The sequence below is a fragment of the Desulfobacterales bacterium genome (assembly GCA_034003325.1).
Classification (GTDB): Bacteria; Desulfobacterota; Desulfobacteria; order Desulfobacterales; family JAFDDL01; genus JAVEYW01.
Genome location: JAVEYW010000010.1, coordinates 115343 through 173013, shown reverse-complemented (window position 1 = coordinate 173013; position 57671 = coordinate 115343). Strand labels below are relative to the sequence as shown.

The 57671-nt window shown below is 52.3% G+C and carries 50 protein-coding genes (2 of these 50 running past the window's edge); 33 read left to right on the top strand and 17 right to left on the bottom strand.

Annotation, left to right across the window (positions count from 1 at the left end):
* The 5 genes from RBT11_12445 to RBT11_12425 all read left to right on the top strand — a co-directional run.
* Positions 1-735: the 3' portion of an enoyl-CoA hydratase-related protein gene (locus RBT11_12445; GenBank protein MDX9787585.1), read on the top strand. The gene continues 57 nt to the left of window position 1, outside the view; only the last 735 of its 792 coding nucleotides appear in the window; its start codon lies beyond the left edge, outside the window; it ends in the stop codon at positions 733-735.
* 217 nt (positions 736-952) lie between these two features.
* Entirely contained in the window at positions 953-1183 is a 231-nt protein-coding gene (locus RBT11_12440) for a hypothetical protein (GenBank protein MDX9787584.1), read from the top strand.
* A 47-nt stretch (positions 1184-1230) separates the two neighbouring features.
* On the top strand, positions 1231-3540 hold the full coding sequence (locus RBT11_12435; GenBank protein ID MDX9787583.1) for a GspE/PulE family protein: 2310 nt from the start codon (positions 1231-1233) through the stop codon (positions 3538-3540).
* 141 nt (positions 3541-3681) lie between these two features.
* On the top strand, positions 3682-5925 hold the full coding sequence (gene pilB, locus RBT11_12430) for a type IV-A pilus assembly ATPase PilB (protein MDX9787582.1): 2244 nt from the start codon (positions 3682-3684) through the stop codon (positions 5923-5925).
* Between the two features lie 78 nt (positions 5926-6003).
* The gene (locus RBT11_12425; GenBank protein ID MDX9787581.1) at positions 6004-7119 is read left to right on the top strand and encodes a hypothetical protein; all 1116 of its coding nucleotides are present in this window, start codon (positions 6004-6006) and stop codon (positions 7117-7119) included.
* Positions 7120-7135: 16 nt separating this feature from the next.
* Here the strand turns inward: RBT11_12425 and RBT11_12420 are convergent, their stop codons facing one another.
* The 4 genes from RBT11_12420 to RBT11_12405 are packed head-to-tail and all read right to left on the bottom strand — an operon-like array spanning position 7136 to position 10854.
* A complete protein-coding gene (locus tag RBT11_12420; GenBank protein ID MDX9787580.1) occupies positions 7136-8971 on the bottom strand; it encodes a M48 family metalloprotease in 1836 nt (611 codons plus the stop codon).
* A 30-nt stretch (positions 8972-9001) separates the two neighbouring features.
* Positions 9002-9535 carry an epoxyqueuosine reductase QueH gene (locus tag RBT11_12415; protein ID MDX9787579.1) on the bottom strand — a complete coding sequence of 178 codons (534 nt, stop codon included), beginning with the start codon at positions 9533-9535 and terminating at the stop codon, positions 9002-9004.
* A complete protein-coding gene (locus RBT11_12410) occupies positions 9532-10215 on the bottom strand; it encodes a YggS family pyridoxal phosphate-dependent enzyme (GenBank protein MDX9787578.1) in 684 nt (227 codons plus the stop codon). Before RBT11_12410 ends, RBT11_12415 begins: the two co-directional genes overlap by 4 nt.
* Positions 10216-10236: 21 nt before the next feature.
* Positions 10237-10854 (bottom strand): Maf family protein, encoded by a 618-nt coding sequence (locus RBT11_12405; GenBank protein ID MDX9787577.1) that lies wholly within the window; start codon positions 10852-10854, stop codon positions 10237-10239.
* Between the two features lie 154 nt (positions 10855-11008).
* Here RBT11_12405 and RBT11_12400 point away from each other — a divergent pair, with 154 nt between their 5' ends.
* From RBT11_12400 to RBT11_12385, 4 genes are all read left to right on the top strand, one after another.
* The gene (locus RBT11_12400) at positions 11009-11782 is read left to right on the top strand and encodes a GntR family transcriptional regulator (GenBank protein MDX9787576.1); all 774 of its coding nucleotides are present in this window, start codon (positions 11009-11011) and stop codon (positions 11780-11782) included.
* Positions 11760-12986: a tryptophan synthase subunit beta gene (gene trpB, locus RBT11_12395; GenBank protein ID MDX9787575.1), complete on the top strand. Its 1227-nt coding sequence runs from the start codon at positions 11760-11762 to the stop codon at positions 12984-12986. The genes RBT11_12400 and trpB overlap by 23 nt, the downstream gene beginning before the upstream one ends.
* Positions 12979-13740, top strand: a complete 762-nt coding sequence (gene trpA, locus RBT11_12390) for a tryptophan synthase subunit alpha (protein MDX9787574.1) — start codon at positions 12979-12981, stop codon at positions 13738-13740. Before trpB ends, trpA begins: the two co-directional genes overlap by 8 nt.
* Before the next feature lie 277 nt (positions 13741-14017).
* Entirely contained in the window at positions 14018-14686 is a 669-nt protein-coding gene (locus RBT11_12385; protein ID MDX9787573.1) for a response regulator transcription factor, read from the top strand.
* Between the two features lie 44 nt (positions 14687-14730).
* Here the strand turns inward: RBT11_12385 and RBT11_12380 are convergent, their stop codons facing one another.
* The 5 genes from RBT11_12380 to RBT11_12360 are packed head-to-tail and all read right to left on the bottom strand — an operon-like array spanning position 14731 to position 19399.
* Positions 14731-15417, bottom strand: coding sequence for a phosphoribosylanthranilate isomerase (locus RBT11_12380; protein ID MDX9787572.1), 687 nt, complete (start codon positions 15415-15417; stop codon positions 14731-14733).
* The gene (gene trpC / locus RBT11_12375; protein ID MDX9787571.1) at positions 15414-16235 is read right to left on the bottom strand and encodes an indole-3-glycerol phosphate synthase TrpC; all 822 of its coding nucleotides are present in this window, start codon (positions 16233-16235) and stop codon (positions 15414-15416) included. Before trpC ends, RBT11_12380 begins: the two co-directional genes overlap by 4 nt.
* A gap of 27 nt (positions 16236-16262) precedes the next feature.
* On the bottom strand, positions 16263-17279 hold the full coding sequence (gene trpD / locus RBT11_12370) for an anthranilate phosphoribosyltransferase (GenBank protein ID MDX9787570.1): 1017 nt from the start codon (positions 17277-17279) through the stop codon (positions 16263-16265).
* The gene (locus RBT11_12365; GenBank protein ID MDX9787569.1) at positions 17269-17898 is read right to left on the bottom strand and encodes an aminodeoxychorismate/anthranilate synthase component II; all 630 of its coding nucleotides are present in this window, start codon (positions 17896-17898) and stop codon (positions 17269-17271) included. The genes trpD and RBT11_12365 overlap by 11 nt, the downstream gene beginning before the upstream one ends.
* A 10-nt stretch (positions 17899-17908) precedes the next feature.
* Positions 17909-19399 (bottom strand): chorismate-binding protein, encoded by a 1491-nt coding sequence (locus RBT11_12360; protein MDX9787568.1) that lies wholly within the window; start codon positions 19397-19399, stop codon positions 17909-17911.
* A gap of 491 nt (positions 19400-19890) precedes the next feature.
* On the opposite strand from RBT11_12360, the gene RBT11_12355 reads away from it, so the two are divergent.
* Positions 19891-21147, top strand: a complete 1257-nt coding sequence (locus RBT11_12355; GenBank protein MDX9787567.1) for a CinA family nicotinamide mononucleotide deamidase-related protein — start codon at positions 19891-19893, stop codon at positions 21145-21147.
* Between the two features lie 38 nt (positions 21148-21185).
* On the top strand, positions 21186-22355 hold the full coding sequence (locus tag RBT11_12350; GenBank protein MDX9787566.1) for an amidohydrolase family protein: 1170 nt from the start codon (positions 21186-21188) through the stop codon (positions 22353-22355).
* Between the two features lie 29 nt (positions 22356-22384).
* Here the strand turns inward: RBT11_12350 and RBT11_12345 are convergent, their stop codons facing one another.
* Positions 22385-23080 (bottom strand): alpha/beta hydrolase, encoded by a 696-nt coding sequence (locus RBT11_12345; GenBank protein MDX9787565.1) that lies wholly within the window; start codon positions 23078-23080, stop codon positions 22385-22387.
* 138 nt (positions 23081-23218) lie between these two features.
* On the opposite strand from RBT11_12345, the gene rlmD reads away from it, so the two are divergent.
* Together rlmD and RBT11_12335 are read left to right on the top strand one after the other, a co-directional pair.
* The gene (gene rlmD / locus RBT11_12340) at positions 23219-24610 is read left to right on the top strand and encodes a 23S rRNA (uracil(1939)-C(5))-methyltransferase RlmD (protein MDX9787564.1); all 1392 of its coding nucleotides are present in this window, start codon (positions 23219-23221) and stop codon (positions 24608-24610) included.
* Positions 24611-24621: 11 nt separating this feature from the next.
* Positions 24622-25488: a DMT family transporter gene (locus RBT11_12335; GenBank protein MDX9787563.1), complete on the top strand. Its 867-nt coding sequence runs from the start codon at positions 24622-24624 to the stop codon at positions 25486-25488.
* A gap of 43 nt (positions 25489-25531) precedes the next feature.
* On the opposite strand, the gene RBT11_12330 is transcribed toward RBT11_12335, so the two are convergent.
* Positions 25532-26122: a serine/threonine-protein kinase gene (locus tag RBT11_12330; protein ID MDX9787562.1), complete on the bottom strand. Its 591-nt coding sequence runs from the start codon at positions 26120-26122 to the stop codon at positions 25532-25534.
* Positions 26123-26305: 183 nt separating this feature from the next.
* A complete protein-coding gene (locus tag RBT11_12325; GenBank protein MDX9787561.1) occupies positions 26306-26680 on the bottom strand; it encodes a hypothetical protein in 375 nt (124 codons plus the stop codon).
* Between the two features lie 357 nt (positions 26681-27037).
* Between RBT11_12325 and RBT11_12320 the strand changes: the two genes are divergently transcribed.
* The gene (locus RBT11_12320; GenBank protein MDX9787560.1) at positions 27038-27436 is read left to right on the top strand and encodes a hypothetical protein; all 399 of its coding nucleotides are present in this window, start codon (positions 27038-27040) and stop codon (positions 27434-27436) included.
* Positions 27437-27450: 14 nt separating this feature from the next.
* On the opposite strand, the gene RBT11_12315 is transcribed toward RBT11_12320, so the two are convergent.
* Positions 27451-29142: an AarF/UbiB family protein gene (locus tag RBT11_12315; GenBank protein ID MDX9787559.1), complete on the bottom strand. Its 1692-nt coding sequence runs from the start codon at positions 29140-29142 to the stop codon at positions 27451-27453.
* A 442-nt stretch (positions 29143-29584) separates the two neighbouring features.
* On the opposite strand from RBT11_12315, the gene hisA reads away from it, so the two are divergent.
* The 12 genes from hisA to RBT11_12255 all read left to right on the top strand — a co-directional run bounded on the left by hisA (position 29585) and on the right by RBT11_12255 (position 44819).
* Positions 29585-30349: a phosphoribosylformimino-5-aminoimidazole carboxamide ribotide isomerase gene (hisA, locus tag RBT11_12310; protein ID MDX9787558.1), complete on the top strand. Its 765-nt coding sequence runs from the start codon at positions 29585-29587 to the stop codon at positions 30347-30349.
* Positions 30350-30398: 49 nt separating this feature from the next.
* Positions 30399-31805 (top strand): CDP-archaeol synthase, encoded by a 1407-nt coding sequence (locus RBT11_12305; protein ID MDX9787557.1) that lies wholly within the window; start codon positions 30399-30401, stop codon positions 31803-31805.
* Positions 31806-31865: 60 nt separating this feature from the next.
* Positions 31866-33905: a urocanate hydratase gene (locus RBT11_12300; GenBank protein MDX9787556.1), complete on the top strand. Its 2040-nt coding sequence runs from the start codon at positions 31866-31868 to the stop codon at positions 33903-33905.
* A gap of 3 nt (positions 33906-33908) precedes the next feature.
* Positions 33909-34805 (top strand): glutamate formimidoyltransferase, encoded by an 897-nt coding sequence (gene ftcD, locus RBT11_12295; protein MDX9787555.1) that lies wholly within the window; start codon positions 33909-33911, stop codon positions 34803-34805.
* A gap of 365 nt (positions 34806-35170) precedes the next feature.
* Positions 35171-36367 carry an imidazolonepropionase gene (gene hutI / locus RBT11_12290; GenBank protein MDX9787554.1) on the top strand — a complete coding sequence of 399 codons (1197 nt, stop codon included), beginning with the start codon at positions 35171-35173 and terminating at the stop codon, positions 36365-36367.
* Positions 36361-36978, top strand: a complete 618-nt coding sequence (locus RBT11_12285) for a cyclodeaminase/cyclohydrolase family protein (protein MDX9787553.1) — start codon at positions 36361-36363, stop codon at positions 36976-36978. Before hutI ends, RBT11_12285 begins: the two co-directional genes overlap by 7 nt.
* 433 nt (positions 36979-37411) lie before the next feature.
* Positions 37412-38941: a histidine ammonia-lyase gene (hutH, locus tag RBT11_12280; GenBank protein ID MDX9787552.1), complete on the top strand. Its 1530-nt coding sequence runs from the start codon at positions 37412-37414 to the stop codon at positions 38939-38941.
* A 77-nt stretch (positions 38942-39018) separates the two neighbouring features.
* Positions 39019-40176 (top strand): efflux RND transporter periplasmic adaptor subunit, encoded by a 1158-nt coding sequence (locus tag RBT11_12275; GenBank protein ID MDX9787551.1) that lies wholly within the window; start codon positions 39019-39021, stop codon positions 40174-40176.
* Complete coding sequence (locus RBT11_12270) at positions 40173-40871, top strand: ABC transporter ATP-binding protein (protein ID MDX9787550.1); 699 nt, start codon at positions 40173-40175, stop codon at positions 40869-40871. The genes RBT11_12275 and RBT11_12270 overlap by 4 nt, the downstream gene beginning before the upstream one ends.
* Entirely contained in the window at positions 40868-42073 is a 1206-nt protein-coding gene (locus RBT11_12265) for an ABC transporter permease (GenBank protein ID MDX9787549.1), read from the top strand. The genes RBT11_12270 and RBT11_12265 overlap by 4 nt, the downstream gene beginning before the upstream one ends.
* Before the next feature lie 13 nt (positions 42074-42086).
* Entirely contained in the window at positions 42087-43286 is a 1200-nt protein-coding gene (locus RBT11_12260) for an ABC transporter permease (protein MDX9787548.1), read from the top strand.
* A 417-nt stretch (positions 43287-43703) separates the two neighbouring features.
* Positions 43704-44819, top strand: coding sequence for an OmpA family protein (locus RBT11_12255; protein ID MDX9787547.1), 1116 nt, complete (start codon positions 43704-43706; stop codon positions 44817-44819).
* Between the two features lie 328 nt (positions 44820-45147).
* On the opposite strand, the gene RBT11_12250 is transcribed toward RBT11_12255, so the two are convergent.
* Positions 45148-48951: a response regulator gene (locus tag RBT11_12250; protein MDX9787546.1), complete on the bottom strand. Its 3804-nt coding sequence runs from the start codon at positions 48949-48951 to the stop codon at positions 45148-45150.
* 102 nt (positions 48952-49053) lie between these two features.
* On the bottom strand, positions 49054-50196 hold the full coding sequence (locus RBT11_12245; protein ID MDX9787545.1) for a SpoIIE family protein phosphatase: 1143 nt from the start codon (positions 50194-50196) through the stop codon (positions 49054-49056).
* A 555-nt stretch (positions 50197-50751) separates the two neighbouring features.
* Here RBT11_12245 and RBT11_12240 point away from each other — a divergent pair.
* The 5 genes from RBT11_12240 to RBT11_12220 all read left to right on the top strand — a co-directional run bounded on the left by RBT11_12240 (position 50752) and on the right by RBT11_12220 (position 54110).
* Positions 50752-50970, top strand: coding sequence for a hypothetical protein (locus RBT11_12240; GenBank protein MDX9787544.1), 219 nt, complete (start codon positions 50752-50754; stop codon positions 50968-50970).
* A 396-nt stretch (positions 50971-51366) separates the two neighbouring features.
* Positions 51367-52497 carry an LbtU family siderophore porin gene (locus RBT11_12235; GenBank protein MDX9787543.1) on the top strand — a complete coding sequence of 377 codons (1131 nt, stop codon included), beginning with the start codon at positions 51367-51369 and terminating at the stop codon, positions 52495-52497.
* A 63-nt stretch (positions 52498-52560) separates the two neighbouring features.
* Complete coding sequence (locus RBT11_12230) at positions 52561-53370, top strand: DUF4198 domain-containing protein (protein MDX9787542.1); 810 nt, start codon at positions 52561-52563, stop codon at positions 53368-53370.
* A gap of 102 nt (positions 53371-53472) precedes the next feature.
* Positions 53473-53805 carry a carboxypeptidase regulatory-like domain-containing protein gene (locus RBT11_12225; GenBank protein ID MDX9787541.1) on the top strand — a complete coding sequence of 111 codons (333 nt, stop codon included), beginning with the start codon at positions 53473-53475 and terminating at the stop codon, positions 53803-53805.
* Positions 53802-54110, top strand: a complete 309-nt coding sequence (locus tag RBT11_12220; protein ID MDX9787540.1) for a hypothetical protein — start codon at positions 53802-53804, stop codon at positions 54108-54110. Before RBT11_12225 ends, RBT11_12220 begins: the two co-directional genes overlap by 4 nt.
* 59 nt (positions 54111-54169) lie before the next feature.
* On the opposite strand, the gene RBT11_12215 is transcribed toward RBT11_12220, so the two are convergent.
* Together RBT11_12215 and RBT11_12210 are read right to left on the bottom strand one after the other, a co-directional pair.
* Positions 54170-55633 carry a DegQ family serine endoprotease gene (locus RBT11_12215; GenBank protein ID MDX9787539.1) on the bottom strand — a complete coding sequence of 488 codons (1464 nt, stop codon included), beginning with the start codon at positions 55631-55633 and terminating at the stop codon, positions 54170-54172.
* A gap of 56 nt (positions 55634-55689) precedes the next feature.
* Positions 55690-56235: a periplasmic heavy metal sensor gene (locus RBT11_12210; GenBank protein MDX9787538.1), complete on the bottom strand. Its 546-nt coding sequence runs from the start codon at positions 56233-56235 to the stop codon at positions 55690-55692.
* A gap of 455 nt (positions 56236-56690) precedes the next feature.
* On the opposite strand from RBT11_12210, the gene RBT11_12205 reads away from it, so the two are divergent.
* Complete coding sequence (locus tag RBT11_12205) at positions 56691-57164, top strand: Lrp/AsnC family transcriptional regulator (GenBank protein ID MDX9787537.1); 474 nt, start codon at positions 56691-56693, stop codon at positions 57162-57164.
* A gap of 88 nt (positions 57165-57252) precedes the next feature.
* Positions 57253-57671, top strand: the start of a protein-coding gene (locus tag RBT11_12200) for an LL-diaminopimelate aminotransferase (GenBank protein ID MDX9787536.1). The gene runs 811 nt beyond the window's last position; 419 of the gene's 1230 nt are visible here — the first part of the coding sequence; the start codon lies at positions 57253-57255; the stop codon falls past the right edge of the window.

Below are 57671 nucleotides of genomic sequence, written 5' to 3'. Positions count from 1 at the left end.
AATCGACCCAAAGCGTTAAATGCCTTGAATGATGCCTTATTAAAGGAGTTTTCCAAAGCGCTTGACGGGATTGCTGCAAACCCTGATGTGCGTGTGCTGGTGCTGACGGGTGCCGGAGAAAAAGCCTTTGTTGCAGGGGCCGATATTACGGAATTGGCCAAACTGAGCCCGCTGCAGTCCAAGCTGCTGTCTGAACGCGGCCATGCCATTTTGTTTAAGCTGGAAAATCTTCCGCAACCCGTGATCGCAGCCGTGAACGGGTTTGCCCTTGGTGGAGGAAGCGAGATTGCCTTGGCGTGCGATTTTATCTATGCTTCCGAGAAGGCGCAATTCGGGCTGCCTGAAATCAATCTCGGCATCATTCCGGGCTACGGTGGGACGCAGCGGCTGGCACGCTTGGTCGGAAAGAACATGGCCAAGGAGATGATTCTGACCGGTAAGATGATTTCCGCTGCCGAGGCAAAGGAGATCGGGATGGTCAACCGGGTTTGCGCGCCCGAGGCACTGATGGCTGAAGTGATGAAGACCGCCCAAACGATCGCTGCCAAGGGGGTGGTGTCCGTCAGGGCCGCCAAACAAGCGATCAACAACGGGTTTGATGCCGATCTGCAAACCGGTTGTCGCATTGAAATGAATCATTTCGCCCTGGCGACTGTCAGCAGTGACGCCAAGGAAGGCTTTGGTGCATTCCTTGAAAAAAGAAAGGCGGCATTTAACGGAAAGCTGGATGACTGAAGCCGAACCGATGATTGAATCGGCGTTTTAACCAAATGGGTAGATGCATCAAAACTGATTTTTCACGCGAAGCCGCCAAGAACGCGGAGAAAAAACCGCCTGTGGTTTAGCGGGTTACCTTGCGATCTTTGCGTCTTTGCGTGAGTTTCAGGCTTTTTGGTAGAGGGTTAAGTTTCAAAACCGTACATTCGGATTGCCTGCAGGCGGAGCCGAAACAATGGAAAAACAAAAGATCCTTTTGCATATTTCATGGGGTGTTCTCCTGACGATCACCGGCATTGCCGTGTTTTTCCGAATCCCCCAAGTGATGCCGAGGATAGCGCAAATCGAGCAATTTGCTTCAGTACTCTTCTTTATCCGTTTCTGCCTTTATTTGCTCGGCGTCTTGCTGATTGGCGGGGGGGTCAAGAAAATAATCGAAAATTACCGGCAGTTGAAAAAAAAATAGCTTCTCGTTCGGGTTGATTCTCATTTCAAGCGGAGCAGGTGCGGCATATGCACAACACATCGAAGGCCTTATCCCTGAAGCCGGCGGACGTCCGCGGTTTAAAAGATGAGGTGGAATATCGGGAAAAACTTCATACCATTTGCAACATGATTCATGCCGCCAAGGATATTGATGATATCCTGATTCGAAAGGAAAAGGAGATAACCGCCCTTTTTCAGGCGGAGCGGCTAACGGTTTACACCATAGACGGAATCACCGACCGGCTCGTATCCCGTTTTAAATCAGGGGATGAAATAAAGGCGATCGACCTGCCGGTATCCACGGCCAGTATCGCCGGTCACGCCGCTTTCAAGCACAAACTCATCAATGTTTATGATGTCCGGGACAAGGATGAATTAACAAAGATTCATCCCCAGCTTCAATTCGATCCCCGATGGGACGCTCAAAGCGGATACACCACCAAGCAAGTCCTGGCCCATCCTATTGTGTTTAAAAAATATCTGCTTGGTGCCCTGCAGGTTATCAACCGGAAGAATAATTCACGATTTGATCCATTGGATGAAAGCGCGATTCGGCAATTGGCGGATACCTTCGGCATCGCCCTGTATAACCAGAAGCGGATGCGAAAATTTCAATCCCACCGGTATCAATACCTGATTGACACGCAGCAAATTACCGAGGCGCAATTGCAGAAAGCCGCCGCCCTTGCCCGCAAGGAGCAGGTACCCATGGAAACCATTTTGATCGATACCTTTCATATCGGGAAAAAAGATTTGGGGCGCTCACTGAGTCAATACCATAGAGTCCCTTTCGTCGAATTTCAACCCGGCATGGAAAAGCCCCGTGCATTGATGAAAGGCTTGAAGGTGCCGTTTCTGCGGAAAAATGCCTGGGTGCCGTTACGAATTGAAAACGGCGTGGTTATTATTGCCGTTTCCGACCCCAACAACCTGGAAATCATTGATGAAATAAAGGCGGTGTTTTCTGGCCGGGCGCTTCGTTTTTTCGTTAGCCTGCGGCAGGATATTATGGCCATGATCGATCTTTTCGCCGATCATCTAAAGGAACCGGCGCCTATTGACGATATACTGGTTCAGCTTGAAGCCGATCTTCCGGAAGTTGAGCTGCAAGCGTCCGATGATTACAGCGAACGGGATAGCACGGTTGTGCAGCTGGTCAACAAGATCATTCTGGATGCATTGGAGCAGGGGGCTTCCGATATTCATATTGAACCCTATTCTGGGGTGCTGGACACGCAGATTCGCTTCAGGGTGGACGGCATATGTCGATTATATCGAAACATGCCGTCAAGTTATAAAAAAGCAATTGTCTCCCGAATAAAGGTGATGGCGGACCTGGACATCGCCGAAAGGCGCCGCCCCCAGGATGGGAAAATCCGGTTCGGTCGATTTGGCAAGGAAAGCGTGGAATTGCGGGTTGCCACCATCCCCACGCAGGGGGATGTAGAGGATGTCGTGATTCGCCTGTTATCGAACGAGAAACCATTGCCCCTGGAAGCGATGGATTTTAAAACCGAAAACCTTGAAAATTTTATTCGCGCTATTGAACGGCCTTATGGCATTATTTTTGTTTGTGGCCCAACGGGATCCGGTAAAACCACGACGCTTCATGCGGCGCTTAATCGCATTAATGATGTCACCAAAAAAATATGGACCGCCGAGGACCCGGTGGAATTGACCCAAAAAGGACTCCGGCAGGTTCAGGTGCAGCCGAAGATTCATTTTGATTTCGCCGCGGCCATGCGGGCCTTTTTACGGGCGGATCCGGACGTGATCATGGTCGGTGAAATGCGGGATCGAGAAACTGCGAGAATCGGTATCGAGGCGTCCCTGACGGGGCATCTGGTGTTTTCGACGCTTCACACCAATAATGCGCCGGAGAGCATTGTGCGATTGTTGGATATGGGAATGGACCCGTTTAATTTTTCCGATGCCGTCATATGCATACTTGCGCAACGTTTGATGCCGAGATTATGTGAAAAATGCAAACAACCGGTTCATCCCCGGCCGGCCGATTTTGAAGCGCTTGTTCGCGAATATGGTGAAGAATTGTTTCATCGCCATGTGGGCGTTGATTTTTCAACGGAGATGGTGCTTTATAAACCCGGTGGCTGTTCAAAATGCCGCCGGACCGGTTACTCGGGACGAATGGCGTTGCACGAATTGCTCATGGGGACCGATGATATTAAGCGCCTCATTCAAACCGGTGCAAGCGTTGAGGCCATTCGTGCTCAGGCCATCAAAGACGGCATGACGACCCTGAAGCAGGACGGCATTGAAAAGGTGCTGGCAGGGCATTGCGACATGGCGCAGGTCCGCAAGGTTTGTATTAAATGATGCCCGGTCCGATGGCACCCTTTCTGCTGTGGTTTTCACAAAATTCCGTTGCCAAAGGCCAAAGAAGGGTTTAAAATTCCTAAGCTTTGGATTATGATGTAAATTCTTTTAAACCGTGCTTGATATAGAGGCCTCACAAAGATGGCAAAACCCGCAACGATGCAACAACGCCCCGGCACAACGGCCGGCAAGAAATCGAGCCTGAAAGCCACCATTCGGGACCAGTCGGGTGCCGGCAAGACCAAAATCGGCGAGGTGTTGTCCAAGGAAGGGCAAATTACCAGCTTTCAGCTTGAAGAGGCGCTCAATTATCAAAAAAAACATGATGGCCGGCTGGGCAACATTCTCCTTCGATTGGGCTATATTGAAGATGAGACCATCTCCAGTGTGTTAAGCCGGATTCATAATTATTCCTCGGTCACGATTTCCAAAATCACGCCGGATCCGGAAGCCGTCAACCTTGTCCCCTATGAGATCGCCAAAAAATACATGGCCTTTCCCTTCAAGTTGGAAGGAGATCAATTGTCCGTGGTTATGGCGGAGCCGACGGATACGGGGGCTGTCGAAGGTCTTCAGAAGGAGATCAAAAAAAGCCTGGATGTCAGCGTCTCCACGGAAAGAGATATTGCGGAGGCATATCAAAAATATTACGGCATCAGCGAAGAGGAGCACGCAAGCTATGTCTCCTTAACGATTGAAGAGAGCGAGGAAGAAGACCGAATGTCCGAAGTGGACGACTTCGGCTCTCTTGTGTCCGAGGCGCTTGAAGACATAGAACTGGCCTCAACGGAAACAGAGGATATTTCGGACCAGTATTCCGCTTCGGACGGTCCGATCATCAAGCTGGTTAACGGTATTTTGATCACCGCCATTAACGAGGGGGTCAGCGATATTCATATCGAGCCGTTTGAAAATTCGCTGCAAGTTCGCTACCGGCTGGACGGTTCTCTGTATAAGTCGAAAAACTTTCCAGTTTCCATTAAAAATGCCCTGACGTCGAGAATTAAGATCCTTGCCGGTCTTAATATTGCCGAGCGACGTGTTCCCCAAGACGGCCGCATCAAATTGAAGATCGGCAGGAAAAAAGCGGTGGATTTCCGCGTCTCGACGCTTCCGACCCTGTTCGGTGAGAGCACGGTCATGCGAATTCTGGACAGGGGGGCGCTCAATGTCGATTTGACGGTGATGGGGTTTGAAAAGGACACCTTTGCCGCGCTGAAGCGATGTATCAGCCGCCCCTATGGTCTCTTGCTCGTCACCGGCCCCACCGGCAGCGGGAAAACGACCACGCTTTATTCGATTCTAAACCGCTTGAATACGGAAGATACCAAGATTTTAACGGCGGAAGATCCGGTTGAATTCAATTTCAAAGGGATCAACCAGGTCAATGTCAGGGATGAAGTGGGCATGACCTTCGCCGCCGCGCTGAAGGCCTTTTTACGCCAGGATCCGGATATTATCATGGTGGGCGAAATTCGGGATATGGATACCGCCGAAATCGCCATTAAGGCGGCCATGACCGGGCATCTGGTTTTCAGCACGCTTCACACCAATGATTGCCCTTCCACTATCGGCCGGCTGATCGATATCGGTATTCCGCCCTATATGCTTGCCTCGGCCGTGACCATGGTGCTTTCCCAGCGACTGGCTCGAAAACTTTGTCCCAATTGCAAAACGCAAGTGGATCATTATAACCCCGAGGAACTCGAGGTGGCCGGATTTTCCAAAGAAGAGATTCCGGAACTCAAACTCTATGGCCCTCAGGGGTGCCCCGCCTGCAAGGGGTCCGGATATAAGGGCCGAACCGGTCTTTATGAGCTCATGGAGGTCACCGATGAGGTCGGTAAAGCCATCAGTGCCAATGTCGCAGAAGATCAGTTGCGCAAAACCGCCATACAGGAAGGTATGAAAACACTAAGGGACGCCGCCCTTGAAAAAGCGAGGCAGGGGGTTATCTCTTTTGAAGAGGTGATGAAGCGCACGGTCATCACCAAGGAATCGATGCCGGCTTACCTGGTGACACCGGATGTCGAACGGTATGAAGACAAGGACGTGATCATACGGGAAGGTAATCAGGACAAGGACTTTTTTAAATTGATTCAAGGCGCACTGGTGGTGGTTAAAGGCGGAAAGAAAATCGCTGAAATCACGGAACCCGATGAATATTTTGGTGAAATGGCGGTGCTTACGAACGAGTCTCGGTCCGCCTCTATTATTTCCAAGGGCCGATCGGTGATCAAGCGATTTCCCGGAGACAAATTGCATGAGGTCATCGAAAAATATCCGGATGTGGCGCGTCACCTTTTCGGCATCATGGCCTCCCGGCTCCATCACGCCAACGAGGTGACCGTTAATCTGATTAACGAACGGCTTCAGCGAAGTTGAGGGTTGCGGTGTTCCAACGGGCTGAATTGAAAGCGTTTCGAGTGATTCTAACGAGTTAAACCTGGTTGGACGGATGACATGGAAGCAGCAAAGACGCTAAAAACATTGCTCAGTGAAGCCAATATCTACCAAACTCAGGGCTTGTTGGCAGATGCGCGGAAAAAATACGATGCGGCGATGCTGCTGATTGAGGAGACTGCGGGCCTAAAAAACAGAGAAGAACTGCTCGATGGCGTGCGTCGCAAAATCGCTTCTCTGCAAAAAGTCGTCTATCGGGTCGAAAAAAGAACGGTGACCCCTGAAATTTCGATGACGGACAAGGAGCTCATCAAGAAACTGTTTTCGGTTTCGGAAGGGGGGGATTCCGTTTCGGCCGCCATCGAGGGGGCCATGGCCTTGGCTAAGTTCGGCTTGTTTGACCGGGCGATTCAGGAGTTTGAGCTGTTGTTGGACCATCCGGACCGTCGAATCGAGGTGGCCAAACACATTCTTCGTTGCCATATGGCGATCCGCTCGGCCCATGATCCCATGATGCAATACCAAAAATGGGAGGCCAACGCCAATTTCCCAAAGGAAGAACTGGACGTATTAAATCGGTTTTTGGCCAAAACCTATGGCATGACGTCTGCGGTCCAGTCGACCGGGGGAATGGCACCGTCACCCGCGCCGCCGCCGGTCGCCAAACCCGCTGCGCCGCCCGAGAAACAATCGCAACCGCCCGACTATGATCCTTATGAAGACTCCTATGAAGATATGATTGATATGCTTCCCAAAGCGATCGCATCGCAAGGCGGTGACGCCGTCAGCACGGCGTCGGGAGCTGAAGAGTATAACGAGATTATCGATGCTTTGTTGCCCGAGAAAAAACCGCAAAAGAGACCTCCCGAGGAAGATCTTATTGAGGATTATATCGACTATGTCAGCTCTGTCGGTTTTCCCGTTTCAGTTGGTCCGAGAGCCGGCCAGCTGGTAGAAATTCCGGTCAATCTGCAAACTTCCGATTCGATCAATCTGATTGTATCGAGTGCCCATCGGGATGTGATCGCGCTGCTTAAAAAGGGTGCAAAAATAGAAAAACTAAAGATGAATTCCCCTATTTCCGTCAGCACGGCAACCGGCATTGTGACGGCTGCGGCTGTTATCGACCAGGGGCCCCGGCAGGGGGATTGCAGCGTGGATTTAAAAATCGTGTGAAAGGCCTTCCGGCTTTTCAGCGTTTAAATCTCTCGAGTTGATCCTGAAAATAGTTTCGGTTTTCTGTCGCCGACCTCAAGGCTTCAGTTGCCGCGCTGATAGCGGCCTCCTTATCTCCGTTGATATAATAGCATTCGGCCAGTGTGTCGAGAATCTGGGCCGAGCGCTCCAACCGCGCGGCGGCCAATGCCAAGGAAAGCGCGCGTTGGGGGTTGCGGAACTTTTCCGCCTCGCTTGTCGCATAGAGCCAGGCCAGATTGTTGAGCGCATAGGGGTTATGCATATCGTATCGAAGGGATTGCTCATAGGCGGTTACGGCCTGATCAAACTCTTTTTTGGCCTGCGCCTGGTCCCCTTTTTCCGTATAAAGCAGGCCCAGTACCTTTAATACGGCCGGATTACTCGGGTCTTCCTTTAATTGGCTTTCGATATAGCGGATGAGCGTTTCCCGATAAAAGGTTTTTCCGCCTTCGCTGTATTGCAACTGGTAACCGAAGCTGCCGATCAGAAAAAACCCTAAGATATAGGCGGCAATTCCCGTTTTGATTTTTCGATCGTGCCGACTGATTCGGCTGCGATCGGTCTCACATGTTTCAAGGAACCGAATTCGCTCCCCGATGCTGAAGTGATGCCAGTTCGGCTTGTCCATGGGCTGGCCGCTGGCAAGGCCGATTTTTTTCAAGGTCGAGACAAGCGGTCCCGCGCTGTCGAGTTGAGTGTAAACGTAAGCGTCTGCCTGACGCTCGAAATTGCGCATGAAAAATCCAAAAAGATACCGAAAATAGACAATAAAAATAAGAATGAACAGCAAGGCGTCCAGAGCGGAAGTAATGGTCGCGGCGGAAACGCCGAATCCGGTCAACAGCCGATATATCGGTTGGGTATAAAGGATGGCATAAAGAAATACGTTTTGAGTGGCCAGGGATAAAAACATGAAACCGGTAAAGAACATCAGGTAAAACAAAAGGTGGTGTTTTTTGACATGTCCGATTTCATGCGCAATGACGGCATCGAGTTCCTCAGAGGACAGATATCGAAGCAGGGATTTGGTGACAAGAATGTATCGGAATTTCCCGACAAGCCCCATAACGCCGGCCGTGATCATCGAGCCGCCGAAAATGGGCCAGTAGACGATATCGTTATAGGTGATCCCTGCTTTTCGGCAGCGAGCCTCGATCAATTCCCGGTATGAATTGTTTTCAAGGGGTTTACAGCGCCAGAATATTTGAATCAGGGTTGGACCGACCAGCGCGATGACAACCATAAAAATAAGGAAATATGAAACCTGCCCCCATGTGGTTGAAAAAAGGTGGCGGGTGAATTCAAAGGGAAGCAGCTGAATTAGATCCGCCAATGCCGATAACACAAGCCATGGAATCAGGACAGGGACCGAAAAGGTGATGTTGGACCCCACATAAGAAGCCCGGCTGATGCGGGTGGGGTAGATTTGCCGATACGCGGTGTGCGCACAGGACCAGATGATGGATAGGTAACCGATATATATTCCGAGGCAACAAAGCGCCTGAAGGGTCGGAACCATGGAGAAAAAGGGAAGGGCGGAAAGAAAAGAGGTGATGTTCAGCCCGTATATATCAACGGCAAAAAGACCGATCGCCAGAACCGATTGCCTCAGCACAATCGCACTGAACCGATGATCGAGCCGGCTTAACCGATCCTGATGAACCCGTTTTTCCAGGTTGTGGAAGGACACCCAGGTCTGTCCCGCAAATAAAATCGCCAGGCAGACAAACAAAAAGAGAGATTCGACGAGGCTGAAATTCGTCTCTTCAACGGGCTGATAGGTGGCATAAATCAGCAGAACAACGATAAAATGAATGAAGTTGCCAAACATATCGGGCTCTTTGGATTGATTGGGGTTAACTCAACGCGCTTTGTAATATCTCTCTTTTTCACTATAGATGCAGCCGCAATACGGTTGGCGGTACATGTTGAACGCTTTAGATTGGTCCACGCCTTCTTTCCAGCCTTCCCTGAAGTCCCGGTACAAAAAAGGGATGCCGGTGGATTTCGCGACGGCTTCGCCCGTGGCCCTGATGACATCATGCTGTTGAAATTTGCTGTAAAGAAGGGTTGAGGTAAAACAGTCAAACCGGCCGCGCTTGGCCAATAAGGCGGTGGTTTTCAGCCGATCATGGTAGCAATACCGGCAACGGTCTGATTCCCGAAAGGCCACGTTCTGCAGAAACACTTCCATGTCATAGCCTTTTTGATAAATGACCGGTAACGAGATCGTCTCGGCATAGGCTCGAAGCGCCTCTTCCCGGCGTTCGCATTCCTTCCACGGGTGAATATTGTGGCGATAAAAGAAACCCCTTATCTCCATCGCCTCACTGCGAAGGCGGTTGATGGGAAAAATGCTGCATGGCGCACAACAAATATGCATCAAAACCCTCATTCACGCCTCCCGAAAAGAGCAGTTCCGATGCGTACCAGCGTGGCGCCTTCCGCAATGGCGACCTCGAAATCACCGGTCATTCCCATGGATAGCTCTGTCAGGGTGACATTCGGGTTGTTTTTCTGCTCCAGTTCGTCCCGCAATAAGCGCAAGGCCCTGAAATAGGGCTGTGCCTTTTGCGGCGCATCAAAAAAGGGCGGAATGCACATCAACCCCTTGATTCGAACATGGGCAAGGGGGGCAATTGCCTCGATCAGTGATGGCGCACCGGATGGGGACACTCCGGACTTGCTATCTTCTTCCGCGATATTCACTTGTATCAGAATATCCTGAATTTTATTGATTTTAGCGGCCTGTCGGTTGAGTTCGGCCGCCAGGTTGAGGGAATCCACCGTATGAATCAGATCAAATATTCGAACCGCATATTTGGCCTTGTTGGATTGAAGATGTCCGATGAAATGCCAGGATGCTGAAAGCGCGCCCAGTGCGGTGAACTTGTCCCGGGCTTCCTGAACATAGTTTTCACCGATAATGTTTGCCCCGGCTTCGATGGCTTTTCGAACCAGTTCAATCGGCTTGGTCTTGCTGACCGCCACCAGGCGAACGGATTCCGGATCTCTGTTTGCTTCGATGGCCGCCTTGCGAATGCGCGCTTCGATATTGAGCAAAATTGATTTCAAAAACCCCCAACGCGCGATTGTTCAGACATATTCCGCTGTATGCGTCTGAAACCCCACGACCCCTTCACGAATCAATAATTCGATGACCTCACACACCGGCAGGCCGACCACATTGGTGTAAGAGCCGTTGATCGCTTTGACCAGAAAGGTGCCGAGTCCCTGAATGGCGTAGGCCCCGGCTTTGTCAAACGGCTCGTCCGTGTGAATGTACCATTCGATTTCATTTTCGGTGAGTGCCTTAAAGGTGACATCCGTCGACACTGTATCGGAAAAAAACCGCCCCTTTTTTTGGCAACAGATACAATAGCCGGTGAGCACCTGATGCGTCTGATTGCTCAGCCGTTGCAGCATGCATCTGGCATCGTCACGTGAAGCGGGTTTACCGAGTATCATTTGGTCGATCAAAACAATGGTGTCCGCACCGATTACCCAGCTTTCCGGATATTTGCGGGCTACGTCACGCGCCTTGGCTTCAGCCAGCGTTCGCGCAAACAGCGGCGGATCGACGGGCGCAACGGTATCTTCATCGAAATCACTCGGCACGACAGAGAATTTCAGGCCGGCCTGCTTTAGCAAATATCTGCGGCGTGGCGACTTGGAAGCCAGAATAATCGAGGTATTTTTATCCGTGATTTTCATGCAGGATTGAATAACAAAAGGCCCGGGGTTTGACAAGGGCGAATGGATAGATGTAAATTTGTCTTGACAACTTTACCAATTTGAGGTTGTATCAGATAAAAACAAGGCGTTTGACGACTGCATATTTTTGGCGAAGCCGACTATGGATGTGCGTATGAATGAAGAAATACAACCATCACCTGTACTCAACCCGCAATCACCGATACCGCTTTATCGACAGTTGGCGGATATTCTATCTGGGAAAATAAGATCAGGACAATATCGGCCCGGGGATCGGATTGCTTCGGAAATCGAGATGGCCAGAGTTTACGGTATCGGCCGCCCCACGGCCAGGCAGGCCACAGAATCTCTTATTCGCAAGGGGCTGCTCACGCGAAAACGGGGCGCCGGAACCTTTGTTCAGAAAGCGCCAAAGGAGGTGGACCTTTTTTCTCTCGGCGGTACCCTTGCCTCTTTTCAGAAAAAAGGCGTGGCCATTCGGACGGAAATATTGCATGTCATGCGAATGGTTTTGGTGCCGCCCGATGCGGGCCATCCATTTTCGGGCGCGCAGGCATATTATTTTTCACGGCTCAGTTATGCGGATGCCAATCCCGTGTTGATCGAGGATATCTACCTGCATGCAGCGCTTTTTTCAGGGATTGACCGGATTGATCTGGCAGGTAGATCCCTTTCTCAGGCCGTGGAGGAAGTATTTTTCATGCGGCCGACCTCGGGGAAACAATTATTCCGGGCGATGCATCCGAGCCGTTCGCAGGCAAAGCAGTTGCAAATACCGATTGAAATGCCGATCCTGTCTGTTCAGCGATTTCTTCATTTTCCGCAAGCCGATAATGCGGTGTATTCGATTTTAACCTGTCGTACGGACCGATTCGATTTTTCACAATTTTTAGGAGGTGTCGGGTATGAAAACACGGGGATATTATAACGGGTTCGGCGGTGCGTTTCTTCCCGAAATTCTGGTTGCAACCTTTGAAGCGCTTGATGAGACTTTTCAGGCCGCAAAAAATGATCCCGGTTTTTGGCGGGAATATAAGGCGATCATGTCCAGCTATTCCTGCCGGCCGACACCGGTCACTTTTGCTGAAAATTTGAGCCGCCATTTTGGCGGTGCTCGAATTTACATCAAGCGGGAGGATTTAAACCATACTGGCGCCCACAAGATCAATAATGTCATGGGTCAGGGCCTTTTGACCCGGCGAATGGGCAAAACGCGGGTTATCGCGGAAACGGGAGCCGGCCAACACGGGGTCGCCACGGCCACCATGGCCGCAAAATTCGGATTTGATTGCACCATATACATGGGTGAAGTCGATGTTGCGCGTCAGCGGCCCAACGTGTTCTGGATGGAGCGGCTGGGGGCCACCGTGGTTCCGGTCAAGGAGGGCAGCCGGATTTTAAAGGATGCCATAAACGAAGCGTTCAGGGATTGGGTTGCCAACATGGATACAACGCACTATGTGTTGGGCACGGCCTGCGGCCCACACCCATTTCCGGAAATGGTAGCTTATTTTCAGTCGATTATCGGAGAAGAGGCCAGGAAGCAGCTGCTTGAAATCGCAGGAAAACTGCCAGACCGGGTATATGCCTGCGTGGGAGGTGGGTCCAATGCGTTGGGTGTTTTTTCGGGATTTTGGAATGATCCGGTGACGCTGGTCGGTGTGGAGGCGGGCGGCGAGGGGATCGCTTCGGGGCGCCATGCCGTGCGGCTGGCGGCTTCGGACGCCAGTGTGGGGGTTGCCCAAGGGTATAAAACCTTCTTTCTGCAGAACAGTGACGGGCAGATGAAAGAAACCCATAGCGTGGCGGCGGGTCTTGACTATGTCGGGGTATCTCCCATTCTGGCCCACCATGCCCAAACGGGCCGTGTTCGCTTTGAATATGCCACGGATCGAGAGGTTATCGACGCCGTGTCACTGACCATTCAAAAGGAGGGTGTCATTCCCGCCCTGGAGTCCGCCCATGCGTTTGCCCGTGCCTTTCGTGAAGCGCCCACGCTATCGAAAACCGATGTGATTCTGATTAACCAGTCCGGCCGGGGAGATAAGGATATCTTCACGGTGGCGGACGCATTTAACGACCCGAAATGGCGTGCGTTCATTATCGAAAAGGCGGAGGGCTATCATGCTTGAGACGTATATCAAAAACAGATTAACGGAAAAAGACATTCTGTTGATGACCCATATTGTTCTCGGATATCCGTCAATGGAAACGTCCATGGAAATCGTCGCCGCCATGGTCGATGCCGGGGTGGATCTCATCGAGTTGCAGATTCCGTTTTCAGAACCGATTGCCGATGGGCCCGTGATTCTTCGCGCCAACCAAATCGCCCTGGCATCGGGCGTTACGGTGAAACAATGCCTTGAAACCGCCGGGAAAATGGCGCGAGCCTTTGATATTCCGTTTTTATTGATGACCTATTATAATATCTTATTTAAATACGGGGTCGCACCGTTTGCCGCCGTCATGAAGGCAAACGCGCTTCGCGGGGCGATCGTCCCGGATTTGCCACCCGAGGAAAGCGAAGCGTATCTTTCCGCCATGAAAGCCAACGGGCTGGCGCCGATCTATATCTTTTCGCCCACGACGGCATTGAAGCGAATGAAATTGATCGCCGAGGTTGGCAGCGGCTTTATTTATTGTGTCGCCAGAAAAGGCGTGACCGGTGCTGAAACCGATTTTTCAGCCGGACTTGAAACCTATATTCAGCAATGCCGAAGCGCCACGAACCTTCCGCTGGCGTTGGGTTTCGGTGTAAGACAGCGGGATGAAATCGATTTTCTAAAAGGCAAGGCGGATATCGCTGTTATCGGCTCAGAGATGATCCGGCGCATTGAGGCGCACGGCGTGGGTGCGGTGAAGCCCTTCATCTCGTCCTTGCGATAGGCCCTTTGTCGAAAATTCGACGGGGGTTGCGGTTTCGTTCTCGTTGCGAGGATGGCTCGTTTATTTGTATTAATTTATAAAAACAAGTTGTTATAATAAAATTAATTGTGTTCAAAAGGCGGTTGTGCTAATTAATGTACGGTTAATTTGAGTTCATTTTTCATGGCAGGCCATCCGTCCGTTGCTTGCCCGGAATTGATCCGCCGATTGATAGATTCGCACACCCTTTCCCCATACGCTGCGTTGAACCTCATTTTATTGGAGACCCATAAAAAAAATGATGAGTTATCGTATCGTTCTTGCCGATGATCATGCCATCTTACGCGAAGGCATCAAAAGCATTATCAATGCTACCGAGCGATTGTCGGTTGTGGGGGAGGCCAGCGACGGACTTGAATTGATCCGGCTGTTGAGAAAGGTCGATACGGACATGGCTATTCTTGATATTTCCATGCCGAACCTCAGGGGAATTGAGGCCCTTCATGAGATAAAGGCCCATTACCCTCATATTAAAGTGCTCATCTTGAGCATGCACAAAAAAAAGGAATACTTACAGCGAGTGCTCTCCGCCGGTGCCGAAGGCTTTCTGCTCAAGGAGGATACCGGCAATGAACTCGTCAACGCCATCAGCGCCATTCGAAAAGGCGGCACCTTTTTATCCCCGATATTTTTAAAGGAGTATTCGCAGGATCTGATCGGTATTTGCAGAGGAGCTCGTCATGATGAGAAAGAGCTGCTGTCCCACAGGGAACGTCAGGTGCTTGAACTGATTGTGGAGGGGAAAACCAGTCAGGAAATTGCCATGCTGCTGTATATCAGTGTTCGAACCGTTCAGCATCACCGGGCCAATATTCGGCGGAAATTAAACATAAAAAAGACAGTCGATTTGGTTCGCTACGCCATGAGTCATGGCTATGCCGGCGCCTTGTCGGAGGCCGACAGTTGACATTTTTTTGCGCACATGTATCGTCGGCTTCTTTGGCCTCCGGATTAAGCAGCCGAATGAAAAATCGGATACCCTTTCTGTTTGCCGGGCGATAAATCAATGCCAGAGACGCGCGTTAGCAGCAGTTCCACCTTTTTTAGATCTTTCCGGCCGGGCGCGGATTCAACGCCAGAGCTGACATCGATCGCTGACGGCATGGCCCTTTGAATGGCTTCCACGACGTTATCCGGTGTCAATCCGCCCGCCAGAATACAGGGAAAGCGTGTTGAAAAATCCTTTACCCGGCCCCAATCCCACGTTTCCGCGTTTCCGCCGGGAAGCGGTCCTTTGCCGCACTCCACGAGAAAAGCGGAAGGATCATAATCGCCGGCTGCGTTCAGGTTCGGCTCGCCGTCCACAAAAAGGGCTTTGATCACGGGCACCCCGGCATCGCGCAATTGCTGAACCAGATCTGCTGATTCTGTGCCGTGCAATTGAACAGCTGAGAGTCTGCAATCGCGAATCTTTTGCAGGATTGTATCAAGGGATTCATTGACGAACACCCCGACGGTTTCGACCCGATGCCTGACGGCGCAGCAGATCTTCTCGGCCATTTTGTCGGATAAATGCCGCGGACTTTTGGCGAAAAACACACAACCGATGGCATGAACGCCAAGGTCGGCGCATTGAACGGCCGCATCCACGGTGGTAAGCCCGCAGATTTTTATTTGAGGAAATATTCGCTTGGTCATCGGTTTTTCCCGGCCCCCTGTTGTTCAGAAGGCTCAAGGCCCTGCAAGGTGCGCAGGCATCGGCAGGGATCATCGCTTCTCACCAGAGTTTCCCCGATCAAAAAATTCCAGATGCCCGAAGTTAAGGTTTCCGTGATATCCTTTCGGGACTTGATGCCGCTGGCGGCCACCGGTATCTGGCCCTGTTGGAGCTGATCGGCCATGCGCATGGCGGTTCCGGTGTCCGTGTGAAAGGAGCCGAGGTTCCGGTTGTTGATACCGATCAACCGGGCGCCGGCCGTTTTAGCGACCCCCAAATCCGCCTCCGTGTGAATTTCCACGAGCGCATCCAGATGCAACGCTTCGCACAGTGCAAGATACGATTGAAGCTGGTGGCCGGAGAGAATTCGAACAATCAGAAGAACGGCATCAGCCCCCATGGCTGCGGATTCATGAATCTGATAGGAAGAAACGATGAACTCTTTTCTCAGCACGGGCAGCCTGCAGGCTGCCCGCGCATCGATCAGGTCCTGATGGCTTCCCATGAAAAAATACGTATCGGTCAGCACGGAGAGGCAGGCTGCCCCGCCCGCCTCGTAGGCGCGGGCATATTCGGCCGCTTTCAGATTCGGACGAATCGGTCCCAGGGACGGGGACGCGCGTTTGATCTCAGCGATAATATTAACCCCGGACGGACCGGGGTGTTGAAGTCGCTCCAGGAAGGCCCGCCGGTCCGTACGTTGTCGAATCCGCTCTTCAAGCAGGGAAAGGGGCGTTTCTGTTTGGGCGATTGCCACGGCTTCTTTTTTCTGCGCTACAATTTGATCCAGTATGTTCATGCGGTTGTCCGGTCTCTGTCTCTTTTTCTATGCGTTTTCATTGGTGAATCGAATAAGATCATTTAATTTCTGCGCGGCGGCGCCGGTATCGATGGCGGTTTCGGCCAGCTGAATGCCCGTGCGCAAATCAGTGGCTTTCCCCGCACACAAAAGGGCAGCCGCCGCGTTGAAAAGAACGACATTGCGTCTGGGGCCGGGTTCCCCCGCCAGAATACGCTGCGTGATCCCGGCGTTTTCATCGACATCACCGCCTTTGAGCATTTCCGGTGGTGCAAGACCGCCAAAATAGGATTCCGGTGAAATATCATATGTCTGAATAGCGCCGTTCGCCAGTTCGGAGACGCGGGTTTTCGCGCATACCGTGATCTCATCCAGGCCGTCATGCCCGTGGACCACAAAGGCGCGCTTGGCGCCCAGCAGTTTTAAGGCGTTTGCGAACATCTCCGTGAGTCCAGCCGAAAAAACGCCCAGCAACATGCAGTTTGCGGCCGCCGGATTGGTCAGGGGACCGAGCATATTAAAAATGCTGCGCAGCCCGATCTCCTTTCTTGCCGTGGCGGCGTATTTCATGGCTTTGTGATATAAAGGGGCAAATAAAAATCCGATGCCGATTTCCATTACCGCTTCTTCCACCAATTCCGGCGGAAGATTCAGGTTCACACCCAGGGCTTCCAATACATCCGCGCTGCCGCATTTGCTCGATACGGCGCGGTTGCCGTGCTTCGCCACGGGAACGCCGCACCCGGCCACCACAAAGGCCGTGGTGGTTGAGATGTTGAAAGTGTGCGCCGAGTCCCCGCCCGTTCCCACAATATCCACCAGCGTGGCGGCGGGTATTTCAAGGCGAAGCGCTTTTTTGCGCATGGCCCGGGCTGCGCCCGCCAATTCGGCAAAGGTTTCCCCCTTGGTGGCAAGGGCCGCCATAAACGCCCCGATCTGAGCATCCGTGCATTGTCCCGAGAAAATCTCGTTCATCATTTCGGCCATTTGGTCTTCGTTCAGGTTTTCTCTGGCGATGATCCGCTTTAAATAGTCAAGAAACATGGTCAGCCCTCATTTCGTTTGGTGTGTTCAGGTGGTCGGTTGAGTGGGTTGCGTCGGCCTGATTCAGGAAATTTCGAATCAACCGTTTGCCGACGGTGGTCATGATGGATTCGGGGTGAAACTGAATGCCTTCGGTTGCATGGGTTCGGTGTCGAATGCCCATGATTTCCTTGTCCTCTGATTCGGCCGTAATGGTAAGGCATGCCGGCAACGATTCTCTGGAGACGGCCAGACTGTGGTATCGCATGGCCTGAAACGGCTTTTTGATGCCCGCAAAAATGCCCTTCCCGTCGGCAGTAACCTCCGAGGTTTTGCCGTGCATGAGCCTTTGGGCATGAACCACCTTTCCGCCAAAGGCTTCCGCAATGGATTGATGACCCAGGCAAACGCCGAGAACCGGAATCTTTCCGGAAAAATAGCGAATGGCGTCCAATGAGACGCCGGCGCTTTCCGGCCTGCCCGGCCCCGGTGAAATGAGAAGACCTGCGGGCCGCATTTCGGCGAGATTCTCAACCGTAGCGGCATCGTTTCGAACGACCTTCACCTCGGCGCCGAGCTGCGCCAGATATTGAACCAGGTTGTACGTAAAAGAATCATAATTGTCTATAACGAGTATCATCGGGGTCTCCTCAATCCGTTAGTCGATCGGGTCTGATCAGTTTTAACGCCTGCTGAAGCGCCATGGCCTTGTTGACGGTTTCCTGCCGTTCCCGTTCCGGGTCCGAATCCGCCACGATGCCGGCGCCCGCCTGCACGGTCATTCGCCTGGCTTCAATACAAGCGGTTCGAATGGTAATGGCCATGTCCATATTGCCGTGAAAGGAGATATACCCCACGGCCCCCCCATAAGGGCCTCGGGGCCGGTTTTCCATTTCAGCGATAATTTCCATGGCCCTGATTTTGGGCGCGCCGCTGAGCGTTCCGGCCGGAAAAGTCGCCGCCAGAAGTGCCCATGCATCCACATCCGGCTTTAGGTCGCATTGAATGTTGGACACAAGATGCATCACATGGGAGTAACGTTCAATAAACATCAAATCCGTTACTTCCACTGTGCCGGTCTCGGCGATTCTGCCCAGATCATTTCTGCCCAGATCCACCAACATGAGATGCTCTGCACGTTCTTTTTCATCCTGAAGCAATTCGTCGGCCAGGTCCCTGTCCGCCTGCTCGGTTCTGCCGCGGGGCCGGGTGCCCGCGATGGGCCGCAACACGGCGATATTGTTTTCAAGCCGTACCATGGTTTCCGGTGATGAGCCCACCAATACCATATCGTCCAAATGAAGGAAATACAGATAGGGGGACGGATTGATATACCGCTGCGCCCGGTAGAGGGAGAAGGCATCCGGCGCAGCATCGCACACAAAGGGTTGCGAGATGACGGACTGAATAATATCCCCATCATAGATGTACTGTTTGACCCGTGTTACCATCTCACGATACTTTTCTTCCGACAGCAGGGGGGTTAACCGGAGCGCCGCCGTTTCGTCCGGCGGGACGGGTTCGCGCAGGGGTTGTGCCAGGGCTTCTCGAATGGCGTCTATTCGTTTCAGACCTGCCCGGTATTCCGATTCGGCCTCGGATGAATCGGTGAGGTAACGGATTTCCACCAGTTGCAGGGTGTGGCGAATGTTGTCGAAAATGAGCAGCTCGTCGGGTATCATAAAATCGGCCAGAGGCTTTTCAGGCGGCCACTGATGCGGAATCGATTCGAAAAAGGAGACCATCTCATAGGTAATATATCCGACCAGACCGCACCAGAAGCGCGGCAATTCCGGAATGTCGGCAGGGCGGTAGCGCTGCATCAACTGCCTTAATCCCCGAAGCGGGTCCCCCTGATGCGCAATGCGATTCACCCGGCCGCTCTCCGCCACGGTAATGTGATCTGAAAAAACACGCACGCGGGCTTTGGCGGATGAACTGAAGAAGCTGTATCTCCCCCAGCGCTCGCCGCCTTCGGCGCTTTCGAGCAGAAATGCCGGCCCCTTTTGACGGTAGCGCTTTCCCAATATGGACACCGGCGTTTCCATATCCGAGAGAATTTCAGCACATACCGGAATCACATTGTACTTTTCCGACAATAGGCGGAATTGTTCCTTGCTTGGAAATTGACGAAGTAACACGGGCATTCCTCCTTAATTTCGGGCGCCCTTGCGGAATGCCCGGTGTTAAAAGATCCCATAAACAACAAAAAGGGCCGTGGAAGTTTCCACGGCCCTTTTTAAAAACAAAAAAAGACCGTGGCATCGAGCTGCACACGGTCTTTTGATTTATCAATGAATGGCTATTTGATCAGGTTCCGTAAGCAAGCCCGGGTATGTGAGCCTGCCACCACCACTGTCTGTTAAATTGCATCATTTTTTTTATCCTAAAAAAAACCAACGATAATTTCGTGTTTACTTACGCGTTTCGCTCGAGAATTGTCAAGATATTTTTTCCGATATTTTTTCGGCTTACCGTAACTTAAGCCTATTCTTGAAGGTGTTGCGGCTTACGAGACGCTGTGCGGTTATGCTGCTTCCTTTTCGGTTACCGATTGTGTCGTAAGGGACATCGTGCTACTGAATGGCAGTGAATTAATGATCGGTACAACACTTATAAAAGGGAACAGCAGATGCGTGCGGAAATACTTTCCACCGGAGAAGAAGTTTTAAACGGGGCGATCGTTGACAGCAATTCAGCCTATATTTCCCAGAAACTCGACGAGATGGGGTTGCGCGTGGCGCGGCACAGCACGGTAGGAGATGACATCACCGAGCTTGTCACGGTGATTCGGGAAATCGGCGGGCGTGCCGATGTGGCGATTGTCACCGGTGGCTTGGGGCCGACCACGGATGATTTGTCCGCCGACGCTGCCGCTGAGGCCGTTGGTGTGCCGTTGGTAATGGATCCGGTTGCATTGGACCATATCGCATCTTTTTTTCAGCAGCGCGGCCGGGAAATGAATCCCGCCAATAAAAAGCAGGCCTATTTTCCTGCGGGCGCGGACCGGCTGGATAACCCGGTGGGCACGGCGCCCGGATTTGCCGTCACCATCGGCAAGTGCCGGTTTTATTTCCTGCCGGGCGTGCCGTTTGAAATGGTTCGCATGCTCGCGGATCTGGTATTGCCGAAGATAAAAGAGCGGTTGGGAAACATCGGCGCGGGCAACGTTACGCGCATGTTGTTAACCTTCGGGCTTCCAGAATCCACGGTTTCTCACCGGCTCACCGGCTTTGATTCGCTTTTTCCCCGGGTGCAGCTTGGCTTTCAGGTAAAATATCCCGGTATTTTTGTAAAATTATATCGGCGTGGTGAACATGAAGCGGCCTGTCGGGCTGATATCGAAACGGCGCAGTCCTGGGTTTGCGGGAAACTGGAGCGTCACGTCGTTTCCACTGAAGGAGAAAGTATGGAAGAGGTAGTGGGAAGGCTGCTATCGCAGCAGCAAGCGACCCTTTCCGTGGCGGAAAGTTGCACCGGGGGCTTGATTTCCCATTGGCTTACCAATGTGCCGGGCAGCTCGGACTATTTTCTTTTTTCGGGTGTTACCTACGCCAATGCGGCCAAGGAAAGCATTTTGGGGGTTTCACCCGATACCCTCAAAACTAATGGTGCGGTTCATGAGCAGACGGTTTCCGAGATGGCCGAAGGCGTCCGCCGTATCACAGGCGCTACTTACGGACTTGCCACCAGCGGCATCGCGGGTCCGGGCGGCGGCACCCCGGATAAACCAGCTGGTACGGTATGTATCGGACTATCGGCGCCGGACGGAACCCATGCGTACCGGTTTCATTTTTCTTATGGCGGCCGGCGGCTGATGAATAAACAGATGTTCGCCATGAAGGCGTTGGATCTGCTGCGACGGAAACTGATAGGGGACCCTTCATAGCCGTTTTTTACGAAAGACGTTACAGTTAAAGATGTCGAATGACTTTTTCCGGAAAAATACTCTCGGACTGGCTGATTGACGGGAATGGCCGCCCGGCCTTTCGCCGGGCGATGATAGCGATCGAAGCGGGAAGGATTGCTGCTGTCGGTCTGGCGAATGAAATGAACGCTAACGGACCTGATGTGCTTGACCTGCGGAATACCACGTTGATTCCGGGGTTGATAGACTGCCATGTTCATTTAAGTTTGCCGGAGAATGCAGGCGCCGGGCCGGCCGATTCCCCTCCCTTATTTGCGGAGCGCCTTTGCCGGTACTGGCATCATGGCGTTATGGCCGTGCGGGATGGCGGTGATAGATCCGGCGAGGTATTACGATTTCGGAACTTGCCCGCTGAACCGGGGCGGCCAAGGGTAACCATTTTTTCGGCAGGGGGTGCATTCCATAGAAAAGGAAGATACGGCGGTTTTATCGGAAGTGCAGTGACGGACGGGGATGCCCTGGCCGATTTAACGGCCCAGCGGGCGCCCCTGGTGGACCATATCAAGATCATCAATTCCGGCCTGAACAGCCTGACGCAATTCGGGGTGGAGACACCGGGTCAGTTCACGACCGATCAACTCACCCGGGCGGTTTTGGCCGCCAAAAGATTGAATCGGCCGGTGATGGTGCACGCCAACGGCAAGACGCCGGTGGCAGCCGCGATACAAGCCGGATGTGCCTCCATCGAGCATGGCTATTTCATGGGAAAAGAGAACCTGCAAAAAATGCGGGATAAGCAGATTACATGGGTCCCCACGGCCATTCCGATGAAAGCGCTCTCGGAGATGCTCGCACCGGGCACGATTGAGTGCGATGTCGCGCGCCGAACCCTGGATCATCAGCTTGAGCAAATGGCGCTTGCCCGCAGGCTGGGCGTTCCAGTCGCCGTAGGGACGGATGCCGGTAGTCCCGGCGTGGCCCATGGCGCGGGCCTGGTCGAAGAGATCAAACTCTTTAGACTCGCAGGCTACACGATTGAGGAAGCCATTCGGTGTGCGAGCGACAACGGGGCAAGGTTAATCGGTTCTGATGCGTTAGGCCGCTTGGCGCCAGGCATGCCGGCAACCTTTATTGCTGTTCCGGGTCCTCCGGAAGACCTACCCGAGAGCCTGATGCATATTCGTTGTTTCTACGTGGTCGGAGAGTTGTGGTCAGAATATGGGGCGTAGTAAACAGCGATTGAAAAATTCATTTCCGTTTAAATTCGCTCAAACGAAGCCCGAAACCAATAGACCGCCTCCCGGACGAATGCTTGCTGATGGTGCGGGTTGCTCATGGGATGATCGCCGCCTTTCTGAAGAATCATCTGCTTGGGGCGCTTGGATTGCGCGTAGATTTCCCGGCCATGGGAGATCGGAACGACGGTGTCCGCGTCCCCATGCAGCACAAGAATGTCATGAATGTTCGTGAAATCAAAATCAACATCGAACCGAAGCGCGGTGTCTTTTTCGTGTGTGGGCTGGGAAGAGGGGATTTGAATCGGCGCGGCATAAGTGACGATGGCGTCTATCTGTGTCGCCATGGCAGCGGCCAGGGATGCGGCGCCGCCCATGCTGCTGCCGAAAAGGCCGAGGCCGTTTTTGGCAAAGCCCATCTCTTTTAATGCGTCAATGGCGTTGAGTATGTCGTTTCGTCGTGCTGTCACCGATGCGCCGGCTTCAAAGACGCCCTCACTTTGGCCACACCCCCTGTGATCAAAACGAAAGAACCCGATTCCGCAACGGTTGCATTGGTTCGCCAACGCAGCGAGTTTGGGGGAATTGCCGTCTGAAAGAAACCCGTGGGAGCCCACGACCAGGGGAGCGTCAGGTTGCCCGGACAAGTGGAGATGCCCCTTGAGCCGATAGCCGTCGGAATCAAAAAGGATCGTGCGTTGTCCAAATTGATGGATCATAACAGGTCTTCCACGTTGACAATCACCGGCCGACAGCCTAAGGGTGTCGGGAGTTTGAACTGTATGGGGTTGAACAGTGATGAAATTGGCATATAGAAGGCCTGATTTCAATATAAAAAGTTGTGGAAGGCATATCCGATGGGGTTGAAAAAGGGGCAGGAACAAGAATTGATCATCTCGGATCTGGCATTCGGGGGCAGGGGCATTGCGAAGGTTGACGGGCTGGCGGTCTTTGTCGACCAATGCGCGCCAGGAGACCATGTGCTGGCGCGGATTGTCAAAAAGAAAAAGAATTTCGCCGAAGCCAGAATCATTCGGTTTTTGGAAAAATCGCCGCAGCGTATCGTTCCGCCCTGCCCATACAGTGAGTATTGCGGCGGGTGTAAATGGCAATTTTTGCCCTACGAGATGCAACTTGAATACAAGCGGCGGCATGTGGCCGAGTCGCTGGCCCACATCGGCCTGTTTCAAGATGTTCCCGTTCACGCCACCATTGGATCTTCGATGCAGTACGGTTATCGGAACAAGATGGAATTTACCTGCACGGATCGCAGATGGCTGTTACCCGAGGAGCTCAATCGCGAGGATATCGTCGCAGGCTTTGGTATCGGGCTTCATATACCGGGCGCTTTTCACCATGTGCTCGATATGGAAAAATGCTTGTTGATGCCTGAATTTGGAAATGAGATTCTCGATGAGGTCAGGCAATTCATTAAGGGCTCTGCGTTTCCCGCTTACGGCCTTCGCACACACGAGGGGTTTTGGCGGTTTTTAATGCTGCGGCACTCGGCGGCTCATGATCAATGGATGGTCAATATCGTTACCACTGCTGAAAATGAGCCGGCGGTTGCGCCGCTGGCCCGTCATCTCGCGGCTGACTACCCGCAGATCGTCTCCATCGTCAACAATATCGCTTCTCGAAAAGCCAGTGTCTCATTGGGGGAAAAGGAAATTCAACTGGCCGGCGCTCCGACCATCAAAGATAAAATCGGGCCTTATGAATTTGAGGTGTCCGCCAACTCGTTTTTTCAGACCAACACGCGCGGCGCCGAAAAATTATATGATACGGTCAATGCCTATGCCGGGCTGACCGGCGTGGAAACGGTGCTGGATTTGTATTGCGGCACCGGCACCATCGGCATGTGCCTTTCCGGTTCGGCCAAAGAGGTCATTGGGATTGAAATTGTGGAGAGCGCCGTGGCGGATGCGAATCGCAATTGCAGTCTCAACGGCATTACCAATTGCCGGTTCCTTCTCGGGGATATCAAAGACGCGATGGCCTCGGTGTCGGAAAGGCCGGATGTGCTGATCATCGATCCGCCCCGCATCGGCATGCACAAAGAGGTGGTGAAACAGATTTTGGCCATGGCGCCGGGCCGAATGGTTTACGTATCCTGCAATCCGGCCACGCTGGCCAGGGATCTTGACATGCTTCGGGCACACTATCGGCCCATGGAAGTTCAACCCGTTGATATGTTTCCGCACACCTTTCATATTGAGTGTGTCGCCCGCCTTGAAAGAATCGGGTAGGCAGGCAGTCTATGCACTGGTTACTGGTATCGGTCATCGTCGCTCTGGCGGTTGCTTCCCATGACGCCTGGGTCAAAAAGCATTTTTCTCATTTAAGTGTGAGTGAAATGCTTGCCATGCCGCTGTTTTATAGTTTGCCGTTCTTTATGATCGTTATGCCGTTCGTTCCGGTTCCGGTGATCGACCGTGGATTTTATGGGTCTTTTGCAGCGTGCCTTCCCATCAACGTGCTCGCTTCTTTTCTCTACACCAAGGCCATTAAAATTTCCCCCCTGTCATTGACGGTCCCGTACCTGGCGTTTACGCCGCCGTTTGCCATGGTGACGGGGTATTTATTTTTACATGAAACGCCCGGGATATGGGCGGGTGTCGGCATTGTTGCGACGTGCATTGGAAGCTATGTGCTCAATATAGAACCCGACAGGCAAGGTCTGCTGGCGCCGGTCAAAGCCGTTTTTAATGAAACCGGATCCTGGATGATGTTAATCGTTGCCTTTTTGTTCGCCTTTACGGTTGTGGTCGGGAAAAAGGCGATTGTTCACTCTTCGCCGCTTTTTTTTACCATGGTGTTTTTTTCGATTCATAATCTGATTGTTTTGGGGATTCTCGCGGTCACCGGGAAGATTCGAATCCACACATTTGCCGGGAATTTCCGGAAAGGCCTGGTGGCGGGCGGATTGTTATTCATTCATGTGCTGCTGCACGGGTTTGCCATTTCATGGACGCAAGCCGCCTATATGGTTTCCATAAAGCGGCTCAGCATATTGTTCAGTATCATTTATGGCCGAATGTTTTTTGAAGAGCGACGTATGGTGGTGCGGCTGGTGGGCGCGACTTTCATGCTGGGTGGCGCCGTGCTTATTGTGTTGAAAGAATAGCGGAGCGCTTTTGGAAATTGAAAATGCTGCCGAATATAGGAATTCAGTCCAACGCAGATATAATCTCATGGTAGCTCTGGAATCGGTCTGCCGGCGATTTTGCCAGCATTTTATCTATCATGTTACTTAGAAACGCCGGTATATCCTTATATTTTTGTTTTAGCGGCACGGGCGCTACGGCAATATGCTTCGTAAATATGTCCACTACCGAATAACCCGTGAACGGCGGTGCGCCTGACAGGGCGTGATAAAATGTCGCGCTGAGAGAATAAATGTCACTGCGGTGGTCAACGGGTTGCCCCTTGATGGCCTCCGGGCAGATATGGTGGGGAGAGCCGGCCATATTTTCCACAAGTTCTGAAGTATCCATTTTATACTGCTGTGCGACGCCGAAGTCTAGAATTTTGATCACGGTTTCTTTTCCGATATAGTACACATGCGAAATGTTGGGGTGATTGAGTTGTGAAATGTAACGGGCCTCCTCGAAGAACATGTCCACGAATTCCTTCTTGGAGCAAAGGTCATACGATATGACTTTTAATGCGACCTTTCTTTCCAGGGCAATATCCCACCCTTTAAATACGCCCCCCATTGAGCCGGTTCCCTGCAAAGATACGATTTCGTAATTCCCCATCTGTTTACCGATGAGGTTTTCATAAAACCGGTTAATAAGACTTGCCGCATGAGATAGCCTTTTTCATTATCAAAAAGCGGTGTAAGATACTTTTCAAATCGGGTTTGCGCGAATAATTTATTGAGGATGGCCAGATTCCGGTACGACGGGCGGGCGCAATTTTCATGCGGGACTGTGTCATACTCATTGTACTGAAAGGGTAGCGGATCGCTTCTTTCCGATGAGGCCCAACCTGACGGCGTAATGTCCCTTGAATCTGCCGTTATCGTTCCAATGAATACCCAATATCTTGGTGTCGAGATGACAGGTGGGGCGCTGAGCGTCCGAGCTGTAATACTTCATGGTTAAAATGGCGCCGGATTTCAATTTATCCAGCATTTCAGAGCCGTTTTTTACCAAAACAAACATGGGAGAGGAAGGTGAGCTCCAGATCTTGAACTGATATAAGAATTTAATGTTATCAATAGCAAATTCAACACTGTAAAATTGATTGACATCCACATCGCCTGTATCATCGGGCAATACGGCTGTTGTTTTCATTCTTGCACTGATGCTCATATCTACCTCCCGTTGGAAACGCTATTTTTACCAAAGAGAATCCCTGATGCAACAGCAAAGGTAACACGCAAAAATAATGCCAGAAAACCAAAAAAAGTGAGACTTGTTTGAAATGTACGGATTGCAATGTCCCGGGTAAATGAGGCGTTATCAATGGGGACAACCACGCTTAGCAAATATGTTCATGGATGTAAAGTTTTTTTATGGTATACTGTATGCTTTTTAATACGGTTGCACCATTGGTCCATGCTCAAAAAGCCCAACTATTTGACTGGCTGATGAACTTCTGTTATGGCGTTGACGCATCATTCGGCTTTGCCGGGAGGTCAAAGGCTATCGTTAAAATAAGGATATTCCATGACTCAACCATTGCAATTGTTGGAAACAATACCACTTGAAAACGGTTTTGCGCTGAGTTTGTACGACAGTTCTCGAAAGGTAGCCGGGGACCGCTGGCTGGTGTCGGTGACGGCCAGAATGGATATTCCCGTTAATCAAGCGACACCTTGCCTGAACGGGCCGGAACGTATTGATTCGGGCGCAATCCAAGCCGCGCTTGGCGGCGAGGTTGTTTTTGAAAAAACAATGGATCGAAATTTTATTTCGCATGATGATAAAGTGAGACTGTTTTATGAATTCAGAGATTCATTGGTTGAATCCATTTTGAAATATGTGTCGCGGCCGGATTTTCCGAAAAAATACGTCCTTAAATGCTACCGCGCTTATCAGCAAAAGCAGGGATGGTATTCATCTTAGACCGATTTCCCTTTTTATACGGCAAGCCCGCACGGTGATGGCGGGTCGAGGGGCGCCCCCAGCGCACTGAGAAAATGACGAATGGCCAAAATTTTGACGGAGCCGGTCTTGAGCCCACTCAGTGCATGATGAAGCAAAAGGCGCTGAATGTCCTTGTTGGTCAACATGCTGGCGTATCTTTCAGGCCTATCTACCGCGGGAAAGAGCAATGGGCGCAGGCGCTTCGGAATTTCCCGCAGAAAAAGCGTTTGCAGTGATGCCGTCATGACCGCATCGAAATCAAAATCGGGATCCAGCTCATAAAGCACCCCTTCCAGGGTAAACCAGGTTTTTCTGAATAACAGCAAATCCGTGCGGAAAACCATTCCGCTGCGTGCCGCACGGTCAATGAGACAAAATACCTTTTTCAGCAAATTGGATTCAGCATATTCTTTTGTGGCGATGAGCCCGGCGATTGCCCCATTAATTAGGCGCGGGATTAAATCGCGGTTAGGCAGGGCGGGTATGCAAAGCCCCATCAGCGCAGCACCGATGTCGTCGGCCTTTCCCATGACCACTTGCAGGAATAATTGAAGCAGTCTGATTCTTAAGCTTTTTTCCAAATGCCCGGCCAGGCTCCAGTCGATAAGCGAAATCGTAGCGGGTTGATCCTGTTGCGTTTTATGGGCTAAAATATTTCCCGCATGGGGATCTCCGTGAAAAATGGCCGTATCCGAAGGGGAAAAAAGCGGCTTAAGAATGATTGCTTTGAATAATCGCGTTGCGCACAATTTTCGCTCAGGCGGCTCCATGGGGGCATCAGTGATTTTCACGCCGATCAACCGTGACATGGCGGTAACGTTATGGGTTGAAAACGGTGCCAGTTTGGGAATTTCGATCCCTTGTGAATCTTGATAGAAGTGATAGGCATCCCATAGGTGGGCTTGCTCTCCTATCAGATTGATCTCTTCGGCCAGCGCCCGGCCAATATCCCGAAACACTTCAATATACCTAAAATCATCCAGGGGATATTGATCGGTGCGGTCCTGAAAAAAAGCCGCCAGCGCATCTATGATGTTTAGCTCTTCGGCTAATAACGATCGCATGCCCGGCTTCAAGACTTTAAAGACGCCTTGTTCCATTGCACCCGATTCAGGGTCTTTCCACCAAAAGGGGCAGACGGCGCCCACGCTGGCTTCGGATAGCACCTGGCGGCCGAATTGAATGGAAAATAGTTCCTTGTCCGATTGAACCGCATTCACCACATGGGGCAGGATTTTTTCTATGGATGTGCCGTAATCACCGCTTTCAAGGTGAACAAACCATTTCCGAACATTCGGATGAATGTGTTGGTTGCGGGCGATGATCTGCCCCAGTTTGTGCAATGTCGGACATTTTTGGGCCAAATCAACGAGGCGTTGTTCCCGGCTGCCGGTATCGGTCAACAGCATCTGATCGGCTATCATGTCCACTATCCGGTCAAAGGAGATTCGCGATAAAAAAAAGGTGAGTCCGTCATGAATAATGGATCGATAGGCGCTGTAGACGGACGGTATGATACCAGCCGGATCAAGCTGTTTGATTAACGCTTGCGCGGCAAGGGCTCTGAAACGGTCCGCGCCGACCGTGCCAGCAAGGGTTTTTATCCTCTGAATAATAGCATCTTTTGGGGCCGGAACAGAGAGATCGCTAAAAACATGTTGATAAATTTGGGTTAAGTTTAACATGATGGTTTAATTAAATCGGTTATCTCACGGATTATGCCGTGGGTTTCTAATAAGAGACAATGTGCGAGGACTGATCACCAAGAAGGGTGCAATAATAAAAGGAAGATGCGCATTCGGGAAAACAACAGATTGCCGTCCATATTTTATGACGCGACAGAATACGCTGTTTTTGTAAAGATGCAAGAGAAATTTTGATTTCATGATGGTCGTCCGGGAGATGGCGATTTTCTGGCTAATGTATGCATCATGGTGTATGAGTAGAATCAGATGCCGGGGAAAATGATTTAAAGATAGGCGTTTTTTTCTATGGCGTTATGCAGGTGAACGAAAAGGTCATTGTGCTGAATTATAAAAAAAATAGTTAAATTGAATCTAATAGGGTTCTACTCGATAATGTTGAGAATTTTCGCGCCAAACCCCTGAAAGGAGCAAGGCATATTTCATGAAGTTTCGCCCGTGTATCGATATTCACCAAGGTATTGTAAAGCAGATCGTAGGCTCGACGTTATCGGACGCTGAATTGCCTCAAACCAATTTTCAGGCGGATAAGCCCGCTGAGTGGTTTGCCCGATGTTATAAACAAGATCACCTGACGGGTGGGCATATCATTCAGTTGGGGGAGGGAAATGAGGCGGCGGCCCGAGCGGCCTTGGCCGCATGGCCCGGTGGCATGCAGCTCGGGGGCGGGGTGAATATCGAAAATGCGGCCGCTTGGCTGGATGCCGGCGCCGAAGCGGTGATCGTCACCTCCTGGGTGTTTCATGACGGAATCGTGGATACGCAACGGCTCACGCAACTCAGTAAGCTGGTCGGGAAAAACCGGCTGGTTCTGGATCTGAGTTGCCGGCGCCTGGAAGCGGCGTATTATATCGTCACCAATCGCTGGCAGAACTTTACCCGGGAGACCATTACCCCCCGGTTGCTGAATGAATTGTCCGAATATGCGTTTGAATTTTTGATCCATGCCGTGGATGTCGAAGGAAAATGCCGGGGCATCGAGGCGTCCCTGGTGGAACTGTTGGGGCGGTGGGCGAAAATTCCCATCACCTATGCCGGCGGAATTCACACCCTTGATGATATCGAAATGATTCGTGAAATGGGTAACGGTGCAATTGATTTCACCGTCGGAAGCGCCTTGGATATTTTTGGTGGAAATCAGCTTGTTTACCGCGAATTGGCGGATCGATATTCGCCGGTAACCAGTTGACAGAAAACCGACGGCGGTTGCGGAGTGGAATCGATTTGAAGGATCGAATATGGTTGTCGCCAAAACGTTATTTCTGATCGTGTTGATCAACAGCGTTCCCCTTTTTCTGCATGTGCTGTTTCCGAAAATCAGCAGGTGGCCGCTGGATAATCATTACCTGTTCAGGGACGGCCGGCCGTTGTTGGGCGCCCATAAGACGATTTCCGGGTTTCTCTCCGGTATTCTGGCCGGCGCAGCCGGTGCTGCCTTGATCGGGCTTCCCGTCTGGGCCGGGGTTGCGGCCGGGTTTTTCGGTATGTTCGGGGACTGTCTTTCCAGCTTTATCAAGCGCCGGTTTCGCGCGAAGGAGGGGGCTGATTTCCCCGCGCTGGATCATATGTTTGAATCGGGATTTCCCCTTCTGTTTTGTTACTTCTTTTTTTCAATCACCTGGTTGGAGACCCTTATCACGCTGTTGTTATTTATTGCCGGTGGATGGGCGATTAAAGGGGTTAGAAAAAAAGCATTTTCGTCGCCAAAGGCAGCCGGTCTATCGCTTGTGCGTTCAACGATTCGATTCCGCCAATGGCGTGCCTGTCATACCGCGTTGACACCGGTTGCGCGGTTGCTTAATTTCGAAAATATAATTTATTACAGATTATTTATGACCGGATTTTTTAAGTTGACCGGATTATACGAAAAAGGTGTCACCAATGCGCTGAATGTGCGCGTAACAGAACTTTCACTCTCTTTTCCCCGGTTTCCCAAAGCACTCAGCCCGTATCGTATTTTGTTTATCAGTGATTTGCATATTGACGGCATTGACGGTCTCTCTTCGCAATTGATATCGCGGGTGCGGGAGATTGATGCGGATATCTGCCTGCTCGGCGGGGATTACCGCATGGAAATGTACGGATCTTTTTTTAAGGCAAAACAAAAACTCAGCGAGCTTGTGCGCCATATACGCACACGGGACGGCATTTTCGGCATTCTGGGGAATCATGATTGCATCGAATTGGCCCCGGATTTGGAGCAGGCCGGTCTGTACATGCTGATCAATGATTCCGTTTCGATCACCAAAAACGGCGCAGCCCTGAACATCGCCGGTGTGGATGACCCCCATTATTATAAGTGCCACAGCCTGAAAGCGGCTTATGAGGACGTCTCAAAGGACGATTTTTCGATTCTCATGGCGCATTCGCCCGAAATCATAAAAGACATTGATGGATTTCCGGTCGATTTATGTCTTTGCGGTCATACCCACGGCGGGCAGATACGGCTGCCGGGCGTTGGAGCGGTCTTTACCCATTGCAAAACCCGGCGCGAATATACTTCCGGGCTTTGGCGGTATAACGGCGTGACCGGATACACATCCACCGGTGCCGGGTCTTCCGGTATTCCGGTGCGCTTTAATTGCCCGCCGGAAGTGGTGGTGCTGACGCTGAGTAGCTCGACGGCCGGGCAGCAAACGGCTTAACGGCTGGGCAGGGGCCAAGCAGTCCGGCATTCAGGCCTGCCGGCATCAGTGGGAGGGGTTTTGATCAACAATGAGGACATTTCAAAAGGAATGACTGTTCGGCTTGATGATATATTCCCGGCGTTGCCGGAGATGCCGGATTTTCAGAAAGACATTCGCCGGGCGCCTAAGCGGTCGGCTGTCCTGAGCGATGCGGATATTCGCCTCGCGCTTAAAAATGCCCTGCGTTATATTCCGGAAAAATGGCACGCGACTCTTGCGCCGGAGTTCATGGACGAACTCATGACCATGGGCCGAATCTATGGGTATCGCTTTCGGCCGCCCGGCTGTATTCGTGCCCGCCCGGTGAACCGGTATGCCGGCAACTGCCTGGAAGGAAAAGCCTTTCAGGTCATGATTGATAATAACCTCAATTTTGATGTGGCGCTTTATCCCTATGAGTTGGTGACCTACGGGGAGACCGGACAGGTGTGCCAGAACTGGATGCAATACCGGTTGATCAAACGCTATCTGGAACTTCTGGATCGCGATCAGACGCTGGCGGTGGCATCGGGGCATCCGGTGGGCGTGTTTGCCTCCGGGGGGGACGCGCCACGGGTTATCATCACCAACGGCCTGATGGTGGGCATGTTTGATAATTTGGAAAGCTGGCAGCGGGCCGCCGCGATGGGTGTGGCCAACTACGGGCAGATGACGGCCGGCGGCTGGATGTATATCGGTCCTCAGGGCATTGTACACGGCACCTACAGCACGCTTCTGAACGCGGGACGCATTCAATGGAACCAGCCGGAAGCGGTGAATCTGGCCGGGCGGCTCTTTGTCAGTTCCGGTTTGGGCGGCATGAGCGGCGCCCAGGGAAAAGCGATTGAAATCGCAGGCGGCGTCGGCATTATCGCCGAGGTGGACGAATCCAGAATTCAGAGTCGAAAAGATCAGGGGTGGGTGAGCCTCGTTACGGCGAATGCCAAAGAGGCCTTTGAAACGGCGAAAGGTTTTCAGTCCGAAAAAAAAACGATGGCCATCGCTTTTTTCGGCAACATCGTCGATTTGCTCGACTATGCGGTGCAAGCGCAAATCCCGATCGATTTATTGTCCGACCAGACCTCTTGTCATGCGGTGTATGACGGCGGCTATTGCCCTGTCGGGCTGACGTTTCAGGAACGCACGCAGTTGCTGCGAGAGAATCCGGCCGCGTTCAGGCAACGGGTGAATCAGTCCCTCAAGCGGCATATTGAATTGATCGGGCGTTTGACCGCGCGGGGAACCTATTTTTTCGATTACGGCAACAGTTTCCTGAAAGCGGTGTTTGATGCCGGGGTCACCTCAATCAGTAAAAACGGCCTGGATTCTTCGGACGGCTTTATTTATCCATCTTATGTGGAAGATATCATGGGACCGATGCTGTTCGACTACGGCTACGGCCCGTTTCGCTGGGTTTGCCTCAGCGGGCGGCCGGACGATCTGGCCAGAACGGATGCGGCCGCCATGAGCTGCATCGATCCGAAGCGAAATCTTCAGGACCGGGACAATCATGCCTGGATACGCGATGCCGGGAAAAACCGCCTGGTGGTGGGAACGCAGGCCAGAATCCTTTATCAGGATGCGCCAGGCAGAACCAAGATCGCCCTGAAGTTCAATGAGATGGTTCGCACCGGCGAAATTGGCCCGGTCATGCTTGGCCGGGATCACCATGATGCGGGCGGCACGGATTCTCCTTTTCGGGAGACGGCCAACATCAAGGACGGCAGCAACGTGATGGCGGACATGGCGGTGCATTGCTTTGCGGGCAATGCGGCCCGGGGAATGAGCCTGGTTGCCCTGCACAACGGCGGCGGGGTCGGTATCGGAAAAGCGGTTAACGGGGGCTTCGGCCTGGTGCTTGACGGCAGCTCGCGGGTGGATACAGTGATCCGGCGCGCCATGATGTGGGATGTCATGGGCGGAGTGGCTCGCCGGGCATGGGCGCGAAATGAGCATGCTTTGGAAACTGCGCTGGCCCATAACCTGGCCTTCGGCGGCACCGACCATATCACCCTGCCTTTTATCGCGGATGATCACCTGGTGGAAACATGTGCGGCCACTGCTTTGAAAGGAAAATAATCCATGGACGCAAAGCTGATGGAATGCGTGCCGAATTTCAGCGAAGGCCGGGATCTGGAAAAGATTGACCGAATCGTCGCGCCGTTTCGCGGCAAACCAAAGGTCAAGCTTCTCGATTATCAGCGGGATGAAGACCACAACCGGCTGGTCGTCACGGTGATAGGTGAGCCCGATGCGCTGAAAATATGCCTTCTGGACGCGGTGGCGCAGGCGATTTCCCTGATCGATATGCGGGCGCATCGCGGGCAGCATCCGCGCATGGGGGCCGTGGATGTGGTGCCGTTTGTTCCGATTCGCAACATGAGCATGGCCGAGGCGGTTGATTTTTCAAAACAGGTGGGAAAAGAGCTGGCCGATCGGTTTTCCCTGCCGGTATTTTTATATGAGGCGTCCGCCGCCAACCCGGCCCGGTCGAATCTGGCGGATATTCGGAAAGGCGAGTTTGAAAAAATGCCCGAAAAACTGACAATGGACGCCTGGAAACCGGATTTCGGACCCGTTGCGGTGCATCCCACTGCGGGTGTTACAGCGGTGGGCGCCCGAAACCCCCTGGTGGCCTTTAATGTTTTTCTTACCACGCAAGACATCGCCATCGCCCGAAAAATCGCCAAAGCGGTTCGCCATAAGGACGGCGGCCTTCGCTTTTGCAAGGCCATGGGGGTGGCCGTAGAAGCCCGGCGCCAGGTGCAGGTGTCCATGAATATGACGGATTTTTCGCAAACGCCGCTGTATCGGGTCCTTGAATTAATCCGGGCGGAAGCGAAGCGATTTGGTGTCACGGTGTCGGGCAGCGAGATTGTGGGGCTCGTGCCCATGGCGGCATTAACGAACTGTGCGGCCTATTATTTGGGACTGGAACATTTTTCCTTGGCTCAGGTGATGGAAACGCATTTGATTTAAAGGCTGACCTCTCGGCAATCATGAGGAAAGCTGCTTTTGCTTTGGCGGTTTCGTGCACGTAAACGTACACGTGCCCGTGCACGTGAACGGAAGTGGTTGTTATGCCGAATGCAAAAGAATCTTAGACAGGTGTCAGGAATCTATTCAACTTCGCTAATTCAATACAGGCAAGAATGAAGGGCCGTGCACGTTCACGAGCACGTGTACGTTCACGTTCACGGCTGACCACACCGGTAATCCATAAGGGGCGCTGGTGGTCATGACTACAGAATGAGGAGGGTAACCCACTGGACGGCAATATTCTGATAAAAAATATTCCGGAGCTCGTCACCTGCAGCGGGTTTAAGGCCAAAGCCGGTCCGGAAATGAATGAGCTGGGCATTATTAAGGACGGCGCCGTTTTGATCCAGGACGGCATTATCACGGCGGTTGGCACCACGCAGGCCCTATGCACTGAAAAAAAGCCACCTTTGGCCACGGTGATCGATGCTTCCGGTAAAGCGGTGTTGCCCGGGTTTGTCGATCCGCACACCCATCTCGTGTTTGCCGGGGACCGGCCGGATGAGTTCGCCGCCCGGTTGCGGGGAGATCATTATCTGGATATTCTGGCACGCGGCGGCGGGATTTTAAGCACGGTGCGGGCGACACGGCGGGCGTCCATGGATATGCTTTCGGCCGGAGCCATCAAGCACCTGAATGCTTTTCTGGCGCAGGGGGTCACCACCGTAGAGGGAAAAAGCGGGTACGGCCTGGATCTGAAAACCGAAGTCAAACAGCTTCAAGTGATGAGAACCTTGAATGCAAGCCACTTTGTGGATATTGTTCCGACCTATTTGGGTGCGCATGCGATTTCGGAGGAGTACGCCGGTAACGCCGATGCCTATATTCAGTTTATGATCGATGCCGTGTTACCCGAGGTGGTCAGTGGTGAGCTGGCCCAATTCTGTGATGTGTTTTGCGAAAAAAATATATTTTCCGTGACCCAATCCCGCAAATTGCTTGAAAAGGCCAAAATGGCCGGGTTGAAGCTTAAACTCCATGCCGATGAAATAACGCAAATCGGCGGCGCCGAGCTGGCCGCGGAACTGGGGGCCGTGTCCGCGGACCATCTGTTGCAGGCATCGGATGAGGGGATTCGTCAAATGGCCCGCGCCGGCGTGGTGGCGGTCTTGTTGCCTTTGACTGCTTTTTGCCTGCGGGAACCGTATCCAAGGGCCCGGTTTATTGTTGATCAGGGCTGCCCGGTTGCCCTGGCCACGGATCTGAACCCCGGCAGCGCCTTTTCCGGCTCGATACCGCTGGTCATCGCACTGGCCACCCTGACCATGGGCATGACGACCGAGGAGGTGGTGAGTGCCCTGACCCTTAATGCGGCGGCCGCTGTCGGGCGGGCGGACACGATCGGCAGTATCGACGTGGGGAAAAAGGGAGATCTGATTCTGCTGGCCTTTCCCTCCTATCGTTATTTGCCGTATCATACCGGTGTCAATTTGGTCGACACCGTGGTGAAAGACGGCAGCATTGTCTTTGAAGCAAAGGAAAGGAAACCGGGACCATGTTGACTGATTTGAAAGTCGAAGAATTTATTCTTGAAACCGCAGCCGGATCTCCGGTTCCCGGCGGGGGCAGTGTCTCGGCCCTCGCCGGTGCCTTGGCCGCGGCGCTTTCCGCCATGGTGGCGCGTCTTACGATCGGCAAAAAAGGATTTGAAGCGTTCGAAAAACAACTGGCGATCCTGCGGGATTCGGCGGACGCGTTGCGCAATGAATTGATTCAGGATGTGGATCGGGATGCAACGGCCTATGAAAATTTTCTTTTCGCGCTTCGACTGCCGAAAGAGACGGCCGCGGAAAGGGAAACCCGGCAATCGAAGCTCGCCGAGGCGATGACGGAAATCTGCCGGGTGCCGCTGACGATCGCGCAAAACGCTTTGGATGCTTTGGAACAGGCGGCTATCGCCGTTACCCTGGGAAGAAAGGACATCGTTACCGACGCGGCGGTGGCCGTGCTGCTTGCCGGAGCCGCAGTCAGAGGGGCGCTGTTTAATGTGAAGTTCAATCTCGCCGACGTAAAAGAGGAAGCCTATGTGGCGCAAACCTTGGCTCGGGTGGAACAAATGGAAAGAGACGTAAAAGTAAAAGAAAAAGCGGCCCTGAAGGCGGTCGGCCTATAAGCCACTATGGGAATGAGCATTTCCCGATTTACCGTTGATATTGCAGGGGCGACTGGCCGGTTACGCAATGCCCCAAAGGGGCAATGTCATATAGCTCAGGGTTGCGGTGAAACCGCTACCCTGGGACACGGGGCCATGCAATATGGCATCAACCCCAACGGGGTTGTGTCAATGGAAGGACGCTGATAAGCCACAGTCGTTGCCCGCCGTTCATAATGCAATGGGACGAGCGGTTTATCCGGGACTGACATAACCCCCCTTGGGGTTGGTGGAATGGGAATGAGATGTTGCCCATTTCCCCAGGGTAGCGGTTTCACCGCAACCCTGGGCTAGTGGACAAAGCCCCTTTGGGGCATTGATTAAGCACATGATCATGTGCAGGATAAACGGTAAATAGGAAATTTCTGATTCCCTAAGAGGTATTCGTGAAAAGATGAAAGCGCTTTGCCTGAATGACGAAAAGTTGACTTTGGAGAACCTGACGGCGGTCGCGCGACAAGGACTTCCCGTAAGACTGGGAAAGAAGGCCGAACAGCGCATTATCCGGTCAAGGGCGTTGATCGACCGGTGGGTTCTGGAAGAAAAAAGGGTCTACGGGATTACGACGGGGTTCGGGGCGCTCAGTGATGTCGCCATCTCTTCCGCGGACGCGCGGGAACTTCAGAAGAATATCCTTCTCAGCCATGCCGCCGGTGTGGGAGATCCGTTGCCCGAAGAAGTCGTCCGGGCCGCCATGCTGCTGCGGATAAAGGATTTCAGTCTGGGGTATACCGGTGTTCGCCCGGAAACGGTGGCGCATCTTTTAACCTTGTTAAATAGCGGCGTGTGTCCGGTGGTGCCGTCCCAGGGATCGGTCGGTGCCAGCGGGGATCTGGCGCCCCTGGCGCATATGGCCCTGGTATTGATCGGTGAAGGGGAGGCCGTTTTTGAGGGCAGGCGCATGAGCGGCAAAAAAGCCTTGAAACAATGCGGACTAACCCCTTTGGTGCTGGCGCCGGGTGAAGGGCTGGCGCTGGTCAACGGCACGCAAGTCATGACGGCAACCGGCGCCCTGGCGGTGCGGGATGCCGCTTTGCTGGCCAAGATGGCCGATATAACAGCCGCCATGAGCCTGGAAGTGCTCATGGGCAGCCGAACCGAATTTGATCCGCGAATCCATCGGTTGCGCCCGCATAACGGGCAGATCGAATCCGCGGACAATATGCTGCGCATCACAAAAAACAGCGAGATCATCTCTTCGCACAAGGACTGTACCCGTGTGCAGGATGCCTATACCCTGCGCTGCTCGCCCCAGGTCCATGGCGCGAGCCGGGACGTATTGGCCTATGCGAAGCGGACCCTTGAAACGGAAATAAACAGCGCCACGGGCAATCCCCTAATTTTTTCGGACACCGGCGAGTTTCTGGTGGGAGGGAATTTTCACGGTCAACCGGTTGCCATGGCAATGGATGCGCTGGGCATGGCGGTTGCGGAGTGGGCGAATATTTCGGAGCGCCGGATCGAGCGACTGGTCAATCCGCAGCTCAGCGGATTGCCCGCGTTTCTGATATCGGACGGCGGTCTTCATTCCGGCATGATGATCGCCCAATACACGGCAGCGGCCCTGGTGTCCGAAAACAAGGTGCTGGCGCATCCGGCCTGTGTGGATTCCATTCCGACCTCGGCCAACAAGGAAGATCATGTGTCCATGGGCGCTTTTTCGGCCGGAAAATGTCGCCGGATGGTACAAAATGCCCAAACCGTCATCGCCATCGAGCTGTTGTGCGGCGCTCAGGCCATGGATTTATTTACGAATCTGAAGCCGGGCGAGGGCACGCTGGCTGCTTACAAGGCGGTTCGGGCCGAGGTCACGCATTTGACCAAAGACCGTATTCTTGCCAAAGATATTGACAACATCGGTGCGTTGATGCGCAGCGGACGGTTGGTGGCGGCCGTTGAGAACGCGGTCGGGGTGTTGTATTGAGAAATTAACCCACCGATACAAAACGAGTTCGTTTGTTTGCGGAACGGCGGGACAGAAAAGCACCTTAAGGAGATGCGATGATGCGCAGGGTGGTTCGTTGGACAGTGGTGATCTTGATCGTTGCGGGACTCGGTTATCTCGGTTGGCGCCAGACCCGGCCCAAGCCCATCGACGTAATTGTCAAACCGGTCGTTCGGGGGACGGTGGAAAAAACCGTGGCCAATACCCGCGCAGGCACCGTGAAAGCGTGCAGAAGGGCGCGCCTGACCCCCAGCATCGGCGGTCAGATTTCGAAATTGCCTGTAAAAGAGGGCGATAAGGTAACCGCCGGGCAATTGCTGCTCGAAGTCTGGAATGAGGACTTATCCGCGCAACTGGAATTGGCGCAGCGAGAGGCAACCGCAGCCGAAGCAACGGCGAAAGCCACATGCCTCAATGCTGAAGTCGCGCAACGGAATGCCGATCGCGCCCAAAAACTGCTGCCCTCAAGGACCGTGTCCGAAGAAAACGCCGATCGCGCCGTTACTCAGGCCAAAGCCCTTCGCGCGCAGTGTGAATCGGCACGGGCTTCTGTAGCCATGAGCAATGCCCGTATCGATGTTGCCAAGGCGACCCTGAACAGAACCCGCCTTTATGCGCCGTTTGACGGTGTGGTGGCGGAAATCACAGGGGAGTTGAACGAATACGTCACGCCCTCGCCGGTCGGCGTGCCCACGCTGCCCACGGTGGATCTGATCGAAAATAACTGCTTTTATGTGACGGCGCCCATTGACGAAGTGGATGCCGCGGGCGTTCAAGTCGGCATGCCCACCCGCATCACGCTGGATGCCTTTAAGGACAAACGCTTTGAGGGCCACGTGCGCCGTATTGCCCCTTATGTGCTGGATCTGGAAAAACAGGCCAGGACCGTGGACGTGGAGGCATCCTTTTTAACCCCTGAGGATATCTCGCACCTTCTGGCGGGTTACAGCGCGGATGTCGAAATTATTCTGGCGGTTAAAAAAGACACCTTACGGATTCCCACCGAAGCGATTCTGGACGGTAAAAAGGTGTTCGTTTTTGTCCCGGCTGAGAAAATCATTCGGGAAGTCGCCGTAAAAACCGGTTTATCCAATTGGGCCTTTACGGAGATTCTCTCAGGTCTTCGGGAGGGTCAATCCGTTGTCGTCAATGTGGATCGGCAGGGCATTAAAGACGGCGTAGCCGCAGCGCTTTCACAGGAGGCGACCCCGTGATTCGGCTCTCAACGGTTCAAAGAGAATTTCAGGTCGGCGATGAGACCGTGCATGCCTTGCGGGAGGTGAACTTAAGCGTTGAGGCCGGTGAGTATGTCGCGATCATGGGGCCCTCCGGGTCCGGCAAATCCACGTTGCTGAACATGATCGGCCTACTCGATCGGCCGGACAGCGGCACCTATCTGTTGGACGATCTGAATACGACATCGCTCACGGATAAGAACCTGGCCGACCTTCGCTGCCATAAAATCGGCTTTGTCTTTCAGTTTTTTCACCTCGTGCCGCGAATGACGGCGGGTGAAAATATCGAACTGCCCATGGTGCTTGCCGGCATGGATGCAAAGGAGCGGAAAAAGCGCGTTGGCGAGGCACTGGAAGCCTTCGGGCTGACCCACCGTGCCCAGCACCGGCCGGATCAGCTCTCGGGCGGCCAGCGCCAGCGGGTGGCCATTGCCAGGGCGACCATCATGCGGCCCCGCCTGCTGCTGGCCGATGAGCCCACGGGAAACCTGGATCGGGCGTCCGGCCAGGATGTCATCGATATTCTTGAATCGCTTAACCGGGAGGGAATCACCCTGCTCATGGTGACCCATGATCCGGCATTGGGCCATCGGGCGAAACGGCAAATTCTGATGGATGACGGTCGAATCACAACCGATAGCCTGACCGGTGCGGCAGGTCACCCTCCCCCATGAAACCAAACGATATCTTCCGATTTGTCTTTCGCGCCGCGGCCGGGTACCCGACCCGAACCCTGCTGATGCTCCTTGCCATGGCCATCGGCGTGGGCTCCGTGGTGCTTCTTTCCACCTTGGGTGAAGGGGCGCGCCGGTATGTGATCAATGAATTTTCCTCCCTGGGAACGCATCTGATCATTATCTTGCCGGGTCGCTCAGAAACGGTCGGCGGCCCGCCGCCGCTGCTGGGAATTACGCCCAGGGATCTGACCCTGGTGGACGCAATGGCCTTGCAGCGCTCTTCGCTTATTCGATATGTGGCGCCGGTTGTGATGGGGGCCGCCCCCGTCGCCTGGAGCGGACGGGACCGGGAGGTCACGATTCTGGGCTCGACCCCGGCTTTATCGGACATTCGCCAAATTTCCATGGCGCAAGGGCGTTTTTTGCCGACCGGAGACCCGACACGGGGCGAGTCCGTTTGCGTGCTGGGGTATAAAATCAAGCAGGAATTGTTCGGAAACAACACCCCGCTGGGCGAGCGCATTCGTATCGGAGACCGGCGGTTTCAGGTGACTGGCGTGATGGCCAAAAAAGGGGAAGCCGTAGGGCTTGATATGGGGGATATAGTGGTGATCCCAGTGGCATCGGCGCAAGCCCTTTTCAATACGGAGGGATTATTTCGCATCACGGTTCAGGCCAAGAATCGGGACGCCATCGAGCCTGCCAAGGAAGCGATCAAAAAAATCATTCGGGAACGCCACGACGGCGAAGACGATATCACGGTGATCACTCAGGATGCCGTCTTGTCGACCTTTGATAGAATTTTTACCGCCCTGACCCTGACGGTTGCCGGCATCGCCGCCATCAGCCTCGGGGTGGCCGGCATTTTGATCATGAATGTCATGCTTATTGCGGTTTCCCAACGGACGGCGGAAGTCGGGCTGCTAAAGGCGCTCGGCGCTCCGAACGGCCGTGTCATGGTCATTTTTCTGGCGGAATCGGCGATTCTTTCGGTAATCGGTGCGTTTTTCGGGCTCTTGCTGGCCGGCGCCGGAAAGTGGGCGCTCGTGAAAATTTTTCCGGCCTTCCCGCTCTCCGTGCCGCTCTGGGCGCTGGGCGCGGCCGTGGGTGTTGCCATCGTCACCGGTCTTATTTTCGGTGTCTTGCCGGCTCGGCGTGCGGCGGCCCTGGATCCGGTGTTATCGCTTTCAAGAAGGTGATTCGGCTGACAAAATGCGTTTTCAGGATGTCATCAAAATTTCCTTAAGTTCGCTGACGGATCAGCGAATGCGAAGTTTTCTCACGATTCTCGGGATTTCGGTCGGGATTGCCTCGGTCGTGCTGCTGACATCGATCGGAGAAGGGGTGCATCGGTTCGTGCTCTCCGAGTTTACGCAGTTCGGCACCAATCTGATCGGCATTAACCCGGGCAAAGCGACCACCACGGGCATGTCCGGCGCCTTGATCAACAACATTCGGCCGTTAAGCATTGCCGATGAGGTGGCGATCAAACGCATCCCCGGTGTTATCGATACGGTATCGGTGGTTCAGGGCAATGCGGCCGTGGAGTTTGAAAAGCGGCGCAGGCGCACCTTTGTTTTCGGCGTGGGGTCGTCCGCCACGCTTGTATGGCAATTTAATATCGCAAAGGGGCGTTTCCTGCCGGCGGATGATCAATGGGCGGCCAGGGCCTTTGTCGTGCTGGGAAGTAAAGTTCAGGATGAGCTCTTTCGGGGCGCGGGTGCGCTGGGCCGGTTCGTAAGAATCGGCGGAGAGCGCTACCGGGTGATCGGCGTGATGGAATCCAAGGGCCAGATGCTCGGTTTTGACCTGGATGACGCCGTCTACATTCCCACGGCCAGGGCCATGAGCCTTTTTAATGTGGAAAGCCTGATGGAAATCGACATTCTGTATCAGGCGGGCATCGCTTCCGAAACCATCGCCAAAAGAGTTAAAAAACTGCTCAAGGACCGGCACGGTTCGGAAGACTTTACCGTAACCACGCAAGAGCAGATGCTTGAGGTGCTGGGGTCCATTTTGGGTGTCCTCACATTGGCGGTTGGCGCGTTGGGAGCCATATCACTTCTGGTGGGCGGTGTGGGGATTTTAACCATCATGACCATCGCAGTGCATGAACGAACCAGCGAAATCGGCCTGCTTCGGGCCATCGGCGCGGGAAAAAACCAAATTCTTTATCTATTTATCGGCGAGGCGGTGGTGCTGGCAGGCATCGGCGGCCTGGCGGGCCTGATCATGGGGGCCGGCGGCGCCTGGCTTTTAGAACTGTTCGTCCCCGCGCTTCCCACGCACACCCCCTGGATCTATGCGCTTTATGCCGAAGGGCTTTCAGCCGCTATCGGGCTTATGGCAGGTGTGTTGCCCGCAAGACGTGCAGCCGGGCTGGACCCGGTGGAAGCGCTTCGGGCGGAGTGAGATACCCTTCGATGCAACGCCGTAAGAAGCTTGCCCGGCGGGCAACCTGCCCGATTTCCGGTATGAAACAGTCATGAAAGGTATTGTAGTTAGTGACCTTACAACAATTTAACACGCTGATTATACATATATAAGTAAGTAGACAGAGATTAAGAACGACATTGGTTCGTCTATGATGAGAAAGAATTATTTATAAATGTTCACATCAGTTATTTTCGGTCTAACATGCTGATATATCGACCAGTTGCTTGATAAAAAGATCGATTCATCCCTTGACAATCGCTTCCGATAGCACTATCAAGTAAAAGTATTTGCCCAATTAACCCTTAATCCGATTCTTCACCAGCTCAACTTAAAGCAACATTTCAATGTAAGGACCTTTGCCGTTCAAAAGTAATCTTATTCAAGGAGGAAAAAATGAGAAGTGTAAGATCAGTTATGGCCATTTTTTTGGTCGTTTTGTTCCAATTGGCAGCAACTAACGCGGATGCGCAAGTCAAAGCGGGCTCTGTCAGCCTTTCTCCGGTTGTCGGAGGCTATATGTTTGAGGGAAATCAAGATATTGAAGATGATTTCACCTACGGGATCAACCTGGGGTATCACTTTACCGAAAACTGGGCCGCAGAGGCCGCCTTCAATTTTGCAGCCACGAAATTTGATGACGATTTGAACGAAGATCTGAACGTTTATCTCTATCGTCTGGACGCGCTGTATCACTTTAGGCCCACAGAAAAACTGGTCCCTTTTGTTGCATTCGGTGTCGGCGGTTTTACATTTGACCCCGATGGCAGCAGCAGTGACAAGGACTTTGCAGCCGACTACGGGGCGGGCATCAAATATTTTTTGAATGAAGCCGTCGCTCTGAGATTGGATGTGCGTCATGTTCTGGATTTCGACGGGGGCGATAGATACAACAATCTCCTTTACACCGCGGGTGTGAGTTTTCAATTCGGCGGCAAGACGCCAATGGCCGCTGTTGAGCCCCCGCCACCAGCGCCTGCGCCTGCGCCTCCTGTTGTAGAGGCTGATAGTGACGGAGACGGTGTTGTTGACAGCAAGGACAAATGCCCGGACACCCCAAGGGGGGTAAAAGTGGATAGTTTTGGCTGCCCATTGGACAGCGATGGCGACGGTGTTCCCGATTATCTGGACAAATGCCCCAATACGCCAAAGGGTGTGAAGGTCAATGAGGCCGGATGCTGGGTGTGTAAAGGCCTTAATTTCGATTTTAATAAATCGGATATCAAGCCCATGTATTATCCGTGTCTGGATGAAACGGTGGATTATCTGAACAGCCAGCCGGCCATGAATGTAGAAGTTCAAGGACATACGGACAATATCGGATCCCAGAAATACAATCAGAAGCTTTCTGAAGAAAGAGCCATGTCGGTAATGAATTACCTGGTCTCCAAAGGCATTGCAAAAGAACGGCTTTCCATTAAGGGCTTTGGTTTTTCCAATCCGGTTGATACCAATAATACGGAAGAAGGCAGAGCCAAAAACAGAAGGGTTCAATTTAATCCGACCAACTAAGCTTATAACCGGCCAAAAGGGAAGGGAACAGATTGCGGGGTTCATCAGGGTTTCCTGCGCATCTTTTTAAACAGGCGATGTGAAACGATGAGGTTATTTTGGGGAGGTTATTTTGGGTAAAGTTGCAGACAATAACATGACCCCGCAACAGAGATCATGACGGGAAAGTTTTATTCCCCGGCGACGGAATGAAAGTGGAAAGCGATTCAATAACAAACTGACCGCAGCCCTGCGGTGTTTGCGGCAGGGGCAAAACGGAATAGATGGAACCGGGCCTTCTTTTTAGAGGGTCCGGTTTTTTATATGTCGGGCATCGAATAGGAAAAAGCTATTCGCCCTGAATTTTTTCCAGATCATGGGCCAGCCTCAGAATGCCTTCAAAATCGAAATCGTCTGCCAATTGAGTGATGCTGCCCAGATAGGGAGCAAAGTTCTTTGAGCGTGCGGCCATCTCTTGGGCAATTACTGTCAGCCCTGACACATCCCCCATTTCGGCGGCTTCACGCAAGCGCCCGGCGGCCTCTTTGGCCAGATCCGGCGGCAGTTTTCCTGTCGATTCAAGCGATGGCATGGGGGTTGGCTTTACTGTAAATGATCCCAGACTGTTGGCGGATCGCAACGCCTGGTTCATCAGCGTTTCGAAGGTGACAAGGGCTTGGGTGACGGCATCCGGGGAAGGTGGATCCTTTTTGTCCGCCTGTTTGACCAGTTTTTCCAGGTTCGTGGCTGCGGCGTGAAGTTGAAGCGCCGCCAGGTTGCCTGCCAATCCTTTAATGTCGTGTATCATTCGATGGGCATTATCGTAATCCCGGTTATTCAGTGCATTCCGGATGTCACCGGCCTTTTGCGTATACTTGGCCGCAAAACTCATCAAGAGCTTAAGGTAAAGGGCTTTATTCCCCTGCAGGCGTTGCAACCCGTTTGAAAGATCAAATCCATCCAGAGAAGCTGGAAACGGCTGCCCCTCAGTGGATGTCGGGGCGAAATCGTCATGGATGTTGGCGGCTGGCTTCTGCGGAATTGCTTTCGGTGCTTGTTTGCTCCTACCGGGGCGGGGAGCGGCTGTAATCCATTTATTCAGGATTGTGTAGAGTTGCGATGGATTGATGGGTTTGGTAACATGATCGTTCATTCCGGCTTCGATACTCTTTTCATGGTCGCCCGCCATCGCATGCGCGGTCATGGCGATGATGGGCAGATCCTTGAACCGTGTATCTCGGCGGATGATTCGGGTGGCTGTGTAGCCGTCCATTACCGGCATCTGAACATCCATCAGCAGGGCATCGAAGTGATTCTCCCGCACCATATCCACGGCCTCTTGGCCGTTGTTGGCCAGGGACACGATAACCCCCGCAGCGGCAAGGATTTCCATCTCGACCTGCTGGTTGATCTCGCTGTCTTCAACAATCAGGACCCGGGCGCCTTCAAGCGCCTTTAGTGTTTCTGACGTCTGTTCTTTTTCATCAACCGGTTGCAGTGCCTTCGAGGTATCCTTGGCTAAGGTGTTCATGATGGTATCGAACATCACCGATGGGCTTATCGGTTTGATCAGGAAACTATCGAGTCCGGCCGCCTTGGCTTTCCACATGATTTCTTCTCGTCCATAGGCACTTACCAGAACAATGAGCGGAACCTTGGTCAACCTTGGATTGTACTTGATCCGTTTCGAGGTCTCTATACCGTCGATACCCGACATCTTCCAATCCATCACCACCAGGTCGTAGGGTTGTGCCCCGATGGACTTTTCTATTTCCTGCAAGGCTTCTTCGCCGGAAGCCGCCAGGGTAACTTCGAAGGAGAAAGATTCCAGCATCGATTGAAAAATTTCTTGGGATGTCGGGTTGTCATCCACAACCAGCGCTTTGATGCCTCTCAGGCTGGGCGGTAGAACGTGGTGGCCTTTGCTTGCGTCATGGTCGGTGCTGAAAACGGCGGTAAAAAAGAATGTGCTGCCGACCCCAAGCGTGCTCTCCACCCAGATTTTGCCGCCCATCATCGCCACGAGTCGTTGACAGATGCTAAGACCCAACCCGGTGCCGCCATACTTGCGGGTGATAGAGGTGTCTGCCTGGCTGAAAGGCGTGAATAATTGCGCCATATGTTCCTTTGTCATACCGATGCCCGTATCGGAAACGGCGAATTTGATTACCGCGGTTTTCCCGGTCAGACTGACCAATTCGATAGAAATCACGATTTCGCCACGCTCGGTAAATTTAATGGCGTTGTTGGCCAGGTTGACTAAAATTTGATTTAACCGTAGGGGATCTCCCACCAGATAGCGGGGTACATTGGCTTCGGAGCGGAATAAAACCTCGATCCCTTCTTTTTCCTGAGCCTTGATCGTAATCTGAGTGGCCAGGTTGTCCAGGACTTCATCCAGATTGAAGCTGATAGACTCCATGCTCAGTTTTCCGGCCTCGATCTTGGAGAAATCCAAAATGTCGTTGATGACGCCCATAAGAGCGTTGGAAGAAATTTGAATCTTGTTGAGGTAGTCTCTTTGTTTCGGTGTTAAGTCCGTCTTGAGTGCCAGATGTATCATCCCCAGGACAGCGTTCATGGGGGTGCGGATCTCGTGGCTCATGTTCGCCAGAAAATCACTTTTTGCCCGGGTAGCATTCTCTGCCTTGTTCCGGGCGATGATGAGTTCCTTTTCCATATTTTTGAGATGGGTGATATCCGCAATCATGGCAAAAGAGCCTGTTTTTATTCCATTTTTATTATAAAGCGGGGTTGCGTGAAACAGGCATGACACCTTTGAACCATCCGGCCGGCTGAGGGCGAGCTCATAGATGCTGGTTTCACCGAGAGCCCTGCGTTTAAACTGCTCCTTCAAGATCGCGGTATTTTCCTGGTCCAGAAATTCAAAGGGCGTCCGGCCCAGAATATCTTCACGTGATCTGCCTAAAAATTTGCACAAAGCGTTATTGAGGTCCACGGTACGCCCGTCATTATTAACCCACCAAAACCCTTCATTCGTCGTCGCCAGAATGGTTTTAAGATGATATTCACTCTCCTGTAAGGCATCCTCGGCTCTTTTTCGGTTGGTGATGTCTCGGAACACCACGATGGCGCCGATAATTGTATTGCCTTTACGCTGAGGCACGCTGGTGTAGGAAATATCAAAAAACGAACCGTCCTTGCGCCAAAACACCTCGTCCCTGCGAAAGCTGGTTATTCCCTGCGTATAGGCAAAATAAATCGGGCATTCCTTCTGCAGGTGCGGTGAGCCGTCAGCATTCGAATGGTGGAATAAGTCGTGCATGGAGTGGCCGAATATTTCGTCGAAGGAATACCCGAGCATTTTTAGCGCGGCTTCATTGGCATAGGTGCAGTGGCCTTTCACATCTGTTCCGATAATCCCTTCTGCCACCGATTGCAGGATAAGTCGGCTGTATTGCTCGGAATGCTCGAGTGCCTCAGTTCTATCCGCCACCAGTTTTTCCAGATGCGCCTTATAACGCATCAATTCCGTTTTGGCCTGTTTCGAGTTTTCCTGACTGAGTTTGCAGGTAGTTTCAGCTGTTGTGGCTTTGATCCGCTCAAGGCTTAGAGATGCTACGAGGCGGGTGAAACCTGTCAGAAACCCGAGAATAGCGGGCAGTTTTTCTTGAGGGACGATCGGCACTTCATCGAGCGCCTTCAAGTAATCCGCCGTATCGAAGCCGAATTCCAGAGCCTGCTTTTTAAAATAGGTGTTGTCAGGTTTGGCCAGGAGAAACTGTCCCACAAAAACATTGGCCACATGCTCCCCTTTGATGATGATCGGCGAAGCGGCGTCGGTTAAGCCGTTCTTGCAGTGGTAAATCGAAAATTGCTTGCCTTCTTTCAGCGTTGCAGAGAGCTTGGTATCACTTTCGATACAGCGCGCGCGCGTTCGCTTGTCAACCCGGTGGAAAGCGGTACAAATGCGCTGCCAGTGAGCGCAAACAAGGATATTCCCCTCAAGATCTATTATTGCTGCGGCAATCCCGACCGCGTTGCAAAAGTCATTCAGGATCGGGTTCAGTTGTTCAATATCGAGCAGCTCTGTTAAGGAAACATCGTTGATTTTGACAGGAACCGAGCCATCTTTGGCCTCCTGCTTCCTTGCAGCCGTCTTGCTTGTTTTCGTTTTCTTGGTTGGTTTCAAGGCCGCATCCTATTCCTTTCCGCCGAACTGATCCCGGCATTTTCATGCAAAGGGTTTCCCGTGAATCACGCTTCTTGAAGGATACTTCAAGAGTATTGGTGCTCATTCGGCGACGATCATCAACATCGCTTGGTCGTCGTCTGCCGGGCGACCCCCCGCGAATTGTGACAGGTCATCGACAATCCCTTTGAGGACGGCTGCCGGGTCCTCGGAGACGGCAGCCCCGAATTGGTGTAACAGGCGGTTTGTTCCGTAGAGCTCCTGTGTCTCGCTGACGCGATCGGTGATACCATCCGTATAAAATAGCAGACGGTCGCCGGGTTGAAGCGCGACCTCGGTAACCGGAACATTATCGGAATAAGATTTAAATCCCAGCAGAAATACGCCGTCACAGGGTATTTCAGTCGTTTTTTTCTCGGAAGGTCTGTAGAGAATAGGAAGTGGATGACCGGCGCGAGCGATTTTCAGTTTTCTGCAACGCGGGTCGTAAACAGCGTAGATTGCTGAGACAAAGCTTTCCATGTTCACTTTACAAAGGTTTTCGTTGATGCAGGAGAGCAACTGATCCGGGTTGGTATGGCAGGTCGGGCATGAACGAAACAGGGCACAGGTTATGGCCATCATGACTGTCGCCGGCGCGCTATGGCCTTCCACATCAGCCATCAGAATGGCCAGCAGGCCGTTCGGCAGTTTCAGAACGTCGTAGTAATCACCGCCTGTATAGCGGCAGGGTTCATAGTGCACTGCAAGTTTTAACCCATCGACTTGCGGCAGGTGCTCAGGCAAAAGGTTTCGTTGGAGTTGCGATACGATCTGCAATTCATGCTCCAGTTCATCTTTTTGCCGTTGCACTTCGCGGCTCAGGCGTTGGATAGTCAGATGGGTGTTCACACGGGCGATTATTTCCTCAGGCTGGAAGGGCTTGGCCACATAGTCCACTGCACCAAGTTGCAGCCCATGCACCTTATCGCCTGTTTCATCAAGCGCGGAAAGGAAAATCACAGGTATTTTCTGCGTGTCCGGATTCTCTTTCAACTGTCGGCACACCTCAAATCCGTTGATTCCCGGCATCATGATATCCAGCAAAATGAGATCCGGGCGCGCTTTTTGCGCAATCGCCAAGGCCGCCTTGCCGTTTTTGGCAACCAAAAGCTTGCATCCGAGCCTCTCCAGTGTATGAATAAGCACCTGAAGGTTGGCCGGCTGATCGTCAACCAAGAGGATGGATTCCTTGATTTTATCCATTTTTCCCCGTCTTACTTTCCTGTTACGTAAGTCTCAGTTGTTGGCCCACTTGCGGTCACCGGTCAACCCATCATGGTCTAAACGGCATGGTACAACAACCCCCAATTCAAATATTTTCGCTCCGATACACAGTGTGATAAAAACGGGCCGACAAATCCGGCAAGCACTGTTTTTTATATTTTATATTCAAGTTGTTAGGTGCGTTTATGCTTTGATCGGCATAGTCTAACACAGATGAGGAGCCGTTCTCAAGGATCGTTTGGCCTGTTACGGATCCTGAAAGTTCCATACGAAGCGCCTTCGACGGTTATGCGCCGGCATCTGACAACTTCAAATAAGCGGTTTCAGTGGTTTTTTGAAGCAAAAAGGTGATATAATTTTTTTGGTTTTGGATTATATCGTTACCTCGAACCCCCTCGTCTCTTTGTTGTTGATAATGATGAGGGGCGTGACGCTATACGGGAACCAAAGCGGAAAAAGGTTTTGATCAATGATGAACGGCAAGGGTTCTCTTCGGGGTTGATACCCCCTGTTTCCCCCGATTAGGACTATCGCATGCGGGACGATACTATGACCATGAAACAATTCCATCGCAAAAGATACATACGGTTCAAATGGTGGCAGTACGGTCGGTGGTTTACCGTTATTATTTTCGCCATCTTTTGTTTGGGCTTTGCTGCGGGATTTTTCATCAGCCAACGGTGGGCTGAGGAGGATAAGGCGGCCCTGATTCGTGAAAATGCAGCACTGCGCCAAGCAGTGTTGTTTTTTTAAGCAATCAACCGCGGTTCTGAGTGGTGACCGGGTTTTTGGCCCCCTTATCAGATCGTTTGCCTGTCCGGGGTTCTTGACATTGCCTTATAAATCGGGAAAGCAGGAAAGCCGCCGGACAAAAACTATTTGACTTCATAGCACAGCTTGTTGTAGTGAGATCTCTTAATTTCGGCTGAAGCCGATCGTACGAGAGCAAAGTCCACGGATACCCTATTCCCTGTTGATGGTTGACAGGGAGTGGATCATAAATAGCAAAAAAAGGCCACGAAGGTTCATACACCCGAAAGGGGATGACCCTTTGTGGCTTTTTTTGTTTGTTAGGGGGAACGCACCATAAAGAAACGTCCGTTGATCCAGCAGGCAATGGTTTCGTTTAATAAAGGAGGGTTGGTTCGAATGAAGGAGATTCTATGGTTGTCATGTTTGCTTCTGGTCTGTACGCATGCAATGCCCGTAATGGCGCAGAACACGATACCGGAAGACTCAGCGGAACAAATCACCCAAGCCGGCGGCGTTAAAAGCCTTGAAGACCGTGTTTCAAATTTAGAAAAAGCGATCAGCCCCGCGGTTACGGGGGATAACTGGTTCGACCGCGTTCAAATCAGTGGTCTTGTTGAAGTGGAAGCGGGGTATGAAAAAATTGATTTTACGGATTCGGCCGCTGAGGATGAGGGCACCGGCGACGTAGACCTGGCTACGGTGGAACTCGCGGTGGACGCCAAAATCTCAGATCATATCGAGGGGCATGTGTTGTTCAAATATGAGGAGGAAGATGTCTTCGTGGATGAAGGTTTCATTACCCTGAATGGCACAGAGGCGTTTCCCGCCTATCTGATCGCCGGCCGGCAATACATTCCTTTCGGTAACTTCGAAACGCATTTTGTGACCGATCCGAACCCATTGATTCTGGGTGAGACCAACGAGGGGGCCGTGGTGGCCGGGTACCGCATCGGCGGTGAAATGATCGATATCTGCGTGGGTGCATTCAACGGTGAAATTGATGAAAGCGGCGATGACGACAGGATCGATAGCTTTGTCGCCGCCATTTCCGCCCGGCCTATCGAATCTCTAACGGTTGGCGCCTCCTACATTTCGAATCTGGCCTCGTCGGATAATTTATCCGAATCGGTTGCGGTCGATGCTGTCAATGACCTTGTCGGCGGCTGGAGCGCATTTGTTGTATTTGAGTTGCTGGCGCGTTTTAAGATCATCGGGGAGTACGTTGCCGCTCTCGATGATTTCGATGCCGGAGAATTATATGACGCGGCTGATACGACGGCGCGAAAGCCCTCTGCCTGGCATGTGGAATTGGGTTTTTCGATTGTCGAAAACATTGAAGTGGCGGCCCGTTATGGCGGATCGAAAGACGGCGGCGCGGAATTTTTGCCGGAAACCCAGTATGGTGCGGTCGCGAATTGGGGGTTCTTTAAAAACACCCATCTTGCCCTTGAATATTTGCGAGGAGAATTCGAAGAGGATGCTCAGGAGACGGATTCTTTTATCGCGCAGCTTGCAATTGAGTTTTAGCAACGAACGATCATTTCCAAATAAATTGAACCACAACCCCGATTAATGATAGAGGAGGCAGGTATGAAGCACTCAAAAAATCCCATTTTATTCGTCGTGATCATAACGGTTATATGGTTGGCTGCCAATCAGGCGTCGGCTCATTTTGGCACGATCACACCCGCTGATGACATCGTGACCCAGGAGGACACCAAAACCTTGACCCTTCAGGTCAAGTTCATTCATCCCCTGGAGGGCCATTACATGGAGATGGTCAGGCCCGAACAGTTCGGCGTGGTTCATGACGGCAAAAAGGCCGATTTGCTGGGCACGCTTCAGACTGCCAAAGGGAACGGCCCAGACCAGAAAGAAAAATTTACCTTTTGGACGACTGATTTCCAGATTCGCAGGCCCGGAGACTATACCTTCTATGTGAAACCCACGCCTTATTGGGAACCTGCCGAGGACGTCTTTATCATTCATTATACCAAGGTCTGTGTGAATGCGCTGGGGCTGGAGGAAGGATGGGATATGCCGGTGGGGTTGGAAACGGAGATCATTCCGTTTACCCGGCCATACGGGTTATGGACCGGGAATCTGTTCACCGGACAGGTACTGCTTAAGGGCAAGCCGGTTCCCTTTGCCGAGGTCGAGATCGAGTATCTGAACGCATCCCCTGAAAATGTCAGCGCTGTTGTTCCGCCGGCGGATCCTTATGTGACGCAAGTGGTCAAGGCCGATGTCAATGGCGTTTTCAGCTATGCCATGCCAAGGGCCGGCTGGTGGGGGTTTGCGGCCCTATCCGAAGCCGATTGGAAGCTGAAGCACGATGGACAGGAAAAGGGCGTTGAGATCGGTGCCGTCTATTGGGTGCATACCCGGGATATGAAATAGCGACGGCCGGTTTTTAAATCCCTTTATTTGGCGCCCTGCACTTGATGTGTGGGGTGCTCATGTTCTGAGCCGCCAATGGATTTAAGGTTTAAGGAGGGTGTGATGAAGCGTTTAACTTATCTTCTTGTTTCGGCGGTTATGCTGCTGGTGGCCGATGGCATCGCGCTGGCGCACAAGGTGAACCTTTTTGCCTACGCTGAAGGTGGGAAGGTTTACACCGAGAGCTACTTTCCGGATGGAAAACCGGTGGAAAGCGGCAAAGTGCTGGTTTATGACAGCCGGGACAATCTGCTCCTGGAAGGTGCGACCGATAAAGAGGGGCTGTTCGGGTTTGCCATTCCGAAAGTCGATGATTTGAATATAGTGATTGAAGCGGGTATGGGACACAAAAACAGCTTTAAACTGAAAAAAGCCGAAGTGGAGGCCGGGAAATGACAACGATTCAAAGAGGTATTATCATCGGCGGGTTGTGCCTCTTTCTAGTGGTTCCCCCGAGTTTCCTTTTGGCGCAAAGTCCGCCGGATGAGGACTCGCAAGCGGTCATGACGCTAATAAAGGCGCAAAACAGCAAGTTGTCCGGCGAATTGCGGCGTATTCAGCGGGAAATCGCGGCGTTGCGATCAGACCTTAATAAACCGGGAATCAAAGACGTTTTTGCGGGCCTCGGTTATATTTTCGGCCTGTTCGGAGTGGCTGCTTTTGTTGCCGCGCGCCGAAAGGGGCAGGGACCGGAAGGTTAACATCAGACCGGTTCAGCCGCGGTTGCGACTGAACCGGTTAAACCGATGGCACTTTTTAGCTACCGGCGGATTTTAATGACAATAAAGCCGGCATTTTGCCTGCGGACAAACATGCTGATTTCCTTGCTCGACTCGGCAGCGGTCAGGGCATCTTCGTAGTCTTTCTGGGTTTTTATTTCACGGTGGTTGATTTCCTTGATCACATCACCTACCTGCAAACCGGCTTGCATCGCCTTGCTGTCCGGCGAAATCTGCGTAATAATAACGCCTTCATTTTCGGGCAATTGATAGCGACTCACCATTTCCGGTGTGATTTCCGTTACGCGGAGGCCTAAATCATCATCCGTTTTATCCATGGATGACTGGGCACTGGCCTTTTGATCTTCTCTTTTGGCGATATGCACCTTAATCATTTTTTCCTTCCCGCCCCTGATCACCTTGACCGCAGCGGTTTCACCTACGGGAATTTCCGCGATGGTTCGGGTCAGATCGCGGACGGATTCAATGGGTTTTCCGTTAACTTCGCTGATAACGTCCTTGGCCTTGATACCCGCTTTATCGGCCGGATCTCCTTTGATGACTTCGAGCACCAGCGCCCCCTTTTTATCCTTGACGTTGTAATATTCCCGAAGCTCTTCCGTAAGATCCTGTATTTGAACCCCAAGCCAGCCCCGAACCACTTCGCCATGTTGTTTTAACTGGTCAATAATACCTTTCGCCATGTTGACCGGGATGGCAAAACCGATACCTTGCCCACTGGCGATAATGGCGGTGTTGATACCGACCACCTCTCCGTTCATGTTCAGTAATGGCCCACCGCTGTTCCCCGGGTTGATGGATGCATCCGTCTGAAGAAAATCGTCATACGGTCCGGAGCCGATGACCCGGCCCTTGGCGCTGATGATGCCCGCTGTAACCGTTTGTTCCAGCCCGAAGGGGCTGCCGATGGCGACGACCCACTCTCCGACGTTCAGGTGGTCGGAATTCCCCAGCGGAAGGTTGGGGAGAGAATCACCGGATTTTATTTTGATGAGCGCCAGATCCGTATTGGAATCCCTTCCCTCGATAGTGGCATCATATTCTTTTCCATCCTTCAATATGACACGGATTTCGTCGGCATCCTCTACCACATGATTGTTGGTGACGATATACCCGTCGGAGCTGACGATGAATCCGGAGCCGAGACTTCTTTGCTTGTATTCCTGCTGTTGCTGCGGGCCGAAGAAGCGCTCAAAAAATTCTTTGCGAGGGTCGTTATCTCCCCATGGCCCCGGGGAAAAGTGGCGAAACACCCGGCCGCCGCCTTTCATGGTTTTGACGGTTCGAATGTTAACCACGGCGGGGGACGCCTTTTCCGCCAGGTCCTTAAAGCTTAGCGGTGTGTTCGCCCCGTCGTTCCAGGCGGCCCGGGCCGGTCCATAAAATGTAAGAATAAAAAACGCCATCAGAGTAACGGTCAGAATCGGCAGCATCGTTGCTCGGTGTAAAATTACTTGCCGGCTCACAGCTTTTGTTCTTGTCATGAGACACCCCTTTCACCTTGGTAGAAAGTCTTAACTCTATTTCACCGGGCGGTAACTTATCTGCCCATCCTTTGACCGCCCATCATAGGACAGTCGCCGCTCATTTGTTTCGGCCCCTTATCCATATGGCGCTTCATCCTCCCGTCCATGCAACCCATTGCGGCAGTCGGGGATATTTTCTTGATTTCAAGAAAATGCACAATGCGTTTTTGATCCAGTTGCGCTTCAAGGGTGGATAATTCCTTTTGCAGCGCAAGAGCGTTGTCTCCGTTCGGTGCGGCCTTGGCCAATTCACTCTTTACGGCAAGATGTTTTGATTTTATGTCCATGCGCAAACTTTCCGTGTCCTTAAAAAAACGTTCACACACGGCTTGAATTTTTTCCATTTCTTCCTTACTGAGATTTTGTCCGCATGGCATGCCGGATGCTTTATCGGCAGGCCCGCCCTTACCGTGAGGAGAGCCGCCATGGTGATACCCCATGGCGCCGGCCTTTGGCGCGTCCGTTACGGACTCCTCCGCTGCAAATGCCCAGGTACTGAACGCCACCGTCAATACGAGTGACGCAACCATTACGATTTTTCTTCCGGTTAAGTGCAACATGTGATTTCTCCTTAGTTGTATGTATATTAACGAATGCTGATAGTGCGGATTCTCATGATGTTTCAGTTTTATGGGTGAAGGGATGCCTCTTCATTTTACCTGTTTTCTCCCAATCCGCAACTGCTGATATATTTCTTGAGACAGCAATTGCCGTGCCATGGACTGTCTTGGTGTGGCCTTCGTAATATCAACAGCCTGAAATCATGTTGTAAAGAAACATAAGCACCGAGGCCGATTGGTCAAGGGGGCTCGAATGACGGAAAAAAGGCCGGAAAGTGAATGGTTAGAAAGTATCCGATTTTTTCGCTTATTGAGAAGCGACCGGGTAATATATATGCAGGCAGCTTTTGGGGCGAATCTGTCAGTATTTCTGATAATATCCTTATTAGCAGAATTAAATTCTTGACATAAGATAAATAGTTGTCGATAAGACTAAAAAATAAGGGTAATAAAGAATGATTGACGAAATCAGCTTTCAGATTCTAAAGATACTTCAGGAAAAGGCCCGCATTCCGAACGTGGAGGTGGCCCGGCTGGTCGGTATGGCGCCATCGGCGGTTCTCGAGCGTATTCGAAAGCTTGAGAAACAAGGATTCATTGACGGGTATGAGGTTCGGCTCAATCCTGATCTTCTGGGCAGAAGCCTTGTGGCATTTGTCTTCGTTCGGGTCGCGCCCGGGCCGGCTGCGATTTCTTATAGTGAGCGATTTTCGGAAATTCCGGAAGTTCAGGAGGTTCATTATATTGCGGGCCGTGATGGCTTTTTGCTAAAGGTTCGGGTTGCGGATCACCGGACGCTGGCCGCTCTGATTCAAAACCGTATCGGTGCCATGGCGGGAGTTGAGAAGACGCAAACGCATATGGTCCTTGAAACCTTCAAAGAGACCAGCCGCATTCCATTGGACGCGTTGCAGCCCGCGCAGACGTGAAGATAATCGGCGGATGGACAGGCGTGCGGTTGAAACTTGCGCCCGTGGTTTTCCGTCTTTTTTAAATGTAGCATAAGGGAATGAGACGATGATCAAAATCAATGAAAATTATCTGAAGTTGCAGGCATCCTACCTTTTTTCTCAGATTGCCAAACGGGTTTCGGCGTTTCAGGCCGCAAACCCCGAAAAATCGATTATTAAACTCGGCATCGGGGATGTGACCCGGGCCTTGCCGCCCGCCTGTATCGAGGCGTTTCACCGGGCCGTGGATGAAATGGCGGATGACACGCGGTTTCGCGGGTACGGCCCGGAGCAGGGGTACGATTTTCTGCGAGAGAAGATCGCGAAAAACGATTTTCAGGCCTATGGCGCGCACATTGAAGCGGATGAGGTGTTCGTGAGCGACGGCGCCAAATGCGACACCGGCAACTTTCAGGAACTCTTTGCGGCGGATATCAGAATCGCGTTGCCGGATCCGGTTTACCCGGTCTATCTGGATACCAATGT

Excerpts from the sequence above, each read along its gene's own strand:
- RBT11_12230 (MDX9787542.1), top strand. The coding sequence starts at position 52,561 with ATGAAGCACTCAAAAAATCCCATTTTATTCGTCGTGATCATAACGGTT.
- RBT11_12205 (MDX9787537.1), top strand. The coding sequence starts at position 56,691 with ATGATTGACGAAATCAGCTTTCAGATTCTAAAGATACTTCAGGAAAAG.
- RBT11_12405 (MDX9787577.1), bottom strand. The coding sequence starts at position 10,854 with ATGAAAATCACGGATAAAAATACCTCGATTATTCTGGCTTCCAAGTCG.
- RBT11_12320 (MDX9787560.1), top strand. The coding sequence starts at position 27,038 with ATGACTCAACCATTGCAATTGTTGGAAACAATACCACTTGAAAACGGT.
- RBT11_12365 (MDX9787569.1), bottom strand. The coding sequence starts at position 17,898 with ATGATACTCGTTATAGACAATTATGATTCTTTTACGTACAACCTGGTT.
- RBT11_12225 (MDX9787541.1), top strand. The coding sequence starts at position 53,473 with ATGAAGCGTTTAACTTATCTTCTTGTTTCGGCGGTTATGCTGCTGGTG.
- RBT11_12355 (MDX9787567.1), top strand. The coding sequence starts at position 19,891 with ATGCGTGCGGAAATACTTTCCACCGGAGAAGAAGTTTTAAACGGGGCG.
- RBT11_12380 (MDX9787572.1), bottom strand. The coding sequence starts at position 15,417 with ATGACCAAGCGAATATTTCCTCAAATAAAAATCTGCGGGCTTACCACC.
- RBT11_12400 (MDX9787576.1), top strand. The coding sequence starts at position 11,009 with ATGAATGAAGAAATACAACCATCACCTGTACTCAACCCGCAATCACCG.
- RBT11_12245 (MDX9787545.1), bottom strand. The coding sequence starts at position 50,196 with ATGGATAAAATCAAGGAATCCATCCTCTTGGTTGACGATCAGCCGGCC.
- hutH (MDX9787552.1), top strand. The coding sequence starts at position 37,412 with ATGAAAGCGCTTTGCCTGAATGACGAAAAGTTGACTTTGGAGAACCTG.
- RBT11_12255 (MDX9787547.1), top strand. The coding sequence starts at position 43,704 with ATGAGAAGTGTAAGATCAGTTATGGCCATTTTTTTGGTCGTTTTGTTC.
- RBT11_12260 (MDX9787548.1), top strand. The coding sequence starts at position 42,087 with ATGCGTTTTCAGGATGTCATCAAAATTTCCTTAAGTTCGCTGACGGAT.
- RBT11_12275 (MDX9787551.1), top strand. The coding sequence starts at position 39,019 with ATGATGCGCAGGGTGGTTCGTTGGACAGTGGTGATCTTGATCGTTGCG.
- hisA (MDX9787558.1), top strand. The coding sequence starts at position 29,585 with ATGAAGTTTCGCCCGTGTATCGATATTCACCAAGGTATTGTAAAGCAG.
- RBT11_12330 (MDX9787562.1), bottom strand. The coding sequence starts at position 26,122 with ATGGGGAATTACGAAATCGTATCTTTGCAGGGAACCGGCTCAATGGGG.
- RBT11_12350 (MDX9787566.1), top strand. The coding sequence starts at position 21,186 with ATGACTTTTTCCGGAAAAATACTCTCGGACTGGCTGATTGACGGGAAT.
- RBT11_12210 (MDX9787538.1), bottom strand. The coding sequence starts at position 56,235 with ATGTTGCACTTAACCGGAAGAAAAATCGTAATGGTTGCGTCACTCGTA.
- RBT11_12285 (MDX9787553.1), top strand. The coding sequence starts at position 36,361 with ATGTTGACTGATTTGAAAGTCGAAGAATTTATTCTTGAAACCGCAGCC.
- trpC (MDX9787571.1), bottom strand. The coding sequence starts at position 16,235 with ATGAACATACTGGATCAAATTGTAGCGCAGAAAAAAGAAGCCGTGGCA.
- RBT11_12215 (MDX9787539.1), bottom strand. The coding sequence starts at position 55,633 with ATGACAAGAACAAAAGCTGTGAGCCGGCAAGTAATTTTACACCGAGCA.
- trpD (MDX9787570.1), bottom strand. The coding sequence starts at position 17,279 with ATGTTTCTTGACTATTTAAAGCGGATCATCGCCAGAGAAAACCTGAAC.
- RBT11_12235 (MDX9787543.1), top strand. The coding sequence starts at position 51,367 with ATGAAGGAGATTCTATGGTTGTCATGTTTGCTTCTGGTCTGTACGCAT.
- rlmD (MDX9787564.1), top strand. The coding sequence starts at position 23,219 with ATGGGGTTGAAAAAGGGGCAGGAACAAGAATTGATCATCTCGGATCTG.
- RBT11_12305 (MDX9787557.1), top strand. The coding sequence starts at position 30,399 with ATGGTTGTCGCCAAAACGTTATTTCTGATCGTGTTGATCAACAGCGTT.
- trpB (MDX9787575.1), top strand. The coding sequence starts at position 11,760 with ATGAAAACACGGGGATATTATAACGGGTTCGGCGGTGCGTTTCTTCCC.
- trpA (MDX9787574.1), top strand. The coding sequence starts at position 12,979 with ATGCTTGAGACGTATATCAAAAACAGATTAACGGAAAAAGACATTCTG.
- RBT11_12315 (MDX9787559.1), bottom strand. The coding sequence starts at position 29,142 with ATGTTAAACTTAACCCAAATTTATCAACATGTTTTTAGCGATCTCTCT.
- RBT11_12240 (MDX9787544.1), top strand. The coding sequence starts at position 50,752 with ATGCGGGACGATACTATGACCATGAAACAATTCCATCGCAAAAGATAC.
- ftcD (MDX9787555.1), top strand. The coding sequence starts at position 33,909 with ATGGACGCAAAGCTGATGGAATGCGTGCCGAATTTCAGCGAAGGCCGG.
- RBT11_12415 (MDX9787579.1), bottom strand. The coding sequence starts at position 9,535 with ATGAGGGTTTTGATGCATATTTGTTGTGCGCCATGCAGCATTTTTCCC.
- RBT11_12420 (MDX9787580.1), bottom strand. The coding sequence starts at position 8,971 with ATGTTTGGCAACTTCATTCATTTTATCGTTGTTCTGCTGATTTATGCC.
- RBT11_12440 (MDX9787584.1), top strand. The coding sequence starts at position 953 with ATGGAAAAACAAAAGATCCTTTTGCATATTTCATGGGGTGTTCTCCTG.
- RBT11_12425 (MDX9787581.1), top strand. The coding sequence starts at position 6,004 with ATGGAAGCAGCAAAGACGCTAAAAACATTGCTCAGTGAAGCCAATATC.
- RBT11_12385 (MDX9787573.1), top strand. The coding sequence starts at position 14,018 with ATGATGAGTTATCGTATCGTTCTTGCCGATGATCATGCCATCTTACGC.
- RBT11_12220 (MDX9787540.1), top strand. The coding sequence starts at position 53,802 with ATGACAACGATTCAAAGAGGTATTATCATCGGCGGGTTGTGCCTCTTT.
- pilB (MDX9787582.1), top strand. The coding sequence starts at position 3,682 with ATGGCAAAACCCGCAACGATGCAACAACGCCCCGGCACAACGGCCGGC.
- hutI (MDX9787554.1), top strand. The coding sequence starts at position 35,171 with ATGAATGAGCTGGGCATTATTAAGGACGGCGCCGTTTTGATCCAGGAC.
- RBT11_12435 (MDX9787583.1), top strand. The coding sequence starts at position 1,231 with ATGCACAACACATCGAAGGCCTTATCCCTGAAGCCGGCGGACGTCCGC.
- RBT11_12345 (MDX9787565.1), bottom strand. The coding sequence starts at position 23,080 with ATGATCCATCAATTTGGACAACGCACGATCCTTTTTGATTCCGACGGC.
- RBT11_12325 (MDX9787561.1), bottom strand. The coding sequence starts at position 26,680 with ATGAGCATCAGTGCAAGAATGAAAACAACAGCCGTATTGCCCGATGAT.
- RBT11_12265 (MDX9787549.1), top strand. The coding sequence starts at position 40,868 with ATGAAACCAAACGATATCTTCCGATTTGTCTTTCGCGCCGCGGCCGGG.
- RBT11_12335 (MDX9787563.1), top strand. The coding sequence starts at position 24,622 with ATGCACTGGTTACTGGTATCGGTCATCGTCGCTCTGGCGGTTGCTTCC.